The organism is Devosia riboflavina (genome assembly GCF_000743575.1).
In the GTDB taxonomy this organism is placed as follows: Bacteria; Pseudomonadota; Alphaproteobacteria; order Rhizobiales; family Devosiaceae; genus Devosia; species Devosia riboflavina.
In genome coordinates, this window is the sequence record NZ_JQGC01000013.1 from 114,334 (window position 1) to 165,206 (window position 50,873).

General features: G+C 62.0%; 43 protein-coding genes (1 of these 43 running past the window's edge). 23 read left to right on the top strand and 20 right to left on the bottom strand.

Annotated elements, in window-relative coordinates:
• The 5 genes in view from JP75_RS14530 to JP75_RS14550 are tightly spaced (at most 11 nt apart) and all read left to right on the top strand, a layout consistent with a single transcriptional unit that may run on beyond the window.
• A protein-coding gene (locus JP75_RS14530) for an ABC transporter permease (RefSeq protein ID WP_280113996.1) crosses the window boundary here: on the top strand, positions 1–108 show its final stretch. It extends 840 nt beyond the left edge of the window; 108 of the gene's 948 nt are visible here — the last part of the coding sequence; its start codon lies off the left edge, out of view; its stop codon occupies positions 106–108.
• 11 nt (positions 109–119) lie between these two features.
• Positions 120–953, top strand: a complete 834-nt coding sequence (locus JP75_RS14535) for an ABC transporter permease (RefSeq protein WP_035084295.1) — start codon at positions 120–122, stop codon at positions 951–953.
• Entirely contained in the window at positions 950–1,759 is an 810-nt protein-coding gene (locus JP75_RS14540; protein WP_035084179.1) for an ATP-binding cassette domain-containing protein, read from the top strand. Before JP75_RS14535 ends, JP75_RS14540 begins: the two co-directional genes overlap by 4 nt.
• Positions 1,756–2,517 carry an ABC transporter ATP-binding protein gene (locus JP75_RS14545; protein WP_035084182.1) on the top strand — a complete coding sequence of 254 codons (762 nt, stop codon included), beginning with the start codon at positions 1,756–1,758 and terminating at the stop codon, positions 2,515–2,517. Before JP75_RS14540 ends, JP75_RS14545 begins: the two co-directional genes overlap by 4 nt.
• Positions 2,514–3,299 carry a DUF1684 domain-containing protein gene (locus JP75_RS14550; protein WP_035084184.1) on the top strand — a complete coding sequence of 262 codons (786 nt, stop codon included), beginning with the start codon at positions 2,514–2,516 and terminating at the stop codon, positions 3,297–3,299. Before JP75_RS14545 ends, JP75_RS14550 begins: the two co-directional genes overlap by 4 nt.
• Positions 3,300–3,367: 68 nt before the next feature.
• Here JP75_RS14550 and JP75_RS14555 read toward each other — a convergent pair whose 3' ends face one another.
• Both JP75_RS14555 and JP75_RS14560 read right to left on the bottom strand, forming a co-directional pair.
• On the bottom strand, positions 3,368–3,619 hold the full coding sequence (locus tag JP75_RS14555) for a GlsB/YeaQ/YmgE family stress response membrane protein (protein ID WP_035084186.1): 252 nt from the start codon (positions 3,617–3,619) through the stop codon (positions 3,368–3,370).
• Between the two features lie 78 nt (positions 3,620–3,697).
• Positions 3,698–4,018 (bottom strand): hypothetical protein, encoded by a 321-nt coding sequence (locus JP75_RS14560; RefSeq protein ID WP_035084188.1) that lies wholly within the window; start codon positions 4,016–4,018, stop codon positions 3,698–3,700.
• Positions 4,019–4,186: 168 nt separating this feature from the next.
• Here JP75_RS14560 and JP75_RS14565 point away from each other — a divergent pair, with 168 nt between their 5' ends.
• The 12 genes from JP75_RS14565 (at position 4,187) to JP75_RS14620 (ending at position 15,923) form a co-directional block, all read left to right on the top strand.
• Positions 4,187–5,026, top strand: coding sequence for an ABC transporter ATP-binding protein (locus tag JP75_RS14565; RefSeq protein ID WP_244446319.1), 840 nt, complete (start codon positions 4,187–4,189; stop codon positions 5,024–5,026).
• The gene (locus tag JP75_RS14570; RefSeq protein WP_051960729.1) at positions 5,023–6,045 is read left to right on the top strand and encodes a FecCD family ABC transporter permease; all 1,023 of its coding nucleotides are present in this window, start codon (positions 5,023–5,025) and stop codon (positions 6,043–6,045) included. The genes JP75_RS14565 and JP75_RS14570 overlap by 4 nt, the downstream gene beginning before the upstream one ends.
• A complete protein-coding gene (locus tag JP75_RS14575; protein ID WP_035084192.1) occupies positions 6,045–7,106 on the top strand; it encodes a FecCD family ABC transporter permease in 1,062 nt (353 codons plus the stop codon). Before JP75_RS14570 ends, JP75_RS14575 begins: the two co-directional genes overlap by 1 nt.
• 14 nt (positions 7,107–7,120) lie before the next feature.
• Complete coding sequence (locus JP75_RS14580; protein ID WP_035084193.1) at positions 7,121–8,089, top strand: ABC transporter substrate-binding protein; 969 nt, start codon at positions 7,121–7,123, stop codon at positions 8,087–8,089.
• A gap of 32 nt (positions 8,090–8,121) precedes the next feature.
• The gene (locus JP75_RS14585) at positions 8,122–9,099 is read left to right on the top strand and encodes an ABC transporter substrate-binding protein (protein WP_051960730.1); all 978 of its coding nucleotides are present in this window, start codon (positions 8,122–8,124) and stop codon (positions 9,097–9,099) included.
• Positions 9,099–10,016, top strand: a complete 918-nt coding sequence (locus JP75_RS14590) for a sucrase ferredoxin (protein ID WP_051960731.1) — start codon at positions 9,099–9,101, stop codon at positions 10,014–10,016. The genes JP75_RS14585 and JP75_RS14590 overlap by 1 nt, the downstream gene beginning before the upstream one ends.
• A gap of 46 nt (positions 10,017–10,062) precedes the next feature.
• Entirely contained in the window at positions 10,063–11,034 is a 972-nt protein-coding gene (locus JP75_RS14595; RefSeq protein WP_035084195.1) for an ABC transporter substrate-binding protein, read from the top strand.
• A gap of 21 nt (positions 11,035–11,055) precedes the next feature.
• Positions 11,056–12,015: an ABC transporter substrate-binding protein gene (locus JP75_RS14600; RefSeq protein ID WP_035084197.1), complete on the top strand. Its 960-nt coding sequence runs from the start codon at positions 11,056–11,058 to the stop codon at positions 12,013–12,015.
• 146 nt (positions 12,016–12,161) lie between these two features.
• The gene (locus JP75_RS14605) at positions 12,162–13,457 is read left to right on the top strand and encodes a PQQ-dependent sugar dehydrogenase (protein WP_035084199.1); all 1,296 of its coding nucleotides are present in this window, start codon (positions 12,162–12,164) and stop codon (positions 13,455–13,457) included.
• Between the two features lie 14 nt (positions 13,458–13,471).
• Positions 13,472–14,452: an ABC transporter substrate-binding protein gene (locus tag JP75_RS14610; protein WP_035084305.1), complete on the top strand. Its 981-nt coding sequence runs from the start codon at positions 13,472–13,474 to the stop codon at positions 14,450–14,452.
• Positions 14,431–15,228: an ABC transporter permease gene (locus JP75_RS14615; RefSeq protein ID WP_244446320.1), complete on the top strand. Its 798-nt coding sequence runs from the start codon at positions 14,431–14,433 to the stop codon at positions 15,226–15,228. The genes JP75_RS14610 and JP75_RS14615 overlap by 22 nt, the downstream gene beginning before the upstream one ends.
• Entirely contained in the window at positions 15,207–15,923 is a 717-nt protein-coding gene (locus tag JP75_RS14620) for an ABC transporter ATP-binding protein (protein WP_035084201.1), read from the top strand. Before JP75_RS14615 ends, JP75_RS14620 begins: the two co-directional genes overlap by 22 nt.
• Here JP75_RS14620 and JP75_RS25375 read toward each other — a convergent pair.
• The 13 genes from JP75_RS25375 to JP75_RS25380 all read right to left on the bottom strand — a co-directional run bounded on the left by JP75_RS25375 (position 15,920) and on the right by JP75_RS25380 (position 28,148).
• Complete coding sequence (locus tag JP75_RS25375; protein WP_051960732.1) at positions 15,920–17,173, bottom strand: energy transducer TonB; 1,254 nt, start codon at positions 17,171–17,173, stop codon at positions 15,920–15,922. The genes JP75_RS14620 and JP75_RS25375 overlap by 4 nt on opposite strands.
• Positions 17,170–17,634 carry a TonB system transport protein ExbD gene (exbD, locus tag JP75_RS14630; RefSeq protein ID WP_035084203.1) on the bottom strand — a complete coding sequence of 155 codons (465 nt, stop codon included), beginning with the start codon at positions 17,632–17,634 and terminating at the stop codon, positions 17,170–17,172. The genes JP75_RS25375 and exbD overlap by 4 nt, the downstream gene beginning before the upstream one ends.
• A 4-nt stretch (positions 17,635–17,638) precedes the next feature.
• Positions 17,639–18,673, bottom strand: coding sequence for a tonB-system energizer ExbB (exbB, locus tag JP75_RS14635; RefSeq protein ID WP_051960733.1), 1,035 nt, complete (start codon positions 18,671–18,673; stop codon positions 17,639–17,641).
• A gap of 198 nt (positions 18,674–18,871) precedes the next feature.
• Entirely contained in the window at positions 18,872–19,300 is a 429-nt protein-coding gene (locus JP75_RS14640; protein WP_035084206.1) for an RrF2 family transcriptional regulator, read from the bottom strand.
• A gap of 141 nt (positions 19,301–19,441) precedes the next feature.
• Positions 19,442–20,494, bottom strand: a complete 1,053-nt coding sequence (locus JP75_RS14645; RefSeq protein ID WP_035084209.1) for a sulfate/molybdate ABC transporter ATP-binding protein — start codon at positions 20,492–20,494, stop codon at positions 19,442–19,444.
• Between the two features lie 12 nt (positions 20,495–20,506).
• Positions 20,507–21,382 (bottom strand): sulfate ABC transporter permease subunit CysW, encoded by an 876-nt coding sequence (gene cysW, locus JP75_RS14650; RefSeq protein ID WP_035084212.1) that lies wholly within the window; start codon positions 21,380–21,382, stop codon positions 20,507–20,509.
• The gene (gene cysT / locus JP75_RS14655; protein ID WP_035084216.1) at positions 21,366–22,211 is read right to left on the bottom strand and encodes a sulfate ABC transporter permease subunit CysT; all 846 of its coding nucleotides are present in this window, start codon (positions 22,209–22,211) and stop codon (positions 21,366–21,368) included. Before cysT ends, cysW begins: the two co-directional genes overlap by 17 nt.
• A 207-nt stretch (positions 22,212–22,418) precedes the next feature.
• On the bottom strand, positions 22,419–23,771 hold the full coding sequence (locus JP75_RS14660) for an FAD/NAD(P)-binding protein (protein WP_035084217.1): 1,353 nt from the start codon (positions 23,769–23,771) through the stop codon (positions 22,419–22,421).
• A gap of 63 nt (positions 23,772–23,834) precedes the next feature.
• A complete protein-coding gene (locus JP75_RS14665; protein WP_035084219.1) occupies positions 23,835–24,431 on the bottom strand; it encodes an RBBP9/YdeN family alpha/beta hydrolase in 597 nt (198 codons plus the stop codon).
• Positions 24,428–24,649: a hypothetical protein gene (locus JP75_RS14670; protein WP_035084220.1), complete on the bottom strand. Its 222-nt coding sequence runs from the start codon at positions 24,647–24,649 to the stop codon at positions 24,428–24,430. Before JP75_RS14670 ends, JP75_RS14665 begins: the two co-directional genes overlap by 4 nt.
• A 94-nt stretch (positions 24,650–24,743) precedes the next feature.
• A complete protein-coding gene (locus JP75_RS14675; RefSeq protein WP_035084222.1) occupies positions 24,744–25,772 on the bottom strand; it encodes a sulfate ABC transporter substrate-binding protein in 1,029 nt (342 codons plus the stop codon).
• A gap of 262 nt (positions 25,773–26,034) precedes the next feature.
• Entirely contained in the window at positions 26,035–27,288 is a 1,254-nt protein-coding gene (locus JP75_RS14680; RefSeq protein ID WP_084587695.1) for an O-antigen ligase family protein, read from the bottom strand.
• A 164-nt stretch (positions 27,289–27,452) separates the two neighbouring features.
• On the bottom strand, positions 27,453–28,148 hold the full coding sequence (locus JP75_RS25380) for a DedA family protein (RefSeq protein ID WP_051960734.1): 696 nt from the start codon (positions 28,146–28,148) through the stop codon (positions 27,453–27,455).
• A 378-nt stretch (positions 28,149–28,526) separates the two neighbouring features.
• Here JP75_RS25380 and JP75_RS14690 point away from each other — a divergent pair, with 378 nt between their 5' ends.
• Positions 28,527–28,949 carry a CidA/LrgA family protein gene (locus JP75_RS14690; protein WP_051960735.1) on the top strand — a complete coding sequence of 141 codons (423 nt, stop codon included), beginning with the start codon at positions 28,527–28,529 and terminating at the stop codon, positions 28,947–28,949.
• Positions 28,946–29,665, top strand: coding sequence for an LrgB family protein (locus JP75_RS14695; RefSeq protein WP_035084225.1), 720 nt, complete (start codon positions 28,946–28,948; stop codon positions 29,663–29,665). Before JP75_RS14690 ends, JP75_RS14695 begins: the two co-directional genes overlap by 4 nt.
• On the opposite strand, the gene JP75_RS14700 is transcribed toward JP75_RS14695, so the two are convergent.
• Entirely contained in the window at positions 29,662–31,932 is a 2,271-nt protein-coding gene (locus JP75_RS14700) for an NADP-dependent malic enzyme (protein WP_035084226.1), read from the bottom strand. The two genes, JP75_RS14695 and JP75_RS14700, sit on opposite strands and share 4 nt — an antisense overlap.
• A gap of 355 nt (positions 31,933–32,287) precedes the next feature.
• Between JP75_RS14700 and JP75_RS25385 the strand changes: the two genes are divergently transcribed.
• Positions 32,288–33,373 carry an HD-GYP domain-containing protein gene (locus JP75_RS25385; protein ID WP_201772943.1) on the top strand — a complete coding sequence of 362 codons (1,086 nt, stop codon included), beginning with the start codon at positions 32,288–32,290 and terminating at the stop codon, positions 33,371–33,373.
• 2 nt (positions 33,374–33,375) lie between these two features.
• Here the strand turns inward: JP75_RS25385 and JP75_RS14710 are convergent, their stop codons facing one another.
• Complete coding sequence (locus JP75_RS14710; protein WP_084587696.1) at positions 33,376–34,842, bottom strand: alpha/beta fold hydrolase; 1,467 nt, start codon at positions 34,840–34,842, stop codon at positions 33,376–33,378.
• 174 nt (positions 34,843–35,016) lie between these two features.
• Between JP75_RS14710 and JP75_RS14715 the strand changes: the two genes are divergently transcribed.
• On the top strand, positions 35,017–36,675 hold the full coding sequence (locus JP75_RS14715; protein ID WP_035084229.1) for an alpha/beta hydrolase: 1,659 nt from the start codon (positions 35,017–35,019) through the stop codon (positions 36,673–36,675).
• Positions 36,672–38,162, top strand: a complete 1,491-nt coding sequence (locus tag JP75_RS14720) for an alpha/beta hydrolase (protein WP_035084230.1) — start codon at positions 36,672–36,674, stop codon at positions 38,160–38,162. The genes JP75_RS14715 and JP75_RS14720 overlap by 4 nt, the downstream gene beginning before the upstream one ends.
• Here JP75_RS14720 and JP75_RS14725 read toward each other — a convergent pair.
• Positions 38,159–41,083, bottom strand: a complete 2,925-nt coding sequence (locus JP75_RS14725; RefSeq protein ID WP_160194696.1) for a tetratricopeptide repeat protein — start codon at positions 41,081–41,083, stop codon at positions 38,159–38,161. The genes JP75_RS14720 and JP75_RS14725 overlap by 4 nt on opposite strands.
• A gap of 490 nt (positions 41,084–41,573) precedes the next feature.
• A complete protein-coding gene (locus tag JP75_RS14730; RefSeq protein WP_035084234.1) occupies positions 41,574–42,134 on the bottom strand; it encodes a diguanylate cyclase domain-containing protein in 561 nt (186 codons plus the stop codon).
• Positions 42,135–42,481: 347 nt separating this feature from the next.
• Between JP75_RS14730 and JP75_RS14735 the strand changes: the two genes are divergently transcribed.
• The gene (locus JP75_RS14735) at positions 42,482–43,189 is read left to right on the top strand and encodes a transglutaminase-like cysteine peptidase (protein WP_160194697.1); all 708 of its coding nucleotides are present in this window, start codon (positions 42,482–42,484) and stop codon (positions 43,187–43,189) included.
• Between the two features lie 82 nt (positions 43,190–43,271).
• Here the strand turns inward: JP75_RS14735 and JP75_RS14740 are convergent, their stop codons facing one another.
• The gene (locus JP75_RS14740) at positions 43,272–50,855 is read right to left on the bottom strand and encodes a VCBS domain-containing protein (protein ID WP_160194698.1); all 7,584 of its coding nucleotides are present in this window, start codon (positions 50,853–50,855) and stop codon (positions 43,272–43,274) included.
• Positions 50,856–50,873 lie beyond the last annotated feature (18 nt).

Here is a 50,873-nt window from a genome sequence, read left to right on the forward strand (position 1 = left end):
GTGCTCTTCATCTCGACCCTGCTCGTGCTGCTGATCGGCTTTGCCGCCGACATCGCCCAGCGCCTCATCGATCCGCGCCTCCGCGGCCGCGGGAGGGTGCTTGCATGAGCACCGCCACCATGACTGCCCCTGCCGACAAAAAATCCCATTCGTTGGCTCTGAAAGCCGGATTGCTGCTGGTGGGCATCCACGTCTTCGTGGGTCTTCTCACGCTCGTCTGGCTCCCCTACGACCCTACAGCCATGGCAGGCGGTCGCCTCGAAGGCCCGAGCCTCTTGCATTGGCTCGGCACCGATCGCCTCGGTCGCGATCTCTTCACCCAGATGATGATCGGCAGCCGCATTGCATTGATCGTCGGCATTGGCGCCGTCACGATTGGCGCGATCATAGGCGTCACCCTCGGCCTCCTCGCTGCCTTTGCCAGCAAGTGGCTCGACGATGCGCTGGCAGCGACGCTCGATATCCTCATCGCCTTCCCAACCCTGCTGATCGCCATGCTGGTGGTTGCGGCGAGCGACACGGCCAATCTCTGGTCCGCCATCATCGCGCTCGGCATCGCCCTCTCAGCCATCGTCGCGCGCCTTACCCGCATTCTCGCTAAGCGCGTACTGGTGATGGACTACATCACCGCCGCCCGCACCTCCGGCAGCTCCTGGCCAAAAATCGTGGCCATCCATATCCTGCCCAATATCTGGCCGACCCTCTCGGTCAATTTCGCCCTGCAGTTCGGCCTCGCCGTCATCGCCGAAGCCTCGCTGTCCTATCTCGGCCTCGGCGCCCCGCCGCCCAACGCCTCCTGGGGCCGCATCCTGCAGGAAGCCCAGGGCACAGTATACACAGCCCCCCTCGGCGCCATTGCCCCCGGTATCGCACTTGTGTCCCTCGCCATCGGCGTAAACCTCCTTGCCGACGGTCTGCGGGACACCATCGACCCGACGAGGCGCGCACGATGACCGCTCTCCTCTCCCTCGAAAATCTTTCCGTACACGCCGGCGGCAAAGCGCTGGTCTCCAACCTCTCCCTGTCCCTCAATCGCGGCGAAAGGCTAGGCCTTATCGGCGAATCCGGCTCCGGCAAATCCCTGACCTCACTCGCCGCCACCGGCCTCCTCCCGACGGGCCTATCCGCCTCCGGCTCCGCCATTCTTGCCGGAAAACAGGTCATCGGCGCCTCGGATCGCGAGTTGAACAAGCTGCGCGGCACGGCCGTCGCCATTGTCTTTCAGGAACCACTCACGGCCCTGGACCCGCTCATGCGCGTCGGCAAGCAAGTCGCAGAACCCCTCGCCCGCCGCGCCCAGCGCGATGGCGCGCCGCTCTCCGGTGCGGCGCTCGACAAAGCCGTTCTCGCCCTTCTCGACGAGGTCGCCCTGCCCGATCCGCAGCGCATGGCCACCTCCTACCCGCACGAGCTATCCGGCGGTCAGCGCCAGCGCATCGCCATCGCCATGGCGCTCGCCTGCAAGCCCGACCTGCTCATCGCCGACGAGCCGACAACCGCGCTCGACGTCACCACCCAGGCCGAAATCCTCGGCCTCCTCGACCGCCTCGTCCGCGAACGGAACATGGCTCTCCTCTTCATCAGCCACGACCTGCCCGTCGTCGCCAACACGGTCGAGCGCGTCGTCGTCCTCCGACAAGGCGAAACCGTCGAGGCCGGCAATGTCGCCGAAGTCTTCGGCAATCCCCGCCACGACTACACCAAAAGTCTCCTCGCCGCCGCCCGTCGCCTCGACGACGCCATGGAGGGCCGCGCATGAGCCTCGTCCGCGTCGATCACGTCAGTTTCGGCTACACGGCCAACCGCCGCATTCTCGATGATGTCTCGCTCGACATCGCACAAGGCGACACCATAGGCCTCGTCGGCGAAAGCGGCTCGGGCAAGACCACGCTTCTGCGCCTGCTGCTCGGTCTCACCCGCCCCGACAGCGGCACCATCACCTTCGACGGCCAACCGCTCGATCCGCGCAATGGCGCCTTCATGCGCGACTTCCGTCGCCAGGCGCAGGTGGTCTTTCAAGACCCCTATTCCTCGCTCGATCCGCGGCAGACGGTGCAATCCATCATCGCCGAACCCCTGCGCTCGCTCAAAATCCCCGGCGATCACACAAGGATGGTGGGCGACGCCCTCGAAGCCGTCGGCCTCGACCGCGACGTTGGAACGCGCTTCCCGCACCAATTCTCCGGCGGCCAGCGCCAACGCATCGCCATTGCCCGCGCCATCGTGCCCGGCCCGCGCTTGCTGCTCGCCGACGAAGCCGTCAGCGCCCTCGACCTGACGACCCGCATCCGTATCGTCGACCTCTTGGCGGGCCTCAGCAAAACCATGAGCCTACTGTTCGTTTCGCACGATATAGGCGTCGTCGCCGCGCTCTGCCGCCGCATCGTCATTCTCGAAAAAGGCCGCATCGTCGAAGCCGGCGATACCGCTGCCGTTCTCGCCAATCCCCAACATTCCTATACGCAGCGCCTGCTTGCCAGCGTGCCGCGCCTCACACTGAACAAGGTGCCGTCATGACCGACTACCCAACCCAATATGCCGAATGGCAGGCCAAGCGCCTTGCCGCCCTCAAGGCGCCCAATGGCTGGCTCAACATCATCGCCCGCGTCTGGCTCGCCGAAGGCACCGTCACCGTCGGCGCCGCCGCGGACAATGACATCATCCTCTCCTCAGGCCCGTCCTATGTCGGCAGCCTGACCCAGGACACAGATGGCCAGGTCACCTACACCCCGGCCGATGGCAGCGCCGCCCAGGTGCTGAAACTCTCAAAGTACAGCCCGCCGCGCTTCACCGCCGGAAACCTCCTGCTTGAGGTCACCTCGCTCAATGGCGAGAACGCCCTGCGCGTACGTGACACCACATCGGACGCGCCCAACCAGTTGAAGCCGCTCGAATATTTCCCGCTCGACCCGACCTGGCGCATCACCGCCGATTGGGTGGCCTTCGACGCGCCCAAGGGCCTGACCATCAGCACCTCCAAGGCGATCGAGACTGAGGTCGAAGCGACCCACAAGGCCGTCTTTATCCGCGACGGCGTGACCTATGAACTGCTCGCCACCCATGGCACGGCGGAATCCCCGCAATTCGTCATCCGCGACCAGACCTCGCGTGACTCGACCTATGCCGCCTGCCGCTTCGTCTATGGCGAAGACGTCACCGACAAGACCATCGTCCTCGACTTCAACAAGGCCATCAACCCGCCCTGCGCCTTTACGGAGCACGCCGTCTGCCCGCTGCCCCCGGCCGAAAACGTGCTGCCGATCCGCATCGAAGCCGGCGAAAAGCGCCTCCACGACTGATCTGCATCGAAACAGCAAAAGGCCCGGCAGCGTCACCACTACCGGGCCTTCTGTTTTGAATTTCTGCGCTATCGCCGTATCGCACGCACGAGGGCGATCAGGATACAGGCGCCGAGCAGGCCCGCGACCAGATAGCCGAGCCAGCCGCCAAACGAAATGCCGATGATGCCAAAGAGGAAGCTGGCAATCAGCGCGCCGACAATGCCGAGCACGATGTTGAGAAAAATCCCGGTATTGGTCTTCATGATGTTGGATGCAATCCAACCCGCCAGACCCCCGATAATGATCGCTGCAATCCAGCCGATACCTGCGTCGCCCATGTGAACCCCACAATTGAGAAAGACGGCTCGACCCGAGCCGCTTTAATCAACGCCGCAGGAACCAAACGGTTGCGTAGCCTAGAAATCGAAGGTCCAATGACCGTCGATTTCGGTAAAGCGCCCCATGCTCGGTGCGGACCAGCCTCTCCCGATCGAATAAAGCCGTACACGGCAGGTGACGACGCCGTTGGGGTGCTTGGCACAATCGGTGGCTTCTAGCTTCACGCGATCTTCGACGATCGCAACCCGCTGGCGTTCGAGAATGCGCGCATTGCTGAGCATGGCGTCGATCGCCTGCGTCGGCGTCGGTCCCCCCGCAATCAGCGGCGCCTCTCCGGAACTGCATCCTGCGAGTGCCAAAACCCCAACAATAGCCAGCATACCAAGCGGCCGTATCATGGAACCCTCCTCGCCCCACAGGCAGCCATCCTAGCAAGGAGAGGTAAACCTGGGGTGTAGCAGTCCCATCGAATACATCCGTACCATCTCGTACTGCTTCGGCTTGAATGCCAGTTCCAGCTTTGCTACACGCAAAACCAGACAATCCTAGTCATATAAGGAAAGCCCGTGTCAGGCAGTGCAACGACGCAGCAAACGCTGCGATTGGAAGGCATCGGGCTGAGCGTCGGCTATGGCGGCACCAATGTGCTCGACAATGTCGACCTCGCGATTCCCACCGGCGAGATCACCATTCTCATCGGCCCCAATGGGTGCGGAAAATCCACGCTGCTCAAGACCATGGCGCGCATCCTGACCCCATCCAAGGGCAGCGTGTTGCTCGATGGCAAGGCTATCCACCGCCTCGACACCAAGAGCGTTGCCGCCAAGCTTGGCCTGCTCCCGCAGGGCCCGATTGCCCCCGAAGGCCTGACCGTGCGCGAACTCGTCGCCCAAGGCCGCTTCCCGCATCAGACCCTGCTGCGCCAATGGACCCGGGCCGACGAGGATGCCGTCAATGGCGCCATGGATATTGCTGGCATTACCGATTTTGCCGATCGCAGCGTCGATACGCTCTCCGGCGGCCAGCGCCAGCGCTGCTGGGTAGCGATGGTCCTGGCCCAGGAAACCGACCTCATTCTCCTCGATGAGCCGACCACTTTCCTTGACCTAAAAGTGCAGGTCGACCTGATGGACCTTCTCGCCGGCCTCGCCCACCAGCGCGGCCGCACGCTGGTTATCGTCCTTCACGAACTCAGCCTCGCCGCCGCCTATGCCGACCATCTGGTAATGATGAAGGACGGCCAGATCGTCGCCACCGGCACGCCGGACGACATTTTTACCGCCGCCAGGTTGAAGGAGGTCTTCGACCTCGAAGCCAAGGTGCTGCGCGATCCCGACAGCGGCCGCATGGTTTGCGTTCCCTCGGGAACCCGCATGCGCAGCGTCGCACCCGTGACCGCGCGATGAGTACGATAGCCGCCCCCAATTCCGGCACGCATCCCGTCCGGGCCTGGAGCGGCGTCCCGGTGCTTCTCGGCGTTCTGGTCCTCGCCTTCCTGCTGCACATCGCCGTCGGCGCCAAGCAGCTCTCGATTGGTACCGTCATCGAAGCACTGACCAATTTCGACCAGACCGTCTTCGATCACGTCATCGTCCGCAACCTGCGCCTGCCCCGCGCCGTATTGGCTGTCATCGTCGGCGCTAGCCTTTCCCTTGCCGGCGCATTGATGCAGGGCGTCACGCGCAATCCGCTGGCCGATCCGGCCCTCCTCGGCCTCACCGCCGGCGCTGCCTTTGCCGTGGTCATCGCCACCAGCGTTCTGGGCCTCACCAGCATGATCTTCATTCCGTGGATCGCCATGCTGGGGGCGCTCGGCGCCGCGCTTGTCGTCTATCTCATCGCCCGCCTCGTGCCCGGCGGCGCCACCCCGCTCAGCCTCACCCTTTCCGGCGCCGCCATCTCGGCCTTCCTCAGCGCCGTCATCTCCGTCGTTCACCTGCTCGACCAGGACACCTTTGAGAACCTCCGCGTCTGGCTGACCGGAGGCCTCGCCGGTCGCGACATCACTCTGTTGCTCTATGTCGGCCCGCCAATCGCCCTCGCCCTCATTGGCGGCGTCCTCCTCGCCCCGCGCGTCACCGTCCTCGCCATGGGCGACGAGGTGGCCCAGGGACTCGGCGTAAAAACCGGCGCGCTAAAAGTGCAGTTGCTGGCCGTGGTCGTGGTGCTGACGGCGTGTTCCGTTGCCCTCGCAGGCCCGCTCGGCTTCATCGGCCTCGTTATCCCTCATGTCGTCCGCCTCTATGTCGGCTCCGACTATCGCTGGATCGTGCCCTATGCAGCCCTTGCCGGCGCCATCTATCTCCTCGGCGTCGATACCATTGCCCGCGTCGCCATCCCGCCGCGCGAAATTTCTACGGGCATCATCACCGCCATGATCGGCGCACCGCTCTTCGTCCAGCTCGTCCGCCGGAGGACCCGCTGATGTCGGCTCCTGCTCGCCACTGGGTCCTGCGCAGCAAATCCGAGCGGATCGCCCTGCGCCTCCCCGTCCGTGCCCTCGTGGCCCTCGCCCTGCTTTCGCTGGTTCTGCTCGTCACCTGCTGCGTAAGCCTCGCTACCGGCACCTATGGCGTCGCACTCAACGAAGTCATCGATACCTTGCGTGGTTTCAGCATCAGCCGCGCCATCGACAATGTCGTTTGGGAATTCCGTTTCCCCCGCACTCTCGCCGCCGCTCTCGTCGGCGCCATGATGGCGCTTTCGGGCGCCGCCCTGCAGAACACGACGCGCAACGGCCTTGCCGATCCCTCACTCGTGGGCGTCAGCCAGGGCGCCGCCCTCGCCGTCGTCTCCCTCACGGTCGTCTTCCCCGACGTCTCCGGCGCCCTCCGTCCCTGGGCTGCCTTTGCCGGCGCCATTCTTGTCGCCCTCGCCATTCAGGGCCTGTCCCACACTCGTCAGGGCGGCAGCGCTATTCGCTTCATTCTGATGGGCATCGGCCTTTCGACCTTCATCTCGTCGATCACCTCGGCCCTCATGACCTATGGCGATATCGACCGCGCCATGGCTGCCCTCTCCTGGCTCGCCGGCTCGATCAATGCGGCAAGCTGGAGCGATGTCTGGACGCTGGGCACCTGGTGCACCGTGCTGCTCCCCGCCCTCCTTGCCATCAGTCGCAGTTCCTCGGCCACCCGCATGGGCGAGGCCACGGCCATCAGCCTCGGCGTCCGCACAAAACTGATCCGCAACCTGCAGCTCGCCATCGCCGTGGCCCTCGCCGCCATCGCTACGTCGGTGGTCGGCCCGCTCGGCTTCGTCGGCCTCATCGCGCCCCATGCGGCGCGCCGCATCGCCCCGGCCGGCATCGGCCTCAATCTGCTGATCACCGCCATGGTGGGTGCCGCGCTCGTCTCGCTTGCCGATCTCGTCGGCCGCGCCGCCTTCGCCCCCATTCAAATTCCCGCCGGCCTGCTCACCGCCCTCATCGGCGTGCCGCTCTTCATCGTCCTGATGGTGCGCAGCCGTTCCACCGCATCACATTGATTTTGGAGGATTTCATGTCGTTTCGTTCAAACCTGCTCACCGCCGTCCTGGCTTTCGCCCTAGCCACACCGGCCCTCGCCCAGGAATTCCCGGTCACCATCGAGCACAAGTTCGGCACGACAGTCATCGAAGCCAAACCCGAGCGCGTCGCCAGCCTCGATTACGGCGGTATCGGCAACCTGCTCAAGCTCGGTGTCACTCCTGTCATCGTCCGCGAATGGCGCGACAAGTTTCCCTCTACGACCCCGCCTTGGGGCCAATCACTGCTGACGAGCGAACCCGTCGTCTTTGCCGGCGACATCGATCCGGAACTTGTGGCTTCAACCGATCCCGATGTCATCATCGCTCTCGCCTCCGGTATCGATGAAGACCTCTACGCCAAGCTAAGCCTCATCGCCCCCGTGGTCGCCATTCCAAGCGGCCTCGGCGACTATGAACTTCCCTGGGACCAGCGCGCCTTGATCGCCGCCCGCGCCCTTGGCGTCGAAGCCGAAGCGCAGAACCAGATCGACGCCATCCACGCTCGCTTTGCCGAAGTCCGCGAGAGCCATCCCGAATGGGCCGGTAAGACAGCCGTTGTCGGCCGCATCGTCGATGGCGAATTCAGCGCCTTCAACAAGCTCGATATCCGCGCCAAGTTCCTCAACGAATTCGGCTTCGTGACGCCCACAGCGCTCGACGCGATCACCGAAACCGCCTTCTTCAACCTCGTCTCACCCGAACTCATCGAGCCCATCGATGCCGACGTTATCGTCTGGTACGGCGGTTCGGCGGCTTTGCAGGAATCGCTTGATTACCCCGCCCGCCCCTTCCTCCAGGCGACCGCCAAGGGCGGCGAAATCTTCCTCACCGATGAGCACCTCGCAGCCATCGCCCGCCAGGAGCTTCTCTCCATTCCGGTTGCCGTCGATTTCCTCGTGCCGCTGCTCGAAGCCGCAGCCGACGGCGATCCGGCAACACCTGTCGAAGGCGCCCTCCAGTAATTCCGCTCTGACCTTTCGTGGAGATTATCCCGATGCTCTTCCGCACCGCCTTCGCTGCAATCACCCTCGCACTTGGCCTCGCCCTTCCGGCCCTCGCGCAGGAAACCCGCTCCGTCACCGCCGCCAACGGCACCTTCGACATTCCCGTCGCCCCGCAACGCATCGTTGCGCTCAATGACCAGATCGTTGCCCTGCCGCTCTATGAGCTGGGCGCCGCTTTGGTCGGCAGCGCCGGCCGGGTGGATGCCGATGGCAAAACGTACCTCCGCGGCGGCATGGACACGCTCGGTATCGATTACTCAAACACCGACATCAGATATGTCGGCCAGTTCAACGCCATCGACGTCGAAGCCATCGCCGCTTTGCAGCCCGATCTCATTATCGGCGGCACCTATACCGACCCGGCCGTGATCGACCAGCTTCAGGCCATCGCGCCGACCCTGGTCGTCGACAATGGCGCTCTCGGCCTCGTCGAAACCCTCCGCACCCTCGCCGATGTCAGCGGCCAGTCCGGCAATTTCGAGGCCCGCCACCAGCGCTATCTCGACAATGTCGAACGCACCAAATCCTATCTCGGCGACACCTCCGCCATTTCCGCGACCATGACCTTCATGTTCCCGGCCGGCGAAGAACTCTGGGTCTATCGCGCCAATCTCGGCGCCATCGCCCAAGTGCTCTCCGATCTTGGCTTTGCCCAGCCGACCGCTGTCGCTGCGCTCGAAGCGACGCAAGCCTCGTGGAGCGCCGAGCTGATCCAGGACCTCGATGCCGATTTCATCTTCGGTTTCTACCGCCAGCAGCCCGATGCGACGCCCGAAGCGGTGCGCGCAGCCTATGAAAAGTTCGCACCCGGCTGGTGCCAGGCCCTCACCGCCTGCCAGAAGGGCCAGATGGTCCTGCTGCCCGGGCCCGCTTTCGGCAGCACCATGGCCGGCCTCGATCTCGCGCTCGATCTCGTCGAGACGCATGTCGCCGGCCGTTCCTTCGTTCCATTTCAAGAAGCCAAGTAATGGGCAAGCACGTCTTCTGCACCGACCTCTGCCTCGAACGCGGCGAGCCCCTAGCCGGCACCGGTGATGCGCCCAAGCGCGTCCTCATGCTCGCCTGGCCACGCGGCAAATGGCGGACGCCACGCTGGGAGTCGGTCGATATGTCGCCCGAACTTTCGGAGGCCCTGCACCAGGCGGCCCATGCCAAACTGCATGTGGCATTGGTCGACAAGGTCGAGGCGGAAGGCAGCCTGCCCACGCTCCATGCCCTGCCGGAAAACGTCTATGCCGACTTTACCGATGAGGCGGAGCTGATCACAGCCATTCGCGACTATATCGCCGGCAAGGTGTTTGCGGGCACGCCGGACACGCGCCCCACCATCATCTGCTGCACCGATAGCCGGCGCGACGCCTGTTGCGCCCGCCATGGCTTCTCCACCTACAAGGCCCTGGTCAAGATCGCCGACCCGACCGAGTTCAACATCGTTCAGGCCACCCATATCGGCGGCTGCCGCTTTGCCGCCTCGCTCGTCGTCATGCCCCAGCGCCAGCGCTATGGCCGCATGACCGCCGAGCACGCCGAAGGCTTCCTCGATGCCATCGGCCGGAACGAAGTCTACCTCCCAACCTATAAGGGCCGCTCCGACGAGCCCGAACCGGCCCAGGTCGCCGAACTCGCCGCCCTCAAATGGGCCTCCGAAAATGGTCTGGGCACCGCGGCAGTGCACCTTGGCGGCCACATCCCCAAGGACGCCCACGAAGGCGACCTGCTCACCCTCGAGGCCGAGCTTGCCGGCGCCCGTCTTTCCATTCGCATGCACGCCCAGGATTTCATGGTCCAGGGCAATTGCGGCGTCGTTGCCGAAGGCGGCGGCGAGATGACCCTGCGCTGGTGTGTGGACGAGGTCATCGCCCAACCAAAGACAGCAGCACACTGAAATCGTCGAAAACGGGCCCCACCCGAAGCGACACTGGAGACTGGAAATGACTACCCTCACCCGCCACGCCGCGCTGATCGCAACGGCGGGCCTAGCCCTGCTGCTGGCTGCGCCGACCTTTGCTCAGGAAACACGCTCCTATACCGACGATGCCGGCCGCACCGTGGAAGTGCCGGTTGCGCCAAAGCGCATCGTCACCCTGCACGACAGCTCGCTCACCGTGCCGCTGGTCGAACTCGGTATCATCCCCGTCGGCGCCTTCGGCCGCAATGGCGAAGCCGGCCCCTTCATGCGCGGCGCCGCCACGCTGACCGGCGTGACCTTTGAAAATTCCAACATCGTCAATGTCGGCGCCTCGCCTGCCGATATCGAAGCCATCGCTGCGCTCGAACCCGATCTCATCATCACCTCGAGCTTCCAGGAAGCGCCGATCGAACAGCTCGAAGTCATCGCCCCGACCGTCTTCGTTGAAGACAATGTGCGCGGCGAACTCGCGACCTTCGAGGGCATTGCCGAGCTGACCAATACTCAGGATAAGCTCGCCATCCTCAAGTCGCGCTATCAGGCCCAGGTCGATCAGGTGAAGGCCGTTATCGGCGACCGGAACATCTCGGCCTCGATCATCCTGACCCAGGAAGGTCAGATCGCCGCCTGGCATACCTATGGCGTCATCGGCAAGGTTCTGCGCGATGCCGGCTTCACCTTCCCCGCCGTGATCGATGGGCTCGAAGGCACCGAGCGCACCTTCTTCTCGGGCGAAGAACTGCCGGCTTTCGACGCCGACTTCATGTTCCTCACCTACGACGCTGCCCGCGGCCAGAGCCCGCAGGACGCCATCGCCGATATCGAAACCGTCACGCCCAGCTTCTGCCAGTTCCTCACGGCCTGCGCCGGCGAACGCTTCGTGCTCGTGCCGCGCGAAGATGCCGTCGCCCGCTCCTATACCGCTGCCGGCATGATGGCTTCGGCCGTCCTCGCCGCCATTTCCGGCCGCGATCTCGACGCGCTGGCCGAATAATTGCGACCGGGAAACCCGATCATGTTCAAGCAACTCATCGCCGTCGGTATTTTGACCCTCACCGGCCTCACCGCCACCCTCGCCCAGGAAACCCGCAGCTTTACCGATGACGCCGGCCGCACGGTGGAAATCCCCACCAAGCCGCTGTGCATCGTTTCACTACAGGACCTTGCCATTACAGTGCCACTGCTCGAACTGGGCGTGACGCCCGTGGGCAGCCATGGCCGCACCACCGCCGAAGGCCAGCCGTTCATCCGTTCCAGCGACGTGTTAACCGGCATCGACTTCGACAATTCCGATATCAAGTTCGTCGGCAATCTGCCGGCCGATGTCGAAGCCGTCGCCGCGCTCGAGCCCGACCTGATCCTGACGACGCCCTGGCAGACTGCCCCGGTCGAGCAGCTCGCCGCCATCGCCCCCACCGTCGTCCTCGACGATGGCGCCCGCGGCGATCTCGGCATGCACGACATCCTCGCCGAATTGACCGGCACCGAAGACAAGCTGGCCGTTCTGAAAGCGCGCTACGAGGGCCAGATCGCCCAGATCAAGCGCCTCATCGACACCGCCAATATCTCGGTCAACGTTATTCAGGGCGTCGATGGCCAGGTTGCCGTCTGGCACACCTATGGTGCCCTGGGCAAAGTGCTGCGCGACGCGGGCTTCACCTTCCCCGATCGCGTCAACGCCATTAAAGGCGGCGATCCGGAACGCCTCAGCGGCGAAGCCCTGCCCGAACTCGATGCGGATTTCGTCTTCGCCACCTATCGCACCGACACGCTCGAAACTCCGGCCGATGCGAAGAAATTCCTCGAAGAAGTGCTGCCGAACTTCTGCGAATACCTTCACGCCTGCCGCGAGAACCAGCTCATCATCGTGCCCCGCGAAGAGGCCTCGGCCTCGTCCTATTATGGCCTCGGCGTATTGAGCTACATGATCATCTCGCAGATTTCGGGCCGCGATTTCGTGCCCATGCAGCGCTGACATCGCCCCGTCAAATCGACACCCGATAAATGATCCCCGCGAAAGCGGGGATCATCGTTTATGTCTGGGATTTCCGCTTTCGCAGAACTGACAGCGTGATAAGAAGAGGCCGCTTCCGTTCCATACATGTCATTCGAGATGCCGCGATGAGCAATTCCATTTTCGCTGAGATCGTTGCCGCCATCGGCGCACTGGCCGTGGCTATCCGCCATGGCGGCGAAAACAAGTCCCCGGTCTACGGCTCCAAGCCCGATATTCCCGCGCCCAAGGCGCAGGGCAGCATCCCGACGCTGAAAATGCCGACGGCCAAGGGCTGGGAAGGCGATCACAAGCCGACCGCCGCCGCTGGGCTCAAGGTCAATGCCTTCGCTAGGGGTCTCGACCATCCGCGCCAGGTCTATGTCCTCCCCAATGGCGACGTGCTGGTCGCTGAATCCATGGGTGAATCGGGCAAGCCCAGCTCGCTCTTCGATCACGCCATGTCGGCCACCATGCAGCGCGCCCGCGCCTCGGGCACCAGCCCCAATCGCGTGACGCTGCTGCGCGATGCCGATGGTGATGGCACCGCCGAAATCCGCCACGCCTATATCGAAAACGTCCGCCAGCCCTATGGCATGGTGCTCATTGGCTCGACGCTCTATGTCGGCGCCAGCGATGCGCTTCTTGCCTATCCCTACGATCCCGCGGCCACCAAGATCACCACGCCCGGCAAGAAGCTGATGGACCTCGTCCCCGGCGGCCACTGGACGCGTAATCTCATCGCCAGCAAGGACGGCACCAAGATCTACGTCGCCGTCGGTTCGCTGACCAATATCGGCGATGCCGGCATTGCAGCCGAAGAAAACCGCGCCTGCATCCACGAATATGACATCGCCACCGGCAAATCGCGCATCTATGGCGCCGGCCTCCGCAATGCAGTGGGCATGGCCTGGGAGCCGACCACCGATGTGCTCTGGACCGTCGTCAACGAGCGCGACGGTCTCGGCGACGAAACCCCGCCCGACTACCTGACCTCGGTGCGCGATGGCGGCTTCTATGGCTGGCCCTATTCCTATTGGGGCGTTGTCGACGATCGCGTGCCGCAGAGCGCGGCCCACCCGGCTTCCAAGCAGGATCACCCGGACTTTGCCCTCGGCGGTCACACCGCTTCGCTCGGCCTTTCCTGGGTTCCCGAAGGCACCTTGCCCGGCTTCCCCGCCGGCATGGCCATCGGTCAACATGGTTCCTGGAACCGCAGTAAGCTCAGCGGCTACAAGCTGACCTTCGTCGCCTTCGAAAACGGCAAGCCCGTCGGCCTGCCGCGCGATATCCTCACCGATTTCCTCTCAGCCGACGAAAAGTACTCCTACGGTCGCCCCGTTGGCGTCGCCGTCGCCGCCGACAAAGCCCTGCTCATGGCCGATGACGTGGGCGACGTGATCTGGCGCGTCACGGGCGCCTGAGACCGGACTTGACCATGCTCACTAAAACGCTCGGCGCAGGGCTCCTTGCCCTCGCCGCCTCCTCCATCGCCCTCGCCCAGGAACCCCTGACGCTGACTATCGGCGTGCAGGAAAGCGGCACCGTGCAGTGGGAAATCGAAACCATCAAGTCGCTCGGCCTCGACAAGGCCCATGGCCTCAATCTCGAAGTCCGTCCCCTTGCCGACAGCCGCGCCGGGCAGATCGCCCTGCAGGCCGGCGCGGTCGACGTGATCCTTTCCGATTTCGTCTGGGTCGCCGCCCAGCGCAACGATGGCAACCTCGTCACTATGGTGCCCCATTCGCTGACCGTTGGCGGCCTCATGGTCCCCGCCAACAGTGCCATTGCTGACGTCACCGGCCTCGAAGGCACAACCATCGGCGTTGCCGGCGGCCCCGCCGACAAGAGCTGGGTCATCCTTCAGGCCTATTTCGCCAGCAAGACCGGCAAAACCCTGCCCGAAGTTGCCGAAGCCCGTTTCGGCGCCCCGCCATTGGTCAACGAACTGCTGGGCAATGGCGGCGTCGATGCCGCCCTAAACTTCTGGCAGTGGAACGCCCGCGCCAAAGCCGCCGGCATGCACGAACTGCTTTCGGTAAAAACCATGCTGGCCGAACTTGGCGTCGCCGAGCCACCGCCGCTGCTGGGCTGGACTTTTACGGAAGCAACCGCCGAAGCGAAGCACGATGCCGTGGTCCGTTTCCTTGATACCTCCTTCACCGCCAAGGAAGTGCTTCTCACGGACGACACGGCCTGGGAAAATCTGACGGGCCTGATGGGCGCTGAGGATGATGCCGCGCTTTTCGCCCAACTGCGAGATGACTATCGGGCTGGCATCGTCTCCTCTTACAACCCTGAGGATACGAGCGCCGCCGAACAGACCTTTGCCCTCCTCGCCCGCTTCGGCGGCAGCGAAGTCGTGGGCGAAGGCCAGGAACTGTTGCCGGGGACATTTTGGCCGGGCTACCGCAAATAGGCGAGCCGCAGCGCGCAGGGCCCAAGCACGCCCTGCCGCTGCTCGAACTCCTGTCTTTCCCGATCCTGCTGCTGGTCTGGCAAGTCCTCGCCATGGTGCTGGCCCACAGGCTTTTTCCCTCGCCCATCGCGGTCGGTCAGGAAATGCTTCGCCTCGCGACAGAGGGAAAACTCCTCGCCGATCTCGCCAAAACGCTCTGGCGCGCCAGCCTCGCCTTCATTCTCGCCATGCTGATCGGCACCGCAATCGGCATCTTGATCGGCCGCAAAAGCTGGCTCGATCGCCTCTTTTCAAGCTGGCTCCTTGTCGGCCTCAACCTCCCGGCCATCGTCGTCGCCATCGCGCTCTATATCTGGCTTGGCCTCACCGAAACCGCGCTGATCCTCGCCGTCGTCATCAACAAGGTGCCGCTGGTCGCCACCACCATTCGGGAAGGCGTGCGCAGCTTCGCCCCCGAATTCGATGAACTCGCTCACGCCATGCGCTGGCCGGCCACAAAACGTCTCCGCCTGATATTCCTGCCCCAACTCATGCCCTTCGTCCTCGCCGCAGCGCGAACCGGCCTGTCGTTGATCTGGAAAATTGTCCTCGTCTTCGAAGTTCTGGGCAGCGATGGCGGCGTCGGCTACCGCGTCAGCCTTTTCTTCCAATTCTTCGACATTACCGGCGTGCTCGCCTACACCTCCGCCTTCATCCTTGTCGTCCTCGCGATTGAGTACGGAATGCTGCGCCCCATCGAACGGAGGGTGCTGCAATGGCGACCGGCCCAGGCCTGAAAATCTCGATCGACGAAAAGCGTTACCCCGGCAGCGCGGCTCCGACGTTCTCCGGCTTCAAAGCAGAGATCGCGCCTGGCAGCGTGACCGCCATCCTCGGCCCATCCGGCATCGGCAAATCGACACTCCTGCGCATCATCGCCGGCATCGACAGAGATTATTCCGGCCACGTGACCATCGACGGCCAACCCGCCGCCGAAGCCGCCCCACCGGGCTTCGTCTTCCAGGACCCGCGCCTGCTGCCCTGGCTCACTACGCTCGACAATATCCGAACCGCCGGCACTGGCGTCAGCACCGAACAAGCCATGGTCGCCCTCGGCAAGACCGGCCTTTCCGGCCAAGCAAGTCTCTACCCGCACCAGCTCTCCGGCGGCATGCAACGCCGCGCCGCCCTGGCTCGCGCCCTGACCCTCAATGCCGGGCTATTGCTTCTTGATGAGCCCTTCGTATCGCTCGACCGCACCCTCGTCGAGGAAATGTACGACCTGATCGCATCAGTCGCTGCCTCGAGCGGGCCGACGATGATCCTCGTCACCCACATAGTGGAAGATGCCGCCCGCCTCGCCGATCGCGTGCTGGTTCTATCCGGCACGCCTACCCAAATCGCGGCTAACCTGGCCTTCCCGCAGCCCCGCAACCAACGCGACCGGGATACGCTGGACACCTATCGCCGCCTGATCGAGGACGCGACCTAGCGTTCGTAGTCGATCGGCATGCCGATCGTCAGGCGAGCACGCGGCAATCCCTCAGGCGGTCGTGGCACCGGCGAACTGGCATAGACCAGGTCCCGTGCCGCCTGATCGAGGGAGGCAAAGCCGCTCGACCGGGCGATGCTCACAGACTGTACATTGCCAGCGGCGTCGATCGTGAACTGCACGATCACCCGCCCCTCTTCGCCGCGCTGCCGAGCATCCGCCGGATATTTCCGGCGCTGCCCAAGATGGCGCAGCACACTCGATTCCCAGCGGTTGACCTGCGAACTGCTTGGCTCCGACGTGGTCGACTGCTGCGGCGCCGCGGCCTGCTGCGCCTGCTGTTCCTGCGGCTTCGGTGCCGAAGCCTGCGTCGCCGCCTGTTGAGGAGGGGGCGTCCGGCGCGGCGGCGGCGTAAACTTGGTCGCTGGCGTATTTTCGCGCGTTTCCGCAATGCGCGACGACATGGTCACCGGCACGGGCAGGTTCGGATCGACAGGCTCAACCACCGGCTCTTCGGGAACGGGTTCTGGCACAGGCTCCGGCTCAGGAACCGGTTCGGGTTCTGGCTCCGGCGGCTTGACGATCTCTTCCGGCTCCACAACCGGCTCAGGCTCGGGCTCCGGCCGCTCGACAGTAGCCATCTGCCGCTGGATCACCACGGCCGGCTCCGGAACCTCGACTTCGGGCACCTCGATGATCGGCTCGACGGGTTCCGGCACGACCGCTGGTTCAGGCTCTGGAACAGGCTCCGGCGTGGGCTCTGGCTCCGGCAGCGGTTCAGGCGTCGGCTCGACCTCCGGCTCCGACGGCGGCTCGACTTCGGCCTCCGCCGTCTCGACGACGTCTTCAGGCTCGACAGCTTCTTCCGGTTCGACGACCTCTTCCGGTTCTACCACCTCTTCGGGCTCAATTTCCGGCTCAACTACCGGTTCGGGCTCCTCAATGGGCTCGGCTTCCGGATCCGGCTCCGCCTCACTCGGCGGCGTCGCCTCGGAAGCGGCTGAAAGCTCGCCCTCGGGCACGTCGAGTTCCTCGGTCACCGGCGAAACGGCGAACTCGGCAAATTCAACGACCATGGCACCGGGCGGTGGGCCTGCCGCCTGCTCTACCGGCACATAAGTCTGGTAGGCCCAATAGCCCCCCACGAGCCCCGCAATAACAAGCAGGCTCGCCGTGGTCCAAAGAACAACGTCGCCCTTGGTGGGACGCAAAAAGTCTTCCGCGACGAAGCTGTCGCCTGGCTTGGTCATTCTGCCGCCTGAGCGTCCTGGCCGTTCGGCACGGCCACGGCATTGGCCGATTCCAGACCCACCAGCGCGATGCGCACATAGCCGGACGAGCGCAAGAGGTTCATCGCCTCCATCAGGTCGCCATAGGCCACCGCCGCATCGGCGCGGAGGAACACACGCGTTTCGCGATCGCCTTCGGTCACCTTGTCAAGCGAGGCCGCAAGTGCCTCACGCGCAACTGTGTCATTGCCGATGGCTAGGCTCAAATCGTCCTTGAGCGTAACGAAAAGCGGCTCTTCCGGTCGCGGAGCCGGTGTCGCGTTGGAAACCGGCAGGTCGACATTGATATCGACCGTCGCCAGCGGCGCCGCCACCATGAAGATGATCAGCAGAACCAGCATGACGTCGATGAACGGCGTCACATTGATCTCGTGATTGACGTCGAGCTCGTCGCCCCCGCCTTCCTTGATCCGACCGGCCATGCCCCTACTCCGCCGCGAGAGCGGTCGGGCCGCGGGCAATGGCGAGAGCGGCACGATCAAGATCGCGGCTCACCAGACGCTCGATGCCGGCCGAAACATCGGCCAGCAACTGCCGGTAGCCGGTGACCGAACGGGCAAAGGCGTTGTAGATCACCACGGCCGGAATAGCGGCCACGAGACCAAAGGCCGTCGCCAGCAGCGCTTCGGCAATACCCGGCGCCACGACGGCAAGATTGGTCGTCTGTGTCTCAGCAATGCCCACAAAGGCATTCATGATGCCCCAGACGGTGCCGAAAAGTCCAACAAATGGCCCCACCGAACCGACGGAAGCCAAAATACCAAGGCTCTGCGAAATCTTGCGGCCCGCAGCCACTTCGATGCGGCCGAGGCGGGACGACACGCGTTCCTTGATGCCACCGGGATCGACCCGACCGACGAGATCGCGCGACATCTCCACTTCCTCGGCGGCCGCCTTGACCAGCATGGCGCCAAGCCCACGGCGAGTAGCCATAACAGCAGCAACGCTCTCGAGACTATCGGCCTTCAATACCTCGCGCAGCGCCTTATTGGCGCGACGACGAGCACCCGAAAGCTGCATGCTCTTGGCCACCCAGATGATCAGCGTAACGAGCGAAGCGGTGAGCAGCCCCACCATGACGCTCTTCACGACATAGTCGGCCGCCATGAACATGCCCCAGGGCGACAGATCGTGACCCTGAAGGCCCGTCTCAACCATAGGCAGATCTGACTCCGCCGTTGGCGCAACCGCAGGATCGGCCGCCACCGGCGCCGTTGTTTCCGCGGCAGGAGCAGACATTGCCGGGTTTGCGCCTGCGGGCGACGGCACCGCTGTTTCCGTATTCTGCGTAGGCGCGACGTCTGGGCTCACAGCCGGTGCAGCGGGCGCCGTTACCGCCGGAGCACTGTTCTGCACGGGCGCAGCCTCCTGGGCCACGCCCGGAAGGGCGAGGCCAGAAATGAGGAGAAGACCAGCGGCAGCGTAAAGCGCGCTTCTGTTGCGGTGCAGACGATCAGCCATGAGGACACTACCCTTGACACAGCACCTGCTGTCAACCGGGCGCCGGATCAACAGATCCGAGGCAACTCGCCCATGGGGCGCGGCACATGCAGAAGCTCAATGCCGCTCACCTATTAAAGATGACGTTTATTGTCAAGAAAACGGAAAGACGATTGAGCTGATCGCGCAAGGATTTGCACCGATCGCGAAGACCCACGTTCAAGCCAGCAGCTCCGGCGCTGCCAAAGCCGCGGCAAGACTGGTCTTGTCGAGCACGTCGCGCGAAGCCAGCGCTACCCGCGAAAACACATGCCGCAATTCGCAGCTTTCCTCCGATCGGCAATCCTCGCAACGCCGATAGGCGACGATGGAAAGACAAGGCAAAAGCGCAATCGGCCCATCGATCAGGCGCAACACCTCGCCGAACATCACCTCTTCCGCGGGGCGAATAAGCTCATAGCCGCCCGTGCGGCCGCGATGGCTGCGCACCAAGCCATTGCCTTTAAGCTGGAGCAGGATCTGCTCCAGAAACTTCTTCGGGATTTTCTCTTCTGTGGCGATCTCGCTGGTCATCAGCGTATTGCCGGGCCCCACCCGCGCGAGCGCAAGCAGGGCACGAAGCGCGTAGCGGGCCTTCTGGGAAATCACCGCGCGCTCCTGGAGAACTAGGACCAGTCGCCATTCAGCTCAGGCTGAGGCAAAAATGGCGTTTTTCGAGAACCGGAGCGGAACGTACATTTGGGTACGTGAGCACCGGAAGCGCAGAAAAATGTCATTTGCAGACCAGCATCAGCTTAATGGCGGTTGGTCCGTGGGCGGAAACAGCTTCCAGCGTTTGGGACGGAAGCTGATCTGGCTCCGCTCGCCGGCCGGATGATCGAAGGGAAGATCGATCTCCACCCGACGCGCTGCCCCGCCGATATCAAGCTCCACCCGGCGCGTACCGCCAACACGGCGACTGCTGGCAACAACGCCCGACAGAGCCGCATCGCCTTCGACCAGTTCGATATCGTGAGGACGGAAGAACAGGCGTGCCGCCCCCGACGCCTCTGGCGAGGAAATACCAATCGGCCGGTCGCCGAGCCAGATATCTCCACGCTCGATATTGACCGGCAGGGCGCTGGATTCGCCAATGAAGCCAAAGACGAAGGGCGATTGCGGCTGGTCATAGACCGTGTCCGGCGTACCCACCTGCTCGATCTTGCCCTGGCTCATCACGCAAAGCCGGTCGGCCAGTTCGAGCGCTTCTTCCTGATCGTGGGTCACGAAGACAGTCGTGTGGCCGGTACGATCATGAATTTCGCGCAACCACTTGCGCAATTCGCGACGCACCTGCGCATCGAGCGCCCCAAAAGGCTCATCGAGCAGCAACACGCCCGGCTCGATTGCAAGGGCCCGGGCCAGCGCCACGCGCTGGCGTTGGCCTCCGGACAGCTGGCTCGGATAGCGCTTTTCGAGACCCGAGAGCTGCACGAGATCTAGCAATTCCAGCGCCCGGCGCCGAATTTCCGCCTTGGACGGGCGCGTGGCGCGCGGCCGCACTTCGAGACCGAAGGAGACGTTTTCCAGAATCGTCATGTGCCGGAACAGCGCATAGTGCTGGAACACGAAGCCGATATTGCGCTCCTGCACGCTCTTTTCCGAAGCGTCCTCTTGCCCAAAGAAAATCTTGCCCGCCGTCGGCCGTTCGAGACCGGCGATCAGCCGCAGAAGCGTAGTCTTGCCCGAGCCCGATGGTCCCAAGAGCGCAATGAGCTCGCCCGACTTGATATCCAGCGACACATCGTGGAGCGCCGGAAACCGGTCGAATTCCTTGCGGACGTTTTGAACGCGTACTTCCATCTCTATTCCAGTTTAGTGGCCGCGACCGGTGGCAGCGAGTTCGTCGCCGAACCGCCATTCCAGCGCTGTTTTGAGAACCAGGGTGACGAGCGCCAGCAAGGCGAGGAGCGAGGCCAGCGCGAAGGCGGCCGTGCTCTGGTATTCATTGTAGAACATTTCGACCTGCAGCGGCATGGTCGTGGTCTGTCCGCGGATTTTGCCCGAAACCACCGCCACGGCGCCGAACTCGCCCATTGCACGCGCATTGCAGAGCAGCACGCCATAGAGCAGGCCCCATTTGATGTTGGGCAGGGTGACGCGCCAAAAGGTCTGCCAGCCGGACGCCCCGAGCGACAAGGCCGCTTCTTCGTCGCCCGAACCCTGATCCTGCATCAGCGGAATGAGCTCCCGCGCGACGAACGGAAAGGTCACGAAGATCGTGGCGAGCACGATGCCGGGCACGGCGAAAAGGATTTCGATATTGTAGGACCGCAGCCACGGCCCCAAAACGCTGCCCGAGCCGAAGAGCAGCACATAGACGAGCCCGGAGATCACCGGCGACACCGAAAACGGCAGGTCGATCAGGGTGGTCAGAAACGCCTTGCCCTTGAATTCGAACTTGGCGATCGCCCAGGATGCGGCGACGCCAAACACCACGTTGAGCGGCACGGCGATCACCGCAACCAGCAGGGTCAGCCTGATGGCCGAGAGCGCGTCCGGCTGCATAAGCGACTGGAAATAGACGCCAATCCCCTGGCGTAGCGCCTCCGAGAACACGGCAACGACCGGCAGCACTATGAACAGGGCCATGAACAGGAGACCCACAATGACCAGCAGCCAGCGGACGTAGAGCGGCTCATTGGTCGGCGATGTCTGGCGACGGGCATGCGATTTAGCTGCCATAGCCATATCTCCGGCGGCTCCAGGCCTGAATGAGGTTGATGACGAAGAGCATCACGAAGGAAATCGCCAGCATCACCGTGGCGATCACCGCCGCCCCGGCATAGTTGAATTCTTCGAGGCGAATGACGATCAGGAGCGGCGCGATTTCCGAGACGAATGGAATATTGCCGGCGATGAAGATCACCGAGCCATATTCGCCCACCGCGCGGGCAAAGGCCAGTGCAAAGCCGGTCATGATGGCCGGCGCCAGGCTCGGCAGCAGCACACGCGAAATGGTCTGAAAGCGATTGGCGCCCAGCGTTGCCGAAGCCTCTTCCACTTCCTTGCTGGTCTCTTCGAGAATCGGCTGGATGGTCCGCACCACGAAAGGCAGGCCGATGAAGATCATGGCAATGGTGATGCCGATAGGTGTGTAAGCAATGCGCCAACCCAATTGCGCCGCGAACTGCCCCACTATGCCATTGGGCGCATAGATCGCCGTAAGCGCAATGCCGGCAACGGCCGTCGGCAGCGCGAAGGGCAAATCGACCATGGCATCGAAAATGCGCCGGCCCGGGAAGCGATAGCGCACCAGCACCCAGGCGATCAGCGTGCCGAACACCACATTGATCCCTGCCGCGATCAGCGCCGTCACAAAGCTGGTGCGCAGCGAGGCAAGCACGCGTGGATCGAGCGCCGCGGCCCAGAACCCGTTCCAGCCGAGCCCAGCCGAGCGCAGCACCAGGGCCACTAGCGGCACTAGAATGATCAGCGAAAAATAGGCAAGGGTGAAACCAAAGGTCAGCCCGAAGCCTGGAATGACACTGGGTTGGCGAAAGCGGCCGAATCTACTCATGCGGCTTTCTCCAGCAGGGATGCGCTCACGAGGCATCCGGGTTGGTGCAGTTTTGGTCGGATCATGCAGGGGCCCGAAATTTCCGCCCAACTCTAGCCACCGAGTAGGGTTTCGCAAGGCGGGCCCCGGACAACATTCTATCCAAAGATAGAAATTCGTTCCACCAGAGAGGGAGGTGGACGAACTCGATTGCGTTGGGGCGCAAAGTCAATGGGCGGCAAGCAAAGAGTTCGCTATCGCAGCGCATTGCAGCCTTATGTCGGGAACGGCTTCGATCTCGAAATATCGCCCTCTCGTCAGCGGCCCGACGACACGCACGCGCTGCGATACGCGCCCCTCAGAAGCGACCACTGCGCAATTGGCATCGACATCGAGACCAATGTGCATTTCGTCCGGCCGCGCCGCGCCCGATTGGATCAATTGCCGGATCAGCGGATTGGCACTGGCGCGCACATCCACCGAAACGCCGCCGCAATCATAGACACGCGCCACCTCGATCACCTCGCGCCTCTCGGCTCCGCGCGGACGAACCGTGGCGCGCACCAGATCCCCCGCTCGTTCGATACCGACGAATTCGCCCGCCACAAGATTGACCTGGCCCGTCTCCACGGCCCGCGCCAAGCCCGCATGGAGATCAGGCGGGAGGCGATGGCGGTGAATATTCCACCAGGGGCGGACATGGCGCAGAAACTGCCGCTTTTCCCGCAGCGGCCAACTGCCCCAGAGCCGCTGGTTGAAGGGCCGCAACCCGTCGACGACGCTGCGCCAATCGCCACCCTCGGCTTCCACGTCGCGCACAATGTCGCGGAACCAGCGCGCGAGATAGGTGAGGCTGGTGCCAAACGGCACGTCGGCCGCATCGATCGCTAACGGCGCCACATCCTTATGCGCCTTCGGCAGCAGGCCATTGCGCGAAACCACCGTGATCGGCCCACGATGCCGCGCTTCCGCCAGAGACACCCAGGCATCGACCATGCTGAGGCCGGATCCGAGGATCATGACGGCCGCATCGGGATCGAGCGGCGTGTCCCGCTCCGAGCCGGCGCGAACGGCAATGCCCCTGCCCCGCGCCGGCTGGGTTTCGTGGCCAACCGCCAGCGCCGCCCATTGCGAGACCACGCTTGTTCCATTGCCCAGCACCGTCTCGACGCCATTTGGCGTCTCATGCAGCGCCACCGCCTCCTCGGAACGAACCAGCAGACGTCCCGGCAGATGCTCGCCTGCTTCGCGCAGCACATCTTCAAGATAGGCGCCATAAAGCCGACGTGGCACGAAGGTCCAGGACGAGCCGTGCTTCCCCGGCTCGCGCCTCTGCAGCCAGCGCCAGAAATGGTCGGGATCGTCGGCAAAGGCGCTCATGCCGCGCGCCGGCACGTTGACGCGATGATTGCGCGCCAGCGCCGAATAGGCGAGGCCCTGCCCGAAGCGCCCCTGCCTTTCGAGCAGGGTGACGCGTAGATCGGGATCGGGACTGCGCAGAAGGTGAGCGGCCAGCAGCACGCCACTTGCCCCGCCACCGATGATGACAATGGATTTGCCTGTTGAGCCTGTGGCGGTCATCGCAACCCTCCCGGTTATGCGCAATGCGCCGTCAATATTCTGTGCAAAGACAAATACCGGCGGCTAAAGTGAGCGCAACTGCGCCTCAGGTGTCGCCCGCCTTGGCCGCTCTTGCCAGCGATCCGCCTGTTCGGCAACCTGCCGGGCCAGTTCGTAGCCCTCGACCCAGCGTCCAAAACCACTCGCCACATTGACGTGGCCCACATAACCGATGTCGACGAGCGGCGCCTGCCAGCTTTTGGCGAGCAAAATAGCCTTGTCGAGGCTCATATAGACATCGTCGCGACTGGCAACGACCGTCGCTGGAAAAGGCAAGCGCTCCGTCGGAATGCGACCGAATTCATAGCTCCGCGCATGCAGGGCCGATGTGCGCTCGATATCGGCTGGAGCAACAAGCAAAGCGCCGCCAACCAGAGACGCCACAGAACTCCTGGCGAGCCGCGCCACCAGAATGGTCCCAAGGCTATGAGCCACGATGATCGCACCCGGATTGGCCCGCACAGCCTGTTCAAGCCCCTGCTGCCAGCGCGTCGCATCGGGATTGGACCAATCGGCCTGTTCGACCAGTTGCGCCTCGTCAAAATCCTCGAGCCAGAAGCGCTGCCAGTGCCCTTCGCCCGATCCGTTAAGACCAGGCACGACAAGGACAGGCCGGGTCATCGCTCCGAAAACCCTTCGTGGCGCGCGTCCCAAAAACTGCGCGGCTCGGGCTCCGGCGCTTTGCCGGCAAGATAAATCGCGTCCTCTTCGAGCGGGCTCAGGGCCGCATCATCCGCTCGCTCAGGCAGGCCACCAAAGAAGTTTGCTTTGGCGGGCGCCTCTTCTGCTCTGTTCCTGGCCAGCGGGCCGGGACTGAAAATACCGAAGAAATGCACCATTCTGTCCTCCGAAGTAGAGATATCACTCAGGAAGGGGACGTGCCCCGCGGCAATAGGGGATGCGGCCGGCGCCAGACGCCGCCGGCCGCAAATATTACTGGGTGGGACCGGTATAGATCTGGTCGAACAGGCCGCCATCACCGAAATACTTCGGCTGCGCCTCACGCCAGCCACCGAAATCCTCGATGGTCACGAGGTTGAGTTCGCCGAAGCGGGCGATGTCTTCGGGCGCTGCCGCATCCGGACGGAACGGCCGATAGTAGTGCTTGGCCGCAATCGCCTGGCCGGCATCGGAATAGAGATAGTCGAGATAGCCTTCGGCGAGATCGAGATTACCCTTCTTCTCGGCATTGCCCGGAACCAATGCCACCGGCGGTTCGGCGAGAATCGAGAGCGACGGCGTCACGATGTCGAATGCATCGGGGCCAAGTTCCTCAAGGGCGAGATAGGCTTCGTTTTCCCAAGCGAGCAGAACGTCGCCAATGCCACGCTGCACGAAAGTGGTGGTGGAGCCGCGCGCACCGGTATCGAGCACCGGAACGTGCTGGAAGAGCTGGGTCACGAATTCCTGCGCCTTGGCGTCATCGCCGCCATTGGCTTCGCGGGCCCAGGCCCAGGCGGCCAGGAAATTCCAGCGCGCGCCACCCGAAGTCTTCGGGTTCGGCGTGATCACTTCGACGCCATCGGCGACCAGGTCGCCCCAGTCCTTGATGGCCTTGGGGTTACCCTTGCGGACAAGGAACACGATTGTCGAGGTATAGGGCGCGTTGTTGTTTTCGAGCTTCCCGCGCCAATCGGCCGGGATCAGGCTGGGATTGGCGTCGGAAATCGCGTTGATGTCGCTTTCGAGCGCCAGCGTCACAACGTCGGCCTCGAGCCCGTCGATCACGGTGCGGGCCTGCGAACCGGAACCGCCATGAGTGACCTGCACGGCGACGGTCTCGCCCTTCGTCTCCTGCCAATGGGCGATGAATGCCTCATTGAAGTCGCGATAGAGTTCGCGGGTGGGGTCATAGGAGACGTTGATGAGCGTCCGGTCCTGCGCATGGGCAGTGACGGAGAAACCAACCGCGAGCGATGCGGCCAGGGCGGCATAGGCGAAGATCTTGGCTGTCCGTTTCATTGGAACCTCCCGATAGCGAATACATAAACCCTATCAACTCAGTCGTGATTGAAAAGGTTCAGGCTTGCAAGCCGAAGCCGCTAAGGAGAAAATATTGCTCCCCCAGGGCATGCTTGCTAAGATTGTCGCAATGGGGTTTCGAAACGACGCCGTTTGCCTGGGTTTCGTTGCGTCTTTTTGCAGAGATTGACGAGAGCTTAACGACAAAAAAACCGGGCGCTGTGGGCCCAGGCTTTAACCCTAGACGGAGTGCAAAAATGCCTCAGCGCTCATCGCGCACGTCGATAAACAGCAGAGAAGCGGCCACCAAAATCAGCAGAATTTTGGACATCTCAACCATAAGTAGAACATCCATCATGCCGCTCACGAACAAACCAACGGTAAAGCTCAGAGCCAAATAGAGCCGAACGTCCCAATTGCCCGCGTTTCGCCGACTAAAAGCGGCCAATAGTGGCATCGCCATGAACAGGAAATAAGCGACGAGTCCCGGGATACCCGCGGCAACCGAGAGACTGAGCGGGTCATTGTGGATGTAACCCCACTGTTCGACTGCATAACCGTCCCGAGCCATTTGCGACAAGTATGGCATCGCTGCCTGCAATTGATTGTGCCAGCCATGACCAACGAGTGGAGCGTTGAGGAATGCTTGCCATCCAGCACGTAACATTTCGACCCTATAGGCCGTGGAAGTATCTTGACCCAGATCTCCGGTAACTACGCCTGCTATCGCGCGCAACGCGTTCCACGGACGACTAAAGCCTGCAAGATTGGCCAGGTAAACCGCTAGCAAGACCGCACCCATCAACCCGAGGGGAATGGCAATCTTGAACCACAGAGGGATAGCGCGACGCTGCACCCAGGCACACCCGTAAAGAAGGGCCAATGCACAGCCGATCACCAAGGCAGCTCTGGTGCCGGACGCCAGCGCCGCCAGCAGTCCAAGAACGGGACCAGCCCAGGCTATCCAACGCCACGGTGATTTACCGGACAAGGTCAGCGCCAAACTCATAAAGCCAAACGTTACTGCCCAAGTAGCAAAATGTATGGGGCTGAACTCGGGCGCCGTAACGCGATCCTGCCCCAGCATCAGACCGGCCAACCCAACCAGCGCGGCCAGGGCGGACGCAGCCAGACAGAGAAGGGCAAAATGCTTCAACGTGAAGTTCGCACTACTCAAAGGGGCAACTGCAAGCGCAAAAATTGGCATTAAGGCAAAGGGCAAAAAGTCACCGATGGACGCCACGCTCGGCAATGCAGGCTGGAAAAGAAAGGCCGTTGCCAACAGCAGGAAACCGGACCACGACGCCCAAAGCACGGGCGAACTGCGCAAGACAACCCAGAACGATTGTTGCCACCCCAAGGCAAAAGCAGGGATTGCCAGCAACATCGAGATATAAGCGGCATAGTTTCCAGAAAATGACCAAAATGTCACAGCAGAAACAACAACACTTCCAGAAAAAAACATTGAAATCAAATATGGATTTTCAATTCCTGCTTTTTTCGAAATAAAATTCATAATATTCCTGCTTATACGCTTCTTATTAATGACGCACTCAACAACCGCATAAATCTGCTGTGCTCTTATTGCCTGCGTCAAACTCTGTAAACGACCAATTGCGATGTCACGGCAGGCTGCAAAAGAACCCTATCGTTCCAATCGGAAACAGAGTCCGCAATACTTCACACGCCGGAACGCCCCCAGCGGTGCTGCAGCGAACGCCCGAAGCTGCCCAGAAAGGGCGCAAAAAAGAGGGCGATGGAGCGGAAATAGTGAATGAGCAGGAACAGCACCGTCAGCACCACCGCGCCCACGATGATCACCAGCTCCAGCGACAGGCCGATGGACTTGAGCCAGGCAGTCAGCAGCATGCCCGGCAGGATATGAGCCGCCGCCCAGGCAAAGGCCGAAGAAACGTTGATGATGGAAAACCAGCGATAGGGCATGCCCATCATGCCGGCGATCCCCGGAACCACCGCCTTCACCCCGGGAATGAACCGGCCAATGAAGACCGACTTGCCGCCGTGTCGCGCGAAGAACGCTTCCCCCCGGTCGAGCAGCTCCAGATAATTGCGAAAAGGCCAGATCGTCCGGATCCGGTCCTTCAATGCGTGGCCGACCGTATAAGAAATCGCGTCGCCGATCACCGCGCCCAGCACCGCGGCCAGATAGATTTCCCAGAACGGCAGCTTACCCGTGGCAATGATGCCGCCGACAAGCAACAGAACCGGCGTCGATGGCACGAAGAGCCCGAGGATGAACACTGCCTCGCCAATGGCGACGAGGAAAATAAACCCGATCGAAAGCCAGAAATTATCCGAGACGGTATTGAGCAGCGTCTCGAGCCACACCGATGTGGAGTGCAGAAATTCGATCATATGGGCTAAAAACCGGGGGAAATGAAATTGGGCAGGAAGAGCGTTGCAGCAACGCAGCGTCGGCAGTTTGCATCGATCTCGTTCACGAATGCCCCTCGATCACCCGGCCTATCCTCATAGGTATCGCCGGGACTATCGAACCAGACTACTCCTCCACAACCGGGGAAAGCTAGCCACCTTGCCGGCGGTCGCGACGATTTGCTTTATGAGCGAGGGCGGCGGACTTATCGCCTGCCGGACACTCACAACAAGGGCGTCCCTCCCCACGCTTTTGTGGATTTTTCCATGCGCATATGTGAGACCCGCCCCGGCGCAGCTCGCGCCGACCGATTTGCAGCGCCCCAAGATGCCCGACCATACGCCCAAGGATGAATTCCGATGACCTCGAAATCGGATGACGGCAATACCAAGCCACGCATCACCCCCGCCTCTCTTCTCGCCGGCTTTGCCATATTGATTGCCTGCCAATTGGCCGGCGAAACCCTGGTCAGCATCGGACGTCTCCTCGCCCCGTCCTTCGTTTTTCCCGGTCCCGTCGCCGGCATGCTTCTGCTTCTCGCCTTTCTCGGTTGGCGTCGCCGCCTGCCGATCGGGCTCGATGCCATGGCAACCGGGCTCATCGGCATCCTGTCGCTGCTCTTTGTGCCCTCGGCCGTCGGCATCGTTCAATATGGCGGGCTGATCCTCGAATGGGGTCCGCCCCTATTGCTGGCCCTGGTCGTCTCGACGGTGCTGACCTTGCTCGTCACCGTCGGCACCTATCTGGCGCTCGCCCGCCTCTCGAATGGAGAAAAGCCATGAACAGCATTGCGGAAATCTGGGTCTATCTCAGCGCCAGCCCCCTGCTCTGGCTCACGGCAACCATTCTCGCCTACCTCCTGGCCCTCGCTATTTCGGCAAAGCTGGGTGGCACGCCTCTCGCCAATAGCGTGCTCATCGCCGGCGTCCTGATCATAGTCCTGCTGCAGGTGACCCAGACCTCCTACATCAGCTATTTCGAAGGCGCCCAGTTCGTGCACTTCCTGCTCGGACCGGCCACGGTTGCCCTCGCCATTCCGCTCTATAAAAACCTCGAAAAGTTGCGGCGCTCACTCCTGCCAATCGCGGGAGCCCTTATCGCCGGCTCTCTCACCGCCATGGGCAGCGCCGTTGCAATCGCTACCGCCTTCGGCGCACCCGCCGATGTAGTCGCGTCCATCGCGCCGAAATCCACCAGCGCCCCGATCGCCATGGAGCTCGCCCGCAATCTCGGTGGCATTCCGTCCCTTGCTGCCGTGCTGGTCATCCTCACCGGCATCCTCGGTGCCGTCATCGTCACGCCGCTGATGAATGCCCTTCGGATCAAGGATTATGCCGCCCGCGGCTTTGCCGTGGGCGTTGCATCCCACGGCATCGGCACGGCGAGGGCCTTCCAGGTCAGCGAAGTTGCCGGCGCCTTTTCCGGCATAGCCATGGCACTCAATGGCGCCCTGACCAGCATCCTCGTCTTGGTCTGGGTCCTTCTCTCCCAGGCCTAGCCCTTGCCCACGACTTCGGCGGCAGCAATCGCGGCCATATTGACGAGTCCTCGGCTGGTCACGGTCGGCGCGACGATATGCGCCGGCTGCCGCGTTCCCATCAGGATCGGTCCGATATGGAGCCCGTTATTCAGCTCCTTGAGCAGCGTCATCGACAGATTGGCCGCTTCAAGGTTCGGGAAGATCAACAGGTTCGCTTCCCCATTCAGCACCGAGTCCGGAATATAGCGCTCGCGCAGCTCGGCATTGACAGCCAGATCGCCCTGCATTTCGCCCTCAACCACGAGATCCGGCGCCACCGCCTTGAGCTTCTCATAGACGGCCCGCATCTTGCCGGCCGTCTCGCCCTCGCGCGAACCGAAGTTCGAATAGCTCAACAGAGCCGCCTTGGCTTCGATATTAAAGCGCTTGAGGTGGTCCCGCGCCTGCAGTGTGATCGACACCAGTTCGTCGACAGAGGGATCAATGTTCACATAGGTGTCGGCGAGGAAAAACACGCCGCGATTGAGCAGCAGCATCGACAGCGCCGAAAGCTGGCTGGCATCGTCCGCTAGGCCGATCACCGAGTGAATATCCCGCGCATGCTTGATGAACCGCCCCTGCAAGCCGCAGATCAGCGCATCCGCATCCCCGCGCCGAACGCCCAAAGCGCCGATAACGGTACTATTGGTCCGCAAAATCGTCCGCGCCGTATCCGGCGTCACCCCCTTGCGCCCCACCAGCGAGTGGAACTCGGCGACATAGTCGCGATAGCGCGGATCGTCCTCTGGATTGATAACCTCAAAATCCTTGCCCGGACGAATGGTCAAACCGAACCGCTCCAGCCGCGCTTCGATCACTGAAGGCCGCCCGATCAGGATCGGCTTGCCGATGCCATCCTCAAGGATCACCTGCGCCGCCCGCAACACCCGCTCGTCCTCGCCATCGGCAAAGGCAATACGCTTGGCCCCGCTCTGCGCCTGCTCGATCATCGGCTTCATCACCATGCCCGAGCGGAACACGAAGCGACGGAGCTGGTCACGATACGCGTCGAAATCGGCGATCGGCCGCGCCGCAACCCCGCTCTCCATCGCCGCCTTGGCCACGGCCGGCGCGATCCTCAAAATGAGCCGTTGATCGAACGGATTGGGGATCAGGTAATCCGCCCCAAAGATCGCCGGCACACCATGCGCCGTCGCCTCCAGCCCCGGCTCATGCGCCAGTTGCGCAATGGCATGCGCCGCCGCCGCCTTCATTTCCTCATTGATGACAGTCGCTCCGCAATCGAGCGCGCCACGGAAGAGGAACGGGAAGCAGAGGACGTTGTTGACCTGATTGGGATAGTCCGAGCGCCCCGTGCAAACCAGCGCATCGGGCCGCGTCGCCTTTGCCAGTTCCGGCATGATTTCGGGGATCGGATTGCTGAGCGCCAGGATCAACGGATTTTCCGCCATATCCTTCATCATCTCCGGCTTGAGCGCCGCGGCCTTCGAAAGGCCGACATAGATATCGGCGCCCGCCACTACCTCGCTCAGCTCCGTTGCTTCCGTATCCTGCGCAAAAGCCCCGCGCCAGCGATCGACCGAATTGTCGCGCTTCCTGGTCACCAGACCCTTGGAGTCAGCGATCCAGATATTCTCGCGTTTTGCCCCAACCGCAATCAGCATATTCATGCAGGCAATGGCCGCCGCCCCTGCCCCCGAGGTGACGATCTTCACCCTGCCAATATCCTTGCGCACCAGCCGCATGGCATTGATTACGGCCGCCGCCACGATGATGGCTGTGCCATGCTGGTCATCGTGAAAGACCGGGATATTCATCCGCTCGCGCAGCGCTTCCTCAATCTCGAAGCACTCCGGCGCCTTGATGTCTTCAAGGTTGATCCCACCAAAACTGGGCTCGAGCGGCGCCACGATCTCGATAAACCGCTTGGGGTCCTGCTCATTCACCTCGAGATCGATGGAGTCGATCCCAGCGAATTTCTTGAACAGCACCGCCTTGCCTTCCATCACGGGCTTGGACGCCAGCGCCCCGATATTGCCCAGGCCCAGCACCGCCGTGCCATTGGAAATCACGGCAACCAGATTGCCCTTGGACGTGTACTTGTAAGCCGCCTGCGGATCGGCGGCGATTTCCTCGCAGGGAATAGCCACACCCGGGGAATAGGCCAGCGACAGATCGCGCGTATTGGCCAGAGGCTTCGTCGCCACGATCTCCAGCTTGCCGGGCTTGGGAAACTCATGAAAATGCAGCGCCGCATCGTGCAGGCTGGAAGTATTGTCGGCCATTTTGTCTCCCCGGTATTGCTATGAGCTACTGGCGCCCCCTCGGGAACGCCTTTCGCCTTCGATCGTGCGGCATCCCACAATCAGAACGGCACCCGTCATGACCAGCTAGACTTTGGTCGCGACACCGGGCTGGAGACCGATTACTTCGAGGACAATTCGGCGCGTTTGCGAAGCTGTTTCGTCGCTATCAAGTCGGCCAGCGCATAATGACAAACTGTTGCGGCCGCTCAGATAAATCCATGCATATTTTCGGCCCCATCTTACGATCTATTAGCAACTCGGGCGCTTAATAGTGGGCATGGACGCTTTCTTCGATCGACAACTTTCGGTGGACGACCTCGTCCTCGAGCTTTCGATGGCTCGGGGCCTTGGCGAAATCATGGATGTTGTGCGCCAGAGAGCGCGTCAGTTGGTCGGCGCCGATGGAATAACCTTCGTTCTGCGCGACGGCGACAAGTGCTTCTATGCCGATGAAGACGCCATTGCCCCGCTCTGGAAGGGACAGCGTTTTCCGATATCCTCCTGCATATCGGGCTGGGCAATGATGAATCGCCAGAGTGTAGTGATCGAAGACATCACGCTCGATGAGCGCATCCCCCAGGACGCCTATCGCCAAACCTTCGTGAAGAGCCTCGCCATGGTTCCGGTGAGGATGGAAGATCCCGTCGCCGCCATCGGTGCCTATTGGGCGCAGAAGCAGGTTCCTTCAACCGAGCAATTGCATTTCCTGCGCCGCATCGCCAATAGCGCGGCTGTGGCGATCACCAATGTCGGCCTGCTTGAAGCGCTCGTCGCCTCCCGCGAAGAAGCCGTGCGCGCCAAGGATGCCATCATCTTTGCCATGGCCTCCCTCGCCGAGGTTCGGGACAACGAGACCGGCAACCACATCTATCGCACGCAGCATTATGTGCGCGCCCTCTGCGAAGCGGCCCGCCCCTATTTCCCCTCCGAGCTCGACGGCGACATGGTCGAGACCATGTTCAAATCCGCCCCGCTGCACGACATCGGCAAGGTTGGCATTCCCGACAAGATCCTGCTCAAACCCGGCAAGCTCGATGCGGAGGAATATGCCATCATGCAGGGCCACGCGGAACTGGGCCGCCGCGCCATCGAGGCAGCCGAGCGGCGGCTGGGCACCAGTACCTTCCTCTCCGTGGCCAGGGATATTGCCTATTCCCACCACGAGAAATGGAACGGAACCGGCTATCCCCTCGGCCTCGCTGGCGCGGCCATCCCCCTGCCCGGGCGCCTGATGGCCATAGCCGACGTCTACGATGCCCTGGTCTCAAAGCGCGTCTACAAGGACGCCATGCCCCATGACGAGGCCGTCGCCCTGATCGAGAGCGAAAGCGGCGCACATTTCGATCCCGCTTTGGTAAGCATATTCAAGGCGATCTCGCCGCAATTCCACGAAATCCACGAGCGCTTCGGCGACTCCTGAGCCTATCGCCCCACGCTCGCATCGAGCATTTCGACAAAGAGGCTATAGGCCACCTCCGTATTGGCGTGTTCCTGCCGCGGATCGATGAGGTCGTGCGGCAGGCCAAGGGCAAGCGGCACCACTTTCACACCAACCTGCGCACCATGGGCCTGCCAGGCCGCAACGAGGCGATCGATGAGGCGGTCATTCACTTCGGTATCGGCCTCGTTGACCATCACCGAAAGCGCCTGCGCGAGAGGTGCCTCCCGCCCCGCCAGCTCGGCCGTCACCTCGCCAATGAGCATGAACTGCCCCAAGGCTCGGGTGGCAACGCGCGGATAGGCATAATCCATTTCCGCTGATCCCTCGGGATTCTGCGGATCCCAGCTCATCATTATGTTGGGCAGCAGCAGGAGAAGATTGGTGGCCGCCCGATTGGCCCAGGCCGGAACCTGTCTCGGCCCGAAAAACGGCGCCATGGCAATCGCCTGGTCGACATCGGCACGCTGCTGGCCGCTCCAGGCCGACAGCACGCCGCCCGCCGAAAGGCCGCTGACGATAACCTCTCCCCCAAGACCGCGCCCGATGGCGATAGCCTCCTCGGTCGCCGCCACATAGTCCTCCGCGCCGACCGTGGCCAAGGCCGTGGTCATGCGATCGAGCTCGCCGTGCCCCGGCAATCGCGGCACATAGACGTTGTAGCCCAAGGCGAAAAGTTTCGGCGCCAACTCGTCCGCCTGGGCCGGACAATTGGTCAACCCATGAAGGAAAATCACCGTCGGGGCCGCTCTGCTCTCTTGCAGAAGCAGCTTCGAGGCACAGCGTGGATTGATCGGGATCTGGTCCTCGCGCTGCCGTGCCGCCTCGAAGCTGGCAATCGCCTGCTCATAGCCTGGCGGCTCGGCCAAATCTCCCGTTCCCACAACATGCCCGTGATCAAGCGGCACTATCGTGAGCCCGACAAACAGGGCAACCAGAGCGCCCGCCAGGACCAGCAGCACCACGCCCGTCCCGCGCAGCAATTTCAGCGCCGGATCGCCCCCTTTCAGCGCGGGATAAAAAGGCCGCAGCAACAGCGTTGCGACAATTCCAATAACGGCCATGGTCGGAACCGCGGCAAACCCCGTCGTCAGAAAACCCAGTCCACTCAGCCGGCTTACCGTTGCCGCCTGCTCCACCGCCGCATCGATCTCGGGCGAAATCCTGAAGAGTTCATCGACTGCAAGCACCACCGGGTAGGAGAAAATCCCCGCCAATGCCCCGGCAATCGCGCCGCGCAAGAGCGATAGCCGACCGCTGCGCCCCACCAATATCCACCACGCCAGCAGCCCGACGATGAAAATACCGAGGGCGACATCGGCCCAGTCCAGCCTGCCCTCGCTGCCAAAGAGTTCGGCGACAGGCAATCCTCCGAAGAACGTCGCGACGAGCCCGCCCAGGGAAAAAATGATCCCCGCCAATACATTCGCCAGAACAGGTTGGAACTTCATGCCACGACCACTCCCTCGCCCCCGACCATACTGAAAGCACAAGTCATTCTCGATGTGCGCAAAATCCCGCAGCTTTGCTGCCCGTCCCTATTTCTGCGCAAACCACAGGCGCGGCTTTCCCCCTGCCCGTTCTGGGATTAGCTAATTGGCGGCAGTAGTTTGGTGAGCGTAAACATGCGCCTGATTGAACGAATAGGGTCCTACATTTCCATAGCGGGCCTGATTGTCGGCATCCTGTTCTTCGCCCTGTCGCTCACGCCCTCGCTGATCCCGCGACCCGCCGTCGTCCAGGGCCTGTTATCGGGCTGCGTCTTTGCTGTCGGCTACGCCGTGGGCGCTGTTCTCTTCTGGTTCTGGACCTACCTGCAGCTTCATCCCGCCAATCTCGCGGTGCGGCGCTGGTTGCGCTGGGGTCTGCTCGCAATTGCGGGCGTAATCGCCCTGATCTGCCTCTATCGCTACACTGGCTGGCAAAACACCGTCCGCGCCGAAATGCAGCTCGAGCCGATGGAGGATAGCCACGTTTTTCTGGTCATCATGCTGGCGCTGATCCCGGCCCTCCTCCTCGTCTCCATCGGCACGCTGCTCACGCGCGGAACGCAACGCGTTGCAGCTCTCCTGCGCACCCGCATGCCACCCCGCGCCGCCACCCTCGCGGGCATCGTCATCGTCGGCATCGTCACGGGCCTTTTGGTCAATGGCGTCCTCGTGCGCGGCCTGCTGGATTTTGCCGACGAAACCTTCCTCCGCATCGACGCCATCGTTGCCCTCACCGGCAATCCCGCGCCGACCGACCCGCTGCGCTCAGGCAGTCAGGCTTCCCTCGTTCCCTGGACCTCCATAGGTCGCGATGGCCGGGTCTATATCGAAACGCAACCGACCGCAGAAAATATCGAGGCCGTCACCGGCCGACCTGCCCTCACGCCCCTGCGCACCTATGTCGGCCTGCGCTCAGCCGAAACGCTCGCCCAGCGCGCCGACCTCGCCTTGGCAGAGATGCTGCGCGTCGGTGCCTTCGATCGCTCCACTCTCGTCATTATCATGCCCGTCGGCACCGGCTGGATCGATCCGCCCAGCATCGATGCGCTGGAATACCTCCTCGATGGCGACGTCGCGAGCGTGGCCATCCAGTATTCCTACCTCACAAGCCCTCTCTCGCTTCTGGTCGAGCCCGATGAAGGCAAGTCGACCGCTCAGGCCCTTTTCGACATCGTCTACAATTACTGGCGCGCCTTGCCCGCCGACCAGCGGCCACGCCTGTTCCTCAATGGGCTCAGCCTCGGCGCCAATAGCTCCCAGGCATCGACCATGTTTCTCGATGTCCTCGCCGCCCCCTTCGATGGCGCGCTCTGGGTCGGTCCACCCTTCACCAGCACCGTCTGGCGCTGGTCGACAGCTAACCGAGCTGATCAATCCCCCGAATGGCGCCCCGTCTTCGGCGACAGTTCCAGCGTGCGCTTTGCCAATCGCGGCGCCGATCTCGCCGAGCCCGGCGGGGACTGGGGCCCGATGCGCATCGCTTTCCTCCAATATCCCAGCGATCCCATCGTTTTCTTCGACTACGACACGATCTTTCGTGCGCCAGCCTGGATGGAAGGCGAACGCGGCGAAGGCGTATCGCCCGAATTCCATTGGTACCCGATCGTTACCTTCCTGCAGCTCGCCATGGATATGGCGCTCTCCAACACCTCTCCTATTGGCTACGGTCACGTCTATTCCGCCGCCGACTATGCCGACGCCTGGTATGCCCTGGTCGAGCCCGAAGGCTGGCGTGCCGAGAAACTGACGGCCCTCAAGGCAGCATTGGCCCAAAATACGGGCCGCGCCGAATGACGACACCGGGGTCAGATCGCCGACCCGTCCGGCGCCCCGGCACGCTCGCGGCCGGCCTCTTGTTCGGCCTTGCCGCCCTGGCAATCGCTCCCGCCATCGGCCTCAGCATCAGCGCCGACCTCCTCAACGATGACGGGCAGGTCACCTGGTTCAATCTCTTCATTGGCGCCGGCGCCTGCGGCGCGATCATGTGGCTTCTGCTCTGCAGCCTGCCCCGCGCTGTCACGCTACTGCGCGGTGGCATCGCCGGCATCCTGGCGGGTCTCGTCTCATACCCCGTCGTCATCACCTTCGCCGAACTCCTGCAGCGACAGTGGGCCCTTCTGCCACCATTGTGGGAGCGCCTGGAACAGGTTCAGCTCATCACTACGCTCACCCTGATCACCACCGGCTTTCCCGGCGTGCTGCTCATGTCCCTCGCCGGCATGGTCATCGCGCTCCTGTTCAAGCGGCTGCATCGAAACACGAGCAAAGCCGCGATCTCACGCAAAAATCCTGCAGTCCCGCGCGTGGCGCTGGGTCTGGCCATATTGGCCCTTGCTGGTCTTGGCAGCGCCTTTTTCTGGTTCGGCAACATCGCGATCGACGCGCCCGACATATCCACGCCCATTGACGAGGCCTCGATGAACTACGAGCAAGCCACGGCCGCTTTTGCCGCCCTAGAAGAACAGGAAGCAGGCCTCGGCCTCGATCAGCTCTGCCATTCCCGGCTGCTGACACACGGCCAGAAGGTGGCCCGCGTCGTGGTCTATTTTCACGGCTTCACCAGTTGCCCCGCCCAGGCGGACGCCCTCGCCGAGCAATTGTTCGCGCTTGGCTACAATGTCTACCTGCCCCGCATGCACGGCCACGGCCTTGCCGATCCCGCACCGAGCGATCTCGACGACTTCACCGCCGATGGCCTCATGGCGCACACCAATGCCGCACTCGACCTGGCTCAGGGTCTCGGCGACGATGTCACCGTCATGGGCCTCTCCGCCGGCGGCACATTATCCGCCTGGGCCGCCCAGTTTCGGGAAGACGTCGATCACGCTGTGCTCGTCTCGCCCTTTTTCGGCCCCTACGTGGTCCCGACCTGGGCCATGCAGGCCGGCACGAATGTCACCCGCGCCCTGCCCAATATCATCTTCTCCTGGAATCCCCTCGAAAACGCCACGCCGGAAAAGGCCGCCATTGCCCACGCTCTGCCGACCACCCACGCCTTGACCGAGATCATGCTGGTTGGTTGGCAGGTTCACGCCGCCGCCCAGACAACGCCCCCTTCCGTGCCCAATATCTCGATCCTCCTCAACGACGCCGACGTCGCCGTCAACAATCGCCAGACCCTCGAGATCGCGGCCTATTGGCAGGCCCACGGCGTCGCGCCCGTCATCACGACGCTGCCCTTCGGCGCCCGCCTCCCCCACGACCTGATCAACACGCGTGAACGCGGCGCCAATGTGGACCTAGTCTATCCCGCGCTCCTGGAATTGCTCGCCCGACGCTAGTTTACCGCCACGCCCATATCGAAACCGGCAATCTGCTTCGACATCATCACCGCATAGTCCGGCGTGAGCGGCCCCATCGAACAGACCCGTGTTTCGCTACTGCTCGCACGACAGGCCGCATTCAGCGCTGCAATCGTGCCGCGCGTCAGCCGTCCATCGAGCGGTCCCCCATAGCGCTCCGCCTTTTTCAATTGCTGTTGCAGCACATAGACATAGGCGTTCTTGTTGCTCCAGAAGAGCATTTGCACCGCCTGGGTGACATCGCCCGCACCCAGTTTGCCAAAGCTGTCTCCCACCGCCCGCATGGCATCGAGCGTCGGTGGTCCGGCCGCCTGCAGCGCCATGCTTTCAAAAGTTGCAGCATCAGGCTGCAATAGCCCACCATACTGGTCGAGCGATGCCTTCGCCTTGGCGATGGAAGGCGACAGCCCGCCCCCGCCCGCCCGATAGAGCTGCAGCAACAGACGCAGCGCCGCAGGATTTTCGCGCTTCACCTCTGCCAGAAGCCGCTGCTCAGCCGCCTTGCCGCCCTCGGCCCCGGCAACCCCCATCATTTCGAGGCGGGCCATTTCCACTGCGGCCCCCGGCACCCCCTGGGACACCGCCCCGCGCACCAGCTCCAGCCCCTCTTGCCGATGCTCCTTTGCCAGTGGCCCCGAAGAGAGCAGCCCGCCAAACCGAAAGCTCCCGCTGGCATCGCCAAGCGCTACCGCCCGATCGAAATAGTCGCGCGCCTTCGCATAGTCGGGTTCGCCATAGCGGCCATCGGCATAATAGCCCCCGAGAATACCATTGGCCCAGGCGCTGTCCTGCGCGGCGTCACCCAGCAGCGTCAGTGACTGCCCCACGTCCCGCGCCACCCCGCGCCCTTCGAAATACATCAGCGCGAGCTGAATTCTGGCAAGGTCATCGCCGTCGGCCGCCGCCGCCTCGAAGAATTCGGCCGCCTTGACCGGATCCGGTCGCAGCGTCCCGGCGCCATTGAGGTAGAGCAGTCCCAACTTCACCGCGCCGGCCGCAATGCCCTGATCCAGCGCCCGCTGATAATAGTCCCGCGCCGCCACGGCATCGACATCCACTGCGCCACCCTGTGTCAGCGCATCGCCAAGCTGGATCTTGGCCCAGCCATCGCCCGCCTCGGCAACTTCCCGCAGCAATTGCAGCCCGCGCCCCGCATCCCCCGGCCCCGCCTCGCCGGCCAGCAGCATCAATCCAAGCTTGTTCTTGGCTCCAAGTTCCCCCAGCGCTGCGGCCTTCTCATAATAGCCCCGTCCCACAGACGGATCCGCCACAATGGGGTCCGCCCCCTTCACGTAGAGATCACCCAACATCGCCAGCGCCGCGGCGCTTCCCTCTTCCGCCAGCGGTTCGAGCAGCGCCCGAACCCTCTCCCCGTCCTTCGGCAGCACACGGCCCTCAAGCAACAGCGCTGCCAGGCTAGTCGTCCCCCAGGCATCGTACTCTTTCGTCGCGGCCTCCAGCAGGAGAACGCCCTTGTCCACATCAGCCCGCACGTCCGAACTGAGCAGCATCTGCGCCAAGGTCACGCGTGATGCATTATCCCCCATATCCGCGGCCCGCCCCAGATAGGTCCGCGCCATGACCGGATCGGGCTCGACATCGCCAACCCCGTCCCGATAGCTGATCCCCAACCGAAACAGTCCCGCCGCACTGCCCAGGTCAGCCGCCTTTTTGAACATGGCAATCGCCTTGGCCCCATCCACCGGAACGACATCGCCAGCAGCAAGCAAGGCGCCCACATCGATCGCCAGCCATGGATCGGTGGAGCGGGAAACCGCCTGGTCGAGCAGGCCCAGCCCCCGCGAAATATCCTGCTTCGTCCCCTCTCCGCGTACCAGCATGAAGCCGAGGCGGCTCGCCGCCTGCGCCTCACCCTGCTCATAGGCCGCGTCAATCAAGGCAAAAGCCCTGGATGGGTCGGCAGCGACATCCCCCGCCCCCTTGGCATAGATGTCACTCAGGGCCACCTGTGCCGCTGCGCTACCCCCATCGGCAAGCGGCGCCAGCAAAGCCACCGCCCGCTGCGCATCCTGAGGCACCTTTTCGCCGCGCACCAACAAATCAGCCAGGATCGTTGCCGGCCATGCTTCCCCCCGCGCCGCCCCCGCATCCAGCAGCTTTACCGCCCGATCGACCGCCGCCCTGCCCCCATCATCCAGCAGCAACAGCGCCAGATTGATCTGAGCAAAACTGTCACCCTTGGCGACGGCTGCCTCCCAAAACTCCCGCGACTTCGCGGGATCAGCCGCCTCCGAGCCCAACCCCGTCTGATACGCTTGCGCCAAGCGTGTCAGCGCGGCCGTATTGCCGGTAGCGGCCGCCTTCTCGAAGTAGGGGATCGCCTTTTCCGCGGGCGGCACCAGACCCTTCGCATAAAGATCGCCCAGCGTGATCAACACCCATGGATCGCCAGTCTGGCTGACCTCTTCAAGCAGCTCCACGGCTTGCTCGAGATCGCGGTCAACACCATTGCCATCGATCAAAAGCAACGCCAGTTGGAATTTGCCCCAAAGATCGCCTGTGGCCGCCGCTCTTTCAAGATACTCCGCCGCCAACGGTACATCCTTGGGCATATTGCGCGCGCCTGTGAGATAAAGTTCTCCCAACCCCGTCAGTGCGCCGGCATTCCCCCCCTTGGCCAGCGGCTCCAGCAGCGCCACGACCTTCGCCCCATCCTGTTCCACCACCTCGCCCTGGCGATAAAGACTGGCCAGCAGGATTGCGGCCCACCCATCCCCTCGCTCCGCTACCCCGGTCAGCAACCGCACGGCGCGCTCGGCTCCTCCCGGCGTACCCTCCTTGAGCAGTTCCTGAGCCAACTCCACCTTGGCCGCCGGATTGCCCTGCGCCGATGCCGTCTCCAGCGCCACAAGGGCACAATCGGGCAAAGTCACAGTCACGGCACAGGTCTCTCCCGTGGCCGCCAAGGCAGGGGTGCTGAGGCACAAGGCAAGAAGAATAACTGACGGGCGCATTGCAGCCTCCGACCACACGAGGCCAACAGCATGACCACCTCGCCGCCATCGGCATTGACGAGCGTCAAAATCAGCCCATCACAAATTCAAGGCTCCCGCTCCACACATACGTCCTAACTTGGAAAGCGCGGCACCTCATGGCATGCGCTTGCGGCGACAACTGAGCATAAGCGCAAGGAAGAATGTTTGGTCGAGATCGCGCTAGCCTGCTGCCAGGTCGATAGGAAATCCCCACGGCGTCGACCCAACGCGCTCCCTTCGCCACCCGGCCCCAGCCGACCTGATCAATACGCAACAGCGCGGCACCGCGCTGTTGGCATTTGCGACTCGGCGCGAGCGCATTCCTATTTCAAGATTTCGGGCACCCGACGCATCCGCGCCCAGCCCTGTAGTCCTGAAAGCCTCTTCGCCCGGCCTATTGCACGAAAAGAGTTCTGCCGGTGTCTTTTGCGATATTGAGGTTGGCCATGGCCGCATCCAAAGCGTCTGGCCCGGGGGATTGCTGATAGACCGCACCGGCGATCGTAACGCCCAGATGCACAATGCCTTCCGCCGTCATGAAGATCGTATCGTCAACCGACTCCAGGATTCGTTCGCTCACCGCCGTGGCGACTTCTTGCGGTGCACCGCGCAAAAGCGCCGCAAAGCGATATCCTTCAATATGGGCCAGAAGATCATCAGCGCGAATGGCCTGCTGAATGGACTGCCCAAGCCAGGGCAGAATTTCTTCCGTCTTCTGCCCTGCCGCAGCGGCTGCACTTCCCGAACGCGCACTGAGATCGACGATCAACAGAGCACCCGGCCCTTGCGCCTGTTCGGCTTCGAGCATGGCCATGAACCTGTCCCAGCGCAACGCGCCCGAGAACGGGTCGATATCTTGCGGCGCAATCTTGATGGCGGGTCGCTGCACCTCTGCGCGTCGCGTCTCACCTTTATAGTCCTTGCCGGTCAACCAGCTGAACCAGGATTTGGCCACAGGTGCCCCCTTTAGAATCTCGATGGGGAAATCTGGCCCAGCATCTCTCAATTCGCGCTGACAAAAAAGCCGACAATTTTATCAATCCGCATTTTAGTCAACAAGAAAACGGTCATGTAAAATTTTATCGAAATCAAAAATCTATAATATACTATGCCAATTTGCAGAATTTTATTTCGAACGACCTAGCCTCCGGTCAATCATAACTGGAGGCAAAATTGCTTCTGAACTTTTCCGCTGCAGCTATTATTACGATCAGCGCTGCCACATTACCAACAACGCCAGTTGAATTTTCTGCGCGTCCTATGGGTCTCTACGCATCGGAGCGCACAGCAATCGAGACAGTTGTGCCTCCTCAACTAGCGGCCCTCCCCCCTCCTGGCTTCACGACACTCACAAGGCCCGCGACCAGCGAACTCGGCGTCTTTGGCTCGGTCGCCATTTCTGCTGCGCGCATTCCCGCGGCGCGCAAATGGCAAGACGTTCAAAAGACAGATTATTCCGCTTATTTTGGCGACAATTGCAGCATCCAGGGTTTCGAAGGCTGCGACAGCCGCTTCGTCACAAAAATCCGCGACGCACGAAACAAGGCGGCAGGTCTGGGCGAGCACGACATGCTCGATCTGATCAATCGTACCGTCAATGCCACCATGACCTACAAGCCCGACAGCAACGTGTGGGGCATCGGCGATTATTGGGCGACGCCAGCCGAAATGGCCCGCAAGGGCGCCGGCGACTGCGAAGACTATGCCATCGCCAAATATTGGCTATTGCGCGGCCTCGGTGTGCCCGACCAGAACCTGCAACTGGTGCTGCTTCAGGACACGCGCCGCCAGCTCTTTCACGCCGTCCTCGTCGCCCACATGCCCTCGGGCTCTTACGTCCTCGACAATGTTACCAACCGGCTTCAGCTCGACACGGCCTATGCCCAATACCAGCCTATCATGAGCTTCGCCGACGGCCGCAGCTATATCCACGGCTTCGCCGGCGGCAGCCGCACCGCAACGGCCATGCCCACCGATCTATCGGCAGTCGCGCCAGGGTTGGGGATTTAGGTTCAGCGTCTCTATGCCGTCCACGCCAATAGAAATCGGCCCGCTTCGGAGGAAGCGGGCCGATTCTCACCGAAAGACAGGCCTAAATAATCAGCGTGTAGGTATCATCATCGATAACCAACTTTATCACGCCCGATGTTACACCATTTAGAAGGGCAATATCGGAGCTGCCATCCGCAGCAAAATTTCCAGAACCAGACTGATCGACTCTCACAACACCCGTATTGGTCACATCAACAAAATCACTGATATTATCACCATTGGAGAAATTGGCGTCGAGCAATGCGGTAAGATCGATCTTATCATTGGCAAGCGAGAAGTCGGTGACCGTGTCTCTGTTTGCCAGCCCGATGTCGGTCAGCACGACGGTATCGAAGCCAAAGCCAGTTGAAATAGTATCTTGGCCTGGGCCGCCGATAAGAATGTCGTCGCCATTACCGCCAAACAGCGTGTCATTGCCGGTGCCACCAACCAAGATGTCATGGCCATCTTCGCCATCGAGCGTATCCCCGCCGAGACCTCCCAACAGAATATCATCACCGGAACCACCATAAAGGAAGTCGATACCGTCCCCGCCATCGAGGAAATCATGGCCAGACGCTCCGCCCCTAAGCGTGTCGCCGCCGGCTCCTCCATAAATGGCGTCGTCGCCGTCACCACCATCCACTGTGTGGCCATTGAGATTGTCGATGATAACGTCATTGCTGCTGCCCCCATTGAGGGTCGCATTGATGTCGTGATCCACAGTAATGGCATCGCTGCCATTTGTATTTGCGTTCATCCACTGCAGCCCACTGCTATTACCATTTCCACTATTGGTAATGGTATAGGCATTGCCGCCAAGGGCTGCGAAGGCAACGTAAGTTTTGTTGCTCGCCCCAGTCAGCGGATCAGTGGCAGTCACCTCATAGCGATAAAGCCCCTGCACGTCATTGTTGGGCCCGCCCGAAACAACCCCATTCGTGCCGAAGCTCAACCAGGCCACCGGGGCAGCCGCGCCCATAGCCTTGAAGCTGAACTCCAGCCCGCTCCCAGAGAAAAGCGTCCTGGCGTCAAAATTGATTGCATTGGGCGTTTTGGCATTATCAACAAAGGCATAGGCAAACTGCGGCCCGGTCAGTGCGTTGACCACTGGAGGCTGAACGATCGGCGTAGCGTCGGTTTTGCCCGCGATGGTAATTGTCACAAGCTGAATTGTCCCATCGGCCGATTTGACCGCAAAACTATCCGACAAATCTTGGCCGTCATTGAGCGCATTTACCGTCGGGTTGGCATTATCCAGCACATAGGTCCATTGACCTCCGGCATTGATGGACCAAGTGCCGTAGTTCGCAGTTCCCGAGCCCGCCTGGAACACATTGTCAGGGTTATCGACATCGTCAGCAGTCAGCAGGCCCGAAACGCTGTTCGGTGCCGCATCCTCGGTGATCTGGCCGGCGGTCGCTCCGTCAATGATCGCAGGATCATTCACGTCCGTCACATTGATCGTAAAATTGCCTGGCACGGGCACCGAACCATCCTGGTTGCCGTCTTCGACCCTGACCTGGAAGACAATGGACGGGTCTTCGCCCCCAAAGTGCCGGAACGTGATCAGCCCGTTGAGCACTTCCGCCGCTGTAAAGGACGTAGCCGGAGCACCACCATTGAGGAATTCACCGCCGCTCAACCCGCTGACAAGGAACGTCACGTTCGTATTATCAGGATCATAGAAGGAAAGCATGGCGGCGGTGACGTTCATCGTGCCACCTTCGGTGACCGAGCCGGTCAGGGTGCCGCGAAGTTCCGGAGGATCATTGACTGGAGTGACGTTCACAACCATATGGGCGGTTGCCACCGCGTTGTAATCGTCGGTGACGCTGACCTCCAATACGCGCTGAGCGGACGGGGTATCGTTGTTGTTCTGATACACGATCCCGCGCAATATCGTCTGATAAGTCGCAACCGAAGCATTGCCGGAGATCGTCAGAGCACCAGTGGTTGCGTTGAACGACAGCACAAGACCGGCCGCAGCCCGTGCGTTTTCGGCCGCCGTATTCAGCGTCAGCGTCTCCGTCTCGCCGTTGGCATTGGCAGGGTCCCGACCATTCCCGAAGCCAACAGTCATCGACTTGAGGTTGCTGCTGTCGACATCGGACAAAGTGGCAGCATCGAACGCCCAACGCGGTTGTCCTTCGACGGCATAGGTCGCGCCATCAACACCTGCTGCAGCGCCGTTGAGATCAACAACCGGACCGTCATTGGTGCCGTTGATCAGAATGGTCACCACCTGATCGACGCTGGCGCCGAAATTATCGGTGACCCGGATGGTATAGTTGAGCCGGATTTGCGTGCCTTGCGAGAGGAAATTGAAGTTCTCGCTACCCGAGTTGAAGCTCCAGCTCAGATTGTTCGCCGTTTCGCCAGCGTCATAGATCGGCGCTGTCGGCGAGATCGTCAGGAAGTTCGCAGCATTGGCAATGTTGTAGCCCGCGCCGCCGCCACTGACGCCGATCACCTGGACAGTCATCGCACTTACATTGTCGACGTCAGAAACCGTCAACGTGCCCGATGAGGCAAGCCCCGTATCAGTCTCGTTGATAAAGCGCGACACCGCCAACTGGCCGTCGATAGTTTCAGTCGTTTCGGCCAGCGGCATGCTGATGACAGGAGCGTCATTCGTGCCGTTGATCGCTACGGTAACGATCTGCTCGTCGGTCGCCCCCGCGCTGTCGGTCACCACGATCGTGTACTTGAACACGAGACGTGATCCCTGCGGCAGGAAGTTGAACGCCTGGCTATTGCTGTTGAACGACCAGTTCAACGTGCCTGTGGTCTGACCATTGCCGATAACGGGAGTGTTCACCGTCATGAAGCTGCGGATCATCGCATGGTCGAGATTGGTCCCATAGGGCGGGCCAGAAATCTCGATGAACCCGACCGAAGCCGTGACCACGTCGGTCACATCCACGTCGGACACGCTCAGCGTGCCGGCGGCCTGCAGACCTGCATTGGTCTCGATCAGTTCCGAAGCGATGGAGTCGCCCTGCGCAACGGTGATGACAGGCGTATCATTGCTGCCCACCAGCGTGATGGTGATCCGGCGCGTGGTCGAATTGCCATAGGGGTCGGAAACGACGATGTCGAATTCCTCAACCTTGGTCTGACCGGCAGCAAGATAGTTCAGCTCCTGATCGGTGACATTGTACTTCCAGTTGACGAAACCGACGCCGTCATTGGCCGTGGTCTCACCAATCTGATGAGTGATATGGCCGAGCTGGCCCGCTCCGACAGGAACAACCGTGACGGTATGCGTGTCGCCCTGGTCGCCATAGATCCAGAAACCACCGCCATTGTAGCCGCTGTCGAACGAGGTCCGTTCATCGGTCGAATTGGCCAGCGGATGCCCTTCGGCATATTCGGTGATTGTGCCGGCTTCCGGGAAGCCCACGGAAGAGGTGACAGGATCGTCGCTACCCAGAATGGTTATGCGATAGAGCCCGGTGCGCACGTCGCCATCCGCATCGGTCACACTGAACGGAATGGTCAGCGTGGCAATCTCGTTCTTGCTGAGGCCGTTGAAACCCCAACCCGGATTTATCGTCAGCTTGCCGGTCACCGGATCGTAGCTGATGGTCGGCTTGTCGAGCAGCGTGCCCGACGGGGTCGAGATGACGGCCGCATTGGCGTCGAACGCCACGGAACCCTTGCCATCGGCACCGAAGTCGAAATCCGTTCCTTCGCTGAAGTTGAAGACGGCAGTCCCATCTTCACCCATCTGCGCTTCCACCAGCGGCAAATCGGGCGCCGCAGTAGGAGCAAGCTTCACGTCAGCCAAATAGGTCCCGGTATTGTCAGGCGAACCGACCTCCTTGAAGGTCAGCACGTCCTTACCATCGCCATTGGGCACAAGTCCGCTGACCGTCACGACGGTCATCTGGTTTGTGATCGTGAAGGTCGTATTGAGCTTCACGCCATTCCAGTAGACCTCAAGACCAGCGCTTGCCGGATCAGGCGAACCGATCTCGAAGCTCAGGGTATAGGAGCTATTGGGATTTAGACCCGACAGGGTCTGAGAGATTTCAACATTGCCCGGGGATGCCGCGAGATCGACCATAACGCCGCTCGTCGACGACATCCCCATATACCCATTCGTCACCTGTTCGAGCTGAACACCAGCTTGACCAGGCTGAGTACCATTAATCAGCCAACCGATAGCGCCGGTCGAAGCTCCGCCATAGCTTGTCGGCGACCAGGCGCCGATCGAGAAGTCGCCATTGGTCAGCAGATTGTAGTCTTCAGTCGGCGCATTCAACGTTGGCGCGTCGTCCGCGACATTGATTGTGAAGGCGCGATCTGCGTAGTCGCCGTCGCCGTCATATACGCGCGCCGTAAGGTTCAGCGGCAGACTGTCGCTATTGGCCGCATGGTCGACATTCTGGAACAGCGTCGCGGCAAAACTCGCCGGCTTGTAAACCCCAACAATGAACACCGGATCGTCGGCAGTCGAGCCGGCCTTGTAAGCAACGAGCTCCTCGCCTCCGAAACCATTGTCTCTTATCGTGTATTGGAGGGTCACATTGTCCGAAGTCAGCCCCTGCGCCTGCAGCGCCGCGATGACACCCGGGGCAAAAGCGACGTGACCGTTCTTGTCGGCCCCAACATTTACACCGAGATTACCGAAAGTGGAGCTCACCTGGGGCAGGTTGACTTCGGACAGCGAGCCAACGTCCGCACCACCCATCATCAGAGTAGGAGTGCTGTCGTTGACGTTGACGCGGAGGATAGACGTTACGACATCACCGTCGCCATCTGCAAAGCCAACTGTAGCATCGATCCGGATCTGTCCAAGCGGCGTGGGCGTACCGACATCAACGTGATCGATGGGACGGAAGAGCGTCGCGGTTACATTGGTGTCCGTGTCGTTCAGTTCAAGCTTGATGACATCGACCCGCTGGCCGGCATCGTTCGTAATGTAGCCGTTGATAACGTTGTCGCCCACCTTCTCAAAGGTGATTGGCTTGCCACCAGACTTGATCTCGTTGACGACTTGAGGGCCAGCATCAACGTTGAACACGAAGTTGCCTGCTACCGTGCCGCCAATGTTAAGGCCCATCTTGCCCGTGAAGAAGGTCCTGCCATACCCATCGCTTCCGAAATCAATCGTAAAAGCGCGCGTATCGGTGGCCGTACCGGAAGCAATATTGTTCTCGGACAGCGTAATATAGCGATCGGCCTGATTGGTGGACGGAACGTCGTCAACGATGGTCGAACGGATGATCGCAGTAATGTCATCCCCATCGCCGTCAGTAAAGCGAACTGTGGCATCGACCAGAATGCTGTCGATCGGTTTGCCATCGACCACGGCGATATGATCAATGGGTCCGAAGAGCTTTGTGGTGGCCCCCTGATCACTGCCAGTCAGCGATATCTCGATGATGGTCGTGCCGCCAGTACCGCCGCCATTTTCAGGCAGGATATAGCCGCGCACCAGCGTGTCGTTCACGAGAACAAATGTGACCGGCTTCCCGTCCGAGGTGAACTGGCTAACCGTAACCGGGCCATTGGCAACATCGAGCGAGACGTTCCCCGCCACGCCACCACCGATATCCAGTTTGAGGTGACCCGTGAATGCAGTGCTGCCCAAGCCATCTGCACCCATTTTGTTTTCGAACACGGTGCTAGCCACGTCAGGGCCGGCCGCAATGTCGGCCTCCTGCACGCTGACATAGCGATAATCATGAGCTTTGACCGGCGCATCGTCATTGACGTTGATCTTAAGCGTGCCGCTGGCCTTGTCGCCATCGCCATCGGTCACGCTGAAGCCGAACGACAGTTCGTTGTTCGTCTCGCCCGAACCCGAATGGGCCAATGGCGCGTTGAGCGTGAAGCTGTAGGAACCGTCGGCCTTGATGATCAGGGTCGCAGCCGGCGTGTGGTTGGCGCTGGTTGCAGTCCAGGTCGTCGTGCCGTCGGCACCGCGAACCCCAGCGCTCCACGAGATGGATTCCGTCTGCGCAAAGCCCTGTGCGTCCTTGGAGATCACCGAGAAGGCCGGCGGCGCGATCGTGATCGAACCAAGGCCATCCGCGCCCATCGAGAACAGCGAACCCGCAGCACCCGAGGCAGTCGCCACATTGGCCACACCGTCATTCGGGCTATCATTGCCCGGGAACAGGGTCTGCGCTTCGTCGTCAAGGGTAGTGGACGCGGTGACATTGGACGAGATCGGACGATCGTCATTGATCAGAACCGTCAGCACACCACCGGCCTGGTCGCCATCACCGTCGGTGATGCCGTAGCCAAAGCTCAGGGAATCGGTGTTCTCCGCCAGCAGGCCGTTCGAATGGGCCAGCGGCGCATCCATGGTGAAGCTGTAGGAACCGTCAGCCTTGATGATCAGCGTCGCGGCAGGCGTGTGGTTGGCGCTCGTCGCCGTCCAGGTCGTCGTGCCATCGGCGCTGCGAACACCGGCGCTCCAGGAGACGGATTCCGTCTGTGCAAAGCCCTGGGCGTCCTTGTAGAGCACCGAGAAGGCCGGCGGTGTAATCGCGATGGAACCAAGACCATCCGCACCGACAGTAAACAGCGCGCCAGCGCCACCCGAAACAGTCTTGATGTTCGGATCGACGTCGCCGAGAGACCATCCCGTATTGGTCGGGGTGAACTCGGTCTGCGCCTCATCATCCATCACCGACCAGTTCGTCACGATCGAAGCGACCGGCACCGGGGTGTCGTCATTGACGCTGATATTGAGCTTGCCCGATGCGGTATCGCCATCGCCATCGGTCACGCTGAAGTTGAACGACAGCGTCTTGTCTTCCTCGATGCCCGGCAGGGCGGTCGAGTGAGCCACCGGTGCATTGATCGAGAAGCTGTAGGAACCGTCAGCCTTGATGATCAGCGTCGCAGCAGGCGCATAATTGCCGCTCGTCGCCGTCCAGGTGGTCGTGCCGTCGGCACTGCGAACCCCGCCATCCCAGGTCACTGCCTCGGTCTGCGCAAAGCCCTGCGTGTCCTTGTAGATCACCGAGAAAGCCGGCGGCGTGACCGTGATCGAACCGAGCCCGTCCGAACCCATCGAGAACAGTGTGCCTGCACCACCCGAGACCGACTTGTAGTTCGGATTGGTATCGCCAAGCGTCCAGCCCGTATTGGTCGGGGTAAACTCGGTCTGCGCCTCGTCGTCCAGCGTCCGGCTGGCATTGACCGTATTCACCGCATTCGGCGCATCGTCGTTGACATTGACCTTGAGCGTACCGCTGGCCTTGTCGCCATCGCCATCGGTCACGCTGAAGCCGAACGACAGTTCGTTGTTCGTCTCGCCCGAACCCGAATGGGCCAATGGCGCATTGAGCGTAAAGCTGTAGGAACCGTCGGCCTTGATGATCAGGGTCGCGGCCGGCGTGTGGTTGGTGCTCGTCGCCGTCCAGGTCGTCGTGCCGTCGGCACCGCGAACCCCAGCGCTCCACGAGATGGATTCCGTCTGCGCAAAGCCCTGTGCAGTCTTGGCGATTACTGAGAAGGCCGGCGGCGTGATCGTGATCGCAGCCAGACCATCTGAACCCATCGAGAACAGCGCACCGGCGGCGCCGGTGGCCGTCGCGACATTGGCAACACCATCGCTCGGCGTGTTGTTGCCCGGGAACAGGGTCTGCGCTTCATCGTCCACAACCGTCGAAGACGTCACGACACCCATCGAGGTCGG

Excerpts from the sequence above, each read along its gene's own strand:
- JP75_RS14600 (WP_035084197.1), top strand. The coding sequence starts at position 11,056 with ATGTTCAAGCAACTCATCGCCGTCGGTATTTTGACCCTCACCGGCCTC.
- JP75_RS14570 (WP_051960729.1), top strand. The coding sequence starts at position 5,023 with ATGAGTACGATAGCCGCCCCCAATTCCGGCACGCATCCCGTCCGGGCC.
- JP75_RS14710 (WP_084587696.1), bottom strand. The coding sequence starts at position 34,842 with ATGAAGTTCCAACCTGTTCTGGCGAATGTATTGGCGGGGATCATTTTT.
- JP75_RS14550 (WP_035084184.1), top strand. The coding sequence starts at position 2,514 with ATGACCGACTACCCAACCCAATATGCCGAATGGCAGGCCAAGCGCCTT.
- exbB (WP_051960733.1), bottom strand. The coding sequence starts at position 18,673 with ATGGCTGATCGTCTGCACCGCAACAGAAGCGCGCTTTACGCTGCCGCT.
- JP75_RS14605 (WP_035084199.1), top strand. The coding sequence starts at position 12,162 with ATGAGCAATTCCATTTTCGCTGAGATCGTTGCCGCCATCGGCGCACTG.
- JP75_RS14715 (WP_035084229.1), top strand. The coding sequence starts at position 35,017 with ATGCGCCTGATTGAACGAATAGGGTCCTACATTTCCATAGCGGGCCTG.
- JP75_RS25375 (WP_051960732.1), bottom strand. The coding sequence starts at position 17,173 with ATGACCAAGCCAGGCGACAGCTTCGTCGCGGAAGACTTTTTGCGTCCC.
- JP75_RS14540 (WP_035084179.1), top strand. The coding sequence starts at position 950 with ATGACCGCTCTCCTCTCCCTCGAAAATCTTTCCGTACACGCCGGCGGC.
- JP75_RS14690 (WP_051960735.1), top strand. The coding sequence starts at position 28,527 with ATGACCTCGAAATCGGATGACGGCAATACCAAGCCACGCATCACCCCC.
- JP75_RS14645 (WP_035084209.1), bottom strand. The coding sequence starts at position 20,494 with ATGGAAGTACGCGTTCAAAACGTCCGCAAGGAATTCGACCGGTTTCCG.
- JP75_RS14675 (WP_035084222.1), bottom strand. The coding sequence starts at position 25,772 with ATGAAACGGACAGCCAAGATCTTCGCCTATGCCGCCCTGGCCGCATCG.
- JP75_RS14700 (WP_035084226.1), bottom strand. The coding sequence starts at position 31,932 with ATGGCCGACAATACTTCCAGCCTGCACGATGCGGCGCTGCATTTTCAT.
- JP75_RS14545 (WP_035084182.1), top strand. The coding sequence starts at position 1,756 with ATGAGCCTCGTCCGCGTCGATCACGTCAGTTTCGGCTACACGGCCAAC.
- JP75_RS14620 (WP_035084201.1), top strand. The coding sequence starts at position 15,207 with ATGGCGACCGGCCCAGGCCTGAAAATCTCGATCGACGAAAAGCGTTAC.
- cysW (WP_035084212.1), bottom strand. The coding sequence starts at position 21,382 with ATGGCTATGGCAGCTAAATCGCATGCCCGTCGCCAGACATCGCCGACC.
- JP75_RS14610 (WP_035084305.1), top strand. The coding sequence starts at position 13,472 with ATGCTCACTAAAACGCTCGGCGCAGGGCTCCTTGCCCTCGCCGCCTCC.
- JP75_RS14665 (WP_035084219.1), bottom strand. The coding sequence starts at position 24,431 with ATGACCCGGCCTGTCCTTGTCGTGCCTGGTCTTAACGGATCGGGCGAA.
- JP75_RS14585 (WP_051960730.1), top strand. The coding sequence starts at position 8,122 with ATGCTCTTCCGCACCGCCTTCGCTGCAATCACCCTCGCACTTGGCCTC.
- JP75_RS14575 (WP_035084192.1), top strand. The coding sequence starts at position 6,045 with ATGTCGGCTCCTGCTCGCCACTGGGTCCTGCGCAGCAAATCCGAGCGG.
- JP75_RS25380 (WP_051960734.1), bottom strand. The coding sequence starts at position 28,148 with ATGATCGAATTTCTGCACTCCACATCGGTGTGGCTCGAGACGCTGCTC.
- JP75_RS14720 (WP_035084230.1), top strand. The coding sequence starts at position 36,672 with ATGACGACACCGGGGTCAGATCGCCGACCCGTCCGGCGCCCCGGCACG.
- JP75_RS14695 (WP_035084225.1), top strand. The coding sequence starts at position 28,946 with ATGAACAGCATTGCGGAAATCTGGGTCTATCTCAGCGCCAGCCCCCTG.
- JP75_RS25385 (WP_201772943.1), top strand. The coding sequence starts at position 32,288 with ATGGCTCGGGGCCTTGGCGAAATCATGGATGTTGTGCGCCAGAGAGCG.
- JP75_RS14660 (WP_035084217.1), bottom strand. The coding sequence starts at position 23,771 with ATGACCGCCACAGGCTCAACAGGCAAATCCATTGTCATCATCGGTGGC.
- JP75_RS14595 (WP_035084195.1), top strand. The coding sequence starts at position 10,063 with ATGACTACCCTCACCCGCCACGCCGCGCTGATCGCAACGGCGGGCCTA.
- JP75_RS14670 (WP_035084220.1), bottom strand. The coding sequence starts at position 24,649 with ATGGTGCATTTCTTCGGTATTTTCAGTCCCGGCCCGCTGGCCAGGAAC.
- JP75_RS14535 (WP_035084295.1), top strand. The coding sequence starts at position 120 with ATGACTGCCCCTGCCGACAAAAAATCCCATTCGTTGGCTCTGAAAGCC.
- exbD (WP_035084203.1), bottom strand. The coding sequence starts at position 17,634 with ATGGCCGGTCGGATCAAGGAAGGCGGGGGCGACGAGCTCGACGTCAAT.
- JP75_RS14580 (WP_035084193.1), top strand. The coding sequence starts at position 7,121 with ATGTCGTTTCGTTCAAACCTGCTCACCGCCGTCCTGGCTTTCGCCCTA.
- JP75_RS14680 (WP_084587695.1), bottom strand. The coding sequence starts at position 27,288 with ATGAATTTTATTTCGAAAAAAGCAGGAATTGAAAATCCATATTTGATT.
- JP75_RS14590 (WP_051960731.1), top strand. The coding sequence starts at position 9,099 with ATGGGCAAGCACGTCTTCTGCACCGACCTCTGCCTCGAACGCGGCGAG.
- JP75_RS14555 (WP_035084186.1), bottom strand. The coding sequence starts at position 3,619 with ATGGGCGACGCAGGTATCGGCTGGATTGCAGCGATCATTATCGGGGGT.
- JP75_RS14560 (WP_035084188.1), bottom strand. The coding sequence starts at position 4,018 with ATGATACGGCCGCTTGGTATGCTGGCTATTGTTGGGGTTTTGGCACTC.
- cysT (WP_035084216.1), bottom strand. The coding sequence starts at position 22,211 with ATGAGTAGATTCGGCCGCTTTCGCCAACCCAGTGTCATTCCAGGCTTC.